46 protein-coding genes and 1 tRNA gene (1 of these 47 only partly in view) are annotated in these 57,671 nt (G+C 71.9%); 26 read left to right on the forward strand and 21 right to left on the reverse strand.

What is annotated here, in order from left to right:
* Nucleotides 1-1,853 precede the first annotated feature (1,853 nt).
* Entirely contained in the window at nucleotides 1,854-2,711 is an 858-nt protein-coding gene (locus AB0J66_RS38940; protein ID WP_364672067.1) for a hypothetical protein, read from the forward strand.
* Nucleotides 2,712-2,758: 47 nt separating this feature from the next.
* Here AB0J66_RS38940 and AB0J66_RS38945 read toward each other — a convergent pair whose 3' ends face one another.
* Nucleotides 2,759-4,360 carry a DHA2 family efflux MFS transporter permease subunit gene (locus tag AB0J66_RS38945; RefSeq protein ID WP_364672068.1) on the reverse strand — a complete coding sequence of 534 codons (1,602 nt, stop codon included), beginning with the start codon at nucleotides 4,358-4,360 and terminating at the stop codon, nucleotides 2,759-2,761.
* A gap of 109 nt (nucleotides 4,361-4,469) precedes the next feature.
* On the opposite strand from AB0J66_RS38945, the gene AB0J66_RS38950 reads away from it, so the two are divergent.
* The 4 genes from AB0J66_RS38950 to AB0J66_RS38965 all read left to right on the forward strand — a co-directional run bounded on the left by AB0J66_RS38950 (nucleotide 4,470) and on the right by AB0J66_RS38965 (nucleotide 6,877).
* Entirely contained in the window at nucleotides 4,470-4,982 is a 513-nt protein-coding gene (locus AB0J66_RS38950; protein WP_364672070.1) for a MarR family transcriptional regulator, read from the forward strand.
* A 217-nt stretch (nucleotides 4,983-5,199) separates the two neighbouring features.
* Nucleotides 5,200-5,790, forward strand: coding sequence for an oligoribonuclease (gene orn, locus AB0J66_RS38955; protein WP_364672072.1), 591 nt, complete (start codon nucleotides 5,200-5,202; stop codon nucleotides 5,788-5,790).
* A gap of 99 nt (nucleotides 5,791-5,889) precedes the next feature.
* Nucleotides 5,890-5,965 (forward strand) — tRNA-His (locus AB0J66_RS38960).
* Nucleotides 5,966-6,055: 90 nt separating this feature from the next.
* Complete coding sequence (locus tag AB0J66_RS38965) at nucleotides 6,056-6,877, forward strand: GNAT family N-acetyltransferase (protein WP_364672074.1); 822 nt, start codon at nucleotides 6,056-6,058, stop codon at nucleotides 6,875-6,877.
* A 72-nt stretch (nucleotides 6,878-6,949) separates the two neighbouring features.
* Here AB0J66_RS38965 and AB0J66_RS38970 read toward each other — a convergent pair whose 3' ends face one another.
* Nucleotides 6,950-9,214, reverse strand: a complete 2,265-nt coding sequence (locus tag AB0J66_RS38970; RefSeq protein ID WP_364672076.1) for a sigma-70 family RNA polymerase sigma factor — start codon at nucleotides 9,212-9,214, stop codon at nucleotides 6,950-6,952.
* A 211-nt stretch (nucleotides 9,215-9,425) separates the two neighbouring features.
* Here AB0J66_RS38970 and AB0J66_RS38975 point away from each other — a divergent pair, with 211 nt between their 5' ends.
* Nucleotides 9,426-10,826, forward strand: a complete 1,401-nt coding sequence (locus AB0J66_RS38975; RefSeq protein WP_364672077.1) for a pectinesterase family protein — start codon at nucleotides 9,426-9,428, stop codon at nucleotides 10,824-10,826.
* A 20-nt stretch (nucleotides 10,827-10,846) separates the two neighbouring features.
* A complete protein-coding gene (locus AB0J66_RS38980) occupies nucleotides 10,847-12,277 on the forward strand; it encodes an RICIN domain-containing protein (RefSeq protein ID WP_364672079.1) in 1,431 nt (476 codons plus the stop codon).
* A 39-nt stretch (nucleotides 12,278-12,316) separates the two neighbouring features.
* On the opposite strand, the gene AB0J66_RS38985 is transcribed toward AB0J66_RS38980, so the two are convergent.
* From AB0J66_RS38985 to AB0J66_RS39000, 4 genes are read right to left on the reverse strand one after another with little or no spacing between them, the layout of a single operon-like run.
* Complete coding sequence (locus tag AB0J66_RS38985) at nucleotides 12,317-12,919, reverse strand: CPBP family intramembrane glutamic endopeptidase (RefSeq protein WP_364672081.1); 603 nt, start codon at nucleotides 12,917-12,919, stop codon at nucleotides 12,317-12,319.
* Nucleotides 12,920-12,958: 39 nt separating this feature from the next.
* Nucleotides 12,959-14,854, reverse strand: coding sequence for a response regulator (locus tag AB0J66_RS38990; RefSeq protein ID WP_364672083.1), 1,896 nt, complete (start codon nucleotides 14,852-14,854; stop codon nucleotides 12,959-12,961).
* The gene (locus AB0J66_RS38995; RefSeq protein ID WP_364672085.1) at nucleotides 14,851-16,002 is read right to left on the reverse strand and encodes an ATP-binding protein; all 1,152 of its coding nucleotides are present in this window, start codon (nucleotides 16,000-16,002) and stop codon (nucleotides 14,851-14,853) included. The genes AB0J66_RS38990 and AB0J66_RS38995 overlap by 4 nt, the downstream gene beginning before the upstream one ends.
* Before the next feature lie 11 nt (nucleotides 16,003-16,013).
* Nucleotides 16,014-17,288: a hypothetical protein gene (locus AB0J66_RS39000; RefSeq protein WP_364672086.1), complete on the reverse strand. Its 1,275-nt coding sequence runs from the start codon at nucleotides 17,286-17,288 to the stop codon at nucleotides 16,014-16,016.
* Between the two features lie 114 nt (nucleotides 17,289-17,402).
* Between AB0J66_RS39000 and AB0J66_RS39005 the strand changes: the two genes are divergently transcribed.
* Nucleotides 17,403-19,091, forward strand: a complete 1,689-nt coding sequence (locus tag AB0J66_RS39005) for an L-lactate permease (protein WP_364672088.1) — start codon at nucleotides 17,403-17,405, stop codon at nucleotides 19,089-19,091.
* A gap of 74 nt (nucleotides 19,092-19,165) precedes the next feature.
* On the forward strand, nucleotides 19,166-19,993 hold the full coding sequence (locus AB0J66_RS39010; RefSeq protein ID WP_364672089.1) for a serine protease: 828 nt from the start codon (nucleotides 19,166-19,168) through the stop codon (nucleotides 19,991-19,993).
* Here the strand turns inward: AB0J66_RS39010 and AB0J66_RS39015 are convergent.
* Nucleotides 19,990-20,352, reverse strand: coding sequence for a VOC family protein (locus AB0J66_RS39015; RefSeq protein WP_364672091.1), 363 nt, complete (start codon nucleotides 20,350-20,352; stop codon nucleotides 19,990-19,992). The two genes, AB0J66_RS39010 and AB0J66_RS39015, sit on opposite strands and share 4 nt — an antisense overlap.
* A gap of 295 nt (nucleotides 20,353-20,647) precedes the next feature.
* Here AB0J66_RS39015 and AB0J66_RS39020 point away from each other — a divergent pair, with 295 nt between their 5' ends.
* The gene (locus AB0J66_RS39020) at nucleotides 20,648-21,529 is read left to right on the forward strand and encodes a carbon-nitrogen hydrolase family protein (RefSeq protein ID WP_364672093.1); all 882 of its coding nucleotides are present in this window, start codon (nucleotides 20,648-20,650) and stop codon (nucleotides 21,527-21,529) included.
* Between the two features lie 12 nt (nucleotides 21,530-21,541).
* Here AB0J66_RS39020 and AB0J66_RS39025 read toward each other — a convergent pair whose 3' ends face one another.
* From AB0J66_RS39025 to AB0J66_RS39040, 4 genes are all read right to left on the reverse strand, one after another.
* Entirely contained in the window at nucleotides 21,542-22,324 is a 783-nt protein-coding gene (locus AB0J66_RS39025; RefSeq protein WP_364672095.1) for a hypothetical protein, read from the reverse strand.
* A 163-nt stretch (nucleotides 22,325-22,487) separates the two neighbouring features.
* Nucleotides 22,488-22,796, reverse strand: coding sequence for a hypothetical protein (locus AB0J66_RS39030; RefSeq protein ID WP_364672097.1), 309 nt, complete (start codon nucleotides 22,794-22,796; stop codon nucleotides 22,488-22,490).
* A 114-nt stretch (nucleotides 22,797-22,910) separates the two neighbouring features.
* Complete coding sequence (locus AB0J66_RS39035; protein ID WP_364672098.1) at nucleotides 22,911-23,942, reverse strand: polysaccharide deacetylase family protein; 1,032 nt, start codon at nucleotides 23,940-23,942, stop codon at nucleotides 22,911-22,913.
* A 242-nt stretch (nucleotides 23,943-24,184) separates the two neighbouring features.
* The gene (locus AB0J66_RS39040; RefSeq protein WP_364672100.1) at nucleotides 24,185-25,387 is read right to left on the reverse strand and encodes a hypothetical protein; all 1,203 of its coding nucleotides are present in this window, start codon (nucleotides 25,385-25,387) and stop codon (nucleotides 24,185-24,187) included.
* 85 nt (nucleotides 25,388-25,472) lie between these two features.
* Here AB0J66_RS39040 and AB0J66_RS39045 point away from each other — a divergent pair, with 85 nt between their 5' ends.
* From AB0J66_RS39045 to AB0J66_RS39055, 3 genes are all read left to right on the forward strand, one after another.
* Entirely contained in the window at nucleotides 25,473-26,060 is a 588-nt protein-coding gene (locus AB0J66_RS39045) for a sigma-70 family RNA polymerase sigma factor (RefSeq protein WP_364672102.1), read from the forward strand.
* Nucleotides 26,053-26,805, forward strand: a complete 753-nt coding sequence (locus AB0J66_RS39050) for a hypothetical protein (RefSeq protein WP_364672103.1) — start codon at nucleotides 26,053-26,055, stop codon at nucleotides 26,803-26,805. The genes AB0J66_RS39045 and AB0J66_RS39050 overlap by 8 nt, the downstream gene beginning before the upstream one ends.
* A 114-nt stretch (nucleotides 26,806-26,919) precedes the next feature.
* Complete coding sequence (locus tag AB0J66_RS39055) at nucleotides 26,920-30,477, forward strand: S8 family serine peptidase (protein ID WP_364672105.1); 3,558 nt, start codon at nucleotides 26,920-26,922, stop codon at nucleotides 30,475-30,477.
* A 52-nt stretch (nucleotides 30,478-30,529) separates the two neighbouring features.
* Here the strand turns inward: AB0J66_RS39055 and AB0J66_RS39060 are convergent, their stop codons facing one another.
* Nucleotides 30,530-31,480, reverse strand: coding sequence for a helix-turn-helix domain-containing protein (locus AB0J66_RS39060; protein WP_364672107.1), 951 nt, complete (start codon nucleotides 31,478-31,480; stop codon nucleotides 30,530-30,532).
* A gap of 105 nt (nucleotides 31,481-31,585) precedes the next feature.
* On the opposite strand from AB0J66_RS39060, the gene AB0J66_RS39065 reads away from it, so the two are divergent.
* The 5 genes from AB0J66_RS39065 to AB0J66_RS39085 all read left to right on the forward strand — a co-directional run bounded on the left by AB0J66_RS39065 (nucleotide 31,586) and on the right by AB0J66_RS39085 (nucleotide 36,909).
* Complete coding sequence (locus AB0J66_RS39065; protein WP_364672109.1) at nucleotides 31,586-32,725, forward strand: type III PLP-dependent enzyme; 1,140 nt, start codon at nucleotides 31,586-31,588, stop codon at nucleotides 32,723-32,725.
* Nucleotides 32,726-32,756: 31 nt separating this feature from the next.
* Nucleotides 32,757-34,022 carry a DUF4832 domain-containing protein gene (locus AB0J66_RS39070; RefSeq protein ID WP_364672110.1) on the forward strand — a complete coding sequence of 422 codons (1,266 nt, stop codon included), beginning with the start codon at nucleotides 32,757-32,759 and terminating at the stop codon, nucleotides 34,020-34,022.
* Nucleotides 34,023-34,074: 52 nt separating this feature from the next.
* Nucleotides 34,075-35,457: a polyprenol phosphomannose-dependent alpha 1,6 mannosyltransferase MptB gene (gene mptB / locus AB0J66_RS39075; protein WP_364672112.1), complete on the forward strand. Its 1,383-nt coding sequence runs from the start codon at nucleotides 34,075-34,077 to the stop codon at nucleotides 35,455-35,457.
* On the forward strand, nucleotides 35,454-36,626 hold the full coding sequence (locus AB0J66_RS39080; protein ID WP_364672113.1) for a glycosyltransferase 87 family protein: 1,173 nt from the start codon (nucleotides 35,454-35,456) through the stop codon (nucleotides 36,624-36,626). Before mptB ends, AB0J66_RS39080 begins: the two co-directional genes overlap by 4 nt.
* Before the next feature lie 109 nt (nucleotides 36,627-36,735).
* Entirely contained in the window at nucleotides 36,736-36,909 is a 174-nt protein-coding gene (locus AB0J66_RS39085; protein WP_364672192.1) for a hypothetical protein, read from the forward strand.
* Nucleotides 36,910-37,070: 161 nt separating this feature from the next.
* Here AB0J66_RS39085 and AB0J66_RS39090 read toward each other — a convergent pair whose 3' ends face one another.
* Nucleotides 37,071-37,235, reverse strand: coding sequence for a hypothetical protein (locus tag AB0J66_RS39090; protein ID WP_364672115.1), 165 nt, complete (start codon nucleotides 37,233-37,235; stop codon nucleotides 37,071-37,073).
* 13 nt (nucleotides 37,236-37,248) lie between these two features.
* Nucleotides 37,249-38,355, reverse strand: coding sequence for a helix-turn-helix domain-containing protein (locus AB0J66_RS39095; RefSeq protein WP_364672117.1), 1,107 nt, complete (start codon nucleotides 38,353-38,355; stop codon nucleotides 37,249-37,251).
* Between the two features lie 133 nt (nucleotides 38,356-38,488).
* Here AB0J66_RS39095 and AB0J66_RS39100 point away from each other — a divergent pair, with 133 nt between their 5' ends.
* Genes AB0J66_RS39100 through AB0J66_RS39115 form a run of 4 tightly spaced genes read left to right on the forward strand, consistent with a single transcriptional unit; the run spans nucleotide 38,489 to nucleotide 45,763 of the window.
* Entirely contained in the window at nucleotides 38,489-41,092 is a 2,604-nt protein-coding gene (locus AB0J66_RS39100) for a LuxR C-terminal-related transcriptional regulator (protein ID WP_364672119.1), read from the forward strand.
* Nucleotides 41,093-41,102: 10 nt separating this feature from the next.
* On the forward strand, nucleotides 41,103-43,757 hold the full coding sequence (locus AB0J66_RS39105; RefSeq protein ID WP_364672120.1) for a LuxR C-terminal-related transcriptional regulator: 2,655 nt from the start codon (nucleotides 41,103-41,105) through the stop codon (nucleotides 43,755-43,757).
* Nucleotides 43,754-44,458 carry an ABC transporter ATP-binding protein gene (locus tag AB0J66_RS39110; protein WP_364672121.1) on the forward strand — a complete coding sequence of 235 codons (705 nt, stop codon included), beginning with the start codon at nucleotides 43,754-43,756 and terminating at the stop codon, nucleotides 44,456-44,458. Before AB0J66_RS39105 ends, AB0J66_RS39110 begins: the two co-directional genes overlap by 4 nt.
* Complete coding sequence (locus AB0J66_RS39115) at nucleotides 44,459-45,763, forward strand: FtsX-like permease family protein (RefSeq protein WP_364672123.1); 1,305 nt, start codon at nucleotides 44,459-44,461, stop codon at nucleotides 45,761-45,763. It abuts the gene before it with no gap.
* 37 nt (nucleotides 45,764-45,800) lie between these two features.
* Here the strand turns inward: AB0J66_RS39115 and AB0J66_RS39120 are convergent, their stop codons facing one another.
* Entirely contained in the window at nucleotides 45,801-46,661 is an 861-nt protein-coding gene (locus tag AB0J66_RS39120; RefSeq protein WP_364672125.1) for a LysR family transcriptional regulator, read from the reverse strand.
* Nucleotides 46,662-46,730: 69 nt separating this feature from the next.
* On the opposite strand from AB0J66_RS39120, the gene AB0J66_RS39125 reads away from it, so the two are divergent.
* Nucleotides 46,731-47,606, forward strand: a complete 876-nt coding sequence (locus AB0J66_RS39125) for an NAD(P)H-binding protein (protein ID WP_364672126.1) — start codon at nucleotides 46,731-46,733, stop codon at nucleotides 47,604-47,606.
* A gap of 35 nt (nucleotides 47,607-47,641) precedes the next feature.
* Here AB0J66_RS39125 and AB0J66_RS39130 read toward each other — a convergent pair whose 3' ends face one another.
* Nucleotides 47,642-49,750 (reverse strand): bifunctional polysaccharide deacetylase/glycosyltransferase family 2 protein, encoded by a 2,109-nt coding sequence (locus AB0J66_RS39130; RefSeq protein WP_364672127.1) that lies wholly within the window; start codon nucleotides 49,748-49,750, stop codon nucleotides 47,642-47,644.
* Between the two features lie 80 nt (nucleotides 49,751-49,830).
* Here AB0J66_RS39130 and AB0J66_RS39135 point away from each other — a divergent pair, with 80 nt between their 5' ends.
* Nucleotides 49,831-50,391, forward strand: coding sequence for a hypothetical protein (locus tag AB0J66_RS39135; protein WP_364672128.1), 561 nt, complete (start codon nucleotides 49,831-49,833; stop codon nucleotides 50,389-50,391).
* A 246-nt stretch (nucleotides 50,392-50,637) separates the two neighbouring features.
* Here AB0J66_RS39135 and AB0J66_RS39140 read toward each other — a convergent pair whose 3' ends face one another.
* The 5 genes from AB0J66_RS39140 to AB0J66_RS39160 are packed head-to-tail and all read right to left on the reverse strand — an operon-like array spanning nucleotide 50,638 to nucleotide 55,479.
* On the reverse strand, nucleotides 50,638-51,702 hold the full coding sequence (locus AB0J66_RS39140) for a VWA domain-containing protein (RefSeq protein WP_364672129.1): 1,065 nt from the start codon (nucleotides 51,700-51,702) through the stop codon (nucleotides 50,638-50,640).
* The gene (locus tag AB0J66_RS39145; protein WP_364672131.1) at nucleotides 51,702-52,679 is read right to left on the reverse strand and encodes a VWA domain-containing protein; all 978 of its coding nucleotides are present in this window, start codon (nucleotides 52,677-52,679) and stop codon (nucleotides 51,702-51,704) included. The genes AB0J66_RS39140 and AB0J66_RS39145 overlap by 1 nt, the downstream gene beginning before the upstream one ends.
* A gap of 58 nt (nucleotides 52,680-52,737) precedes the next feature.
* A complete protein-coding gene (locus tag AB0J66_RS39150; RefSeq protein ID WP_364672132.1) occupies nucleotides 52,738-53,619 on the reverse strand; it encodes a DUF58 domain-containing protein in 882 nt (293 codons plus the stop codon).
* A 2-nt stretch (nucleotides 53,620-53,621) separates the two neighbouring features.
* Nucleotides 53,622-54,638 (reverse strand): AAA family ATPase, encoded by a 1,017-nt coding sequence (locus AB0J66_RS39155; protein WP_364672134.1) that lies wholly within the window; start codon nucleotides 54,636-54,638, stop codon nucleotides 53,622-53,624.
* Nucleotides 54,639-54,654: 16 nt separating this feature from the next.
* Nucleotides 54,655-55,479 carry a trypsin-like peptidase domain-containing protein gene (locus AB0J66_RS39160; protein WP_364672135.1) on the reverse strand — a complete coding sequence of 275 codons (825 nt, stop codon included), beginning with the start codon at nucleotides 55,477-55,479 and terminating at the stop codon, nucleotides 54,655-54,657.
* Between the two features lie 122 nt (nucleotides 55,480-55,601).
* Here AB0J66_RS39160 and AB0J66_RS39165 point away from each other — a divergent pair, with 122 nt between their 5' ends.
* Together AB0J66_RS39165 and AB0J66_RS39170 are read left to right on the forward strand one after the other, a co-directional pair.
* Nucleotides 55,602-56,087 carry a TspO/MBR family protein gene (locus AB0J66_RS39165; RefSeq protein WP_364672137.1) on the forward strand — a complete coding sequence of 162 codons (486 nt, stop codon included), beginning with the start codon at nucleotides 55,602-55,604 and terminating at the stop codon, nucleotides 56,085-56,087.
* A gap of 86 nt (nucleotides 56,088-56,173) precedes the next feature.
* A protein-coding gene (locus AB0J66_RS39170) for a YncE family protein (protein ID WP_364672138.1) crosses the window boundary here: on the forward strand, nucleotides 56,174-57,671 show its 5' portion. 218 nt of this gene lie beyond the right edge of the window; only the first 1,498 of its 1,716 coding nucleotides appear in the window; it begins with the start codon at nucleotides 56,174-56,176; the stop codon falls past the right edge of the window.

Consider the following 57,671-nt stretch of genomic DNA (forward strand, 5'->3'; position numbering starts at 1 on the left):
TCACGCAGGCTGGGGCGCCGGGTGTCACGCAGGCTGGGGCGCCGGGTGTCACGCAGGCTGGGGCGCCGGGTGTCACGCAGGCTGGGGCGCCGGGTGTCACGCAGGCTGGGGCGCCGGGTGCTACGCCGTCGCGCCCGGCGGGAACCAGGCCATCGCCTCGGCCGGTAAGGCAACCGGAGCCGACCAAGGTCGGCCCCGGCCCGGTGGCTGATAAATCCGATAAATCCGGCGCGGGCGACGCGAACGTCGCTGACGCGGGTACGGCGGCCGAGGCAGTCAGCTCGCTCGCCGACTCGGTTGCGGCAGGAACGGTCGAGCAGAGCGTGGGAGTGCCGACGGTGGAGCCGTCCGGCGTCGACGCCGTGGCGGCCGCCTACGCGGCCGGAGCGGCCGACGCCCGCGCGATCCGTGGCGACAGCCCCGAGGCGGACGGCACCTCACCGGCCGGCGCCGATGCCCGGAACGCCGAGAGCCGGCGCGACCCCCGCACGGCAGATCAGCGGGTCTCCATGGTCACCGGCCCGAAGGCCACCGACTGGTCCGCAACAGGTCTTCGCCGCGCCAACCCGCCCCGCGTAGGCCGCCAGTCCCCATCGAACGACCGCCCCTCCGGACCTTCCGCGAGTGACCGACCCTCCGCGCCTTCCGCGGTCGGCCGTCCCTCGCCGGGCGGATCCGCTTCCGCAGCCGAGAGTCCGTCCGCGGTCCGATCGGACCGTCCCGAAGGCGCCGCCGCCGGCCCGGCTTCCCCCGCCGACGTCGTCGGCTCCGCACGCCGCGGCACCTCGCCGGCGGCCACGGCTCGACCCGGCGGCGCCCCCGGGACCGGCAAAGCGCCGATGGGCGGTCGTGCTGGTGACGGCGCGGTCACGGGTGGTTCCGGCGCTGATGGCGGGACCGGCCGAGGCGGTGTGACGCAGGCCGGTGGCGGGGCTCACCCCACCAGTGACGTTGATCGCGGACGACCCGTTGATTCTGGCCTTCGGGACGATCCGGCCGTACAAGTTGGTGGGGTCGTCAGCGACGACCCGGGCCAGGTGTCGAGCTCCGACACCCAGCCCGACCAGGCTGTGCCAGGCAAATCGGCCCACATCGACGAGCCGACGCCGGCGCTGCCCACCAAGCCTCACTCCGAGCCGGCCACCCCATCCGCCAGTGGGGGCCCGTCGGCCATGGGAGCCGGCACCGAGGCCACCGGCGAGAGCCAGGGCCCGGTGCCGGTTTTCCAGCCGCTTCCGGAGAACCGCCCGACCCGGCCCGCGACCTCCGCCGAACCCGCGCGCGAAGCATCCGCGCCAGGCCGCGAGTCCTCCGACCCGCCGGCTGCAACGACGGCTCCGGCGCCACCCCGGCCCACGGTCCCGAGGCCACCCGCCCCGTCGCGGCCCATCGTTCCTTCGCCCTCGCGGCCGTCTCCCTCAGGGACGCACCCGCAGGCCGAGGTCGGCACCGCGGCGCCGCTCACCGAAAACGCCCCGGCCCCTGCCCCGGCCCCGGCGGCCCCGGCCGCCGCAGCTCCGGCCGAACCAGCGACGGCGCGGCCCGGCGCAATCGACGTTCCTTCCGAGTCCGTCACCCAGTCACGCGCCGGCACCCCAGCCGGTGGGCCATTGGTCGCTGAGGCCGCCAATCCCGCCGGCGGGCGGAAGGTAGAGCCCACCGCCGAACCGGGGGCGAGGCCGAGCGGGGCCTCGGCTCCCGAGGCGGTCATCGAGCCGGACGGGGAGCGGATCGGTCAGGAAACCGGCGAGGGGTCGGCAGGGCCAATCGGTCGGCCGGCTTCTGGCGAGGAGGGAGCTCGCGCGGCTGAGGACGCGACGAGTGTTGCGGCGGCGGACGAAGAGGAGAGTTCCGTGGGACGGCGACCGGTGGAGAGCGGGCTTCTGGCGCAGGCGCAGGGCCGGATGGAAGGCGCAGCGTCCACACCCTTCACCGGGCGGCTGCCGGGCATCGGGCCCGGGCGACCCGCGCCGCTGGCCTGGCGACGGGCCGCGGAGTCGGTGGCGGCTCGAGCGGCGGCAGCCGCCAAGAGCAGTGATGCCCCGTCGGCTGAGGAGCCGGCCCAGCCAGCGACGGACAGCGGCACCCCGTCGGCTGAGCAGTCGAAGCAGCCGGTCACGGACAGCGGCGCCCATTCGACCGAGCTTCCGGGGCCGTCAGCCGCGGGCAGCGGCGCCCCGTCGGCCGGGCAGTCAGCCGCGGAGAGCGGCGCCCAGTCGGCCAAGGCCGGCCGGGCGGCGGCGAAGACGCCGCGGAGCCGGGCTCCCCGGCCCAAGGCGCCGGAACCGGAGCCGTCGGTGGCAGCCGACGTCGAGGAGGGCGACGGCGGGAAGGCGGCCTCAGGGCGAGTCGCCAAACCGGCCAAGACCGCCTCGACCCGGTCGAGCGGGACCGCCAAGCCGCCCGCCCCGGCGAAGGCGAAGTCGTCCGCCCAGACCAAGTCGCCCGCCCCGGCGAAGTCGGCCAAGCCAAAGCCGGCCCCGGCCAAGCCCATCCGGCGGCCGGAAGTTCCGCAACGGACCAGCACCGGCACCATTCCGGCCCGCAGCGGCACACCTACCGGCTGGCTCGCCGCCTACCAGAAGGAGGCCGCCGAGCTGCTCGCCGCTTCCGGCCAGCGCCGCCGGCGCCGCACCACCGCCAACCCGGCCGACCAGGAGCCCGAGGGCCCGGCGCGGAGCCGGCGTTCGACCCCATCCACCGACAACTGACGACCGACTGACGAAGGCCGCCCCACCCGGGGCGGCCTTCGTCGGTTTCACGCGAGCTGCTTCGCCGTCTCCGGAGACTCGTCGTCGCGGGCGGACCGGGCCCCCGGGATGAGCAGCGTCGCCAGCACTCCGAGGGCGAGCAGCCCGGCCGCGATGTAGGAACCGACAGCGATGCCGTTGGCCATGGCATCGCGGGCGGCGTCAGCGACCACGACGGTGGCGGGGTTGCCGGCGAGCGGGGCGATGGCAGCGCCGGCGCTGTCACTGACCGCGGCGGCAAACTTGTCGATCTGATCCGGCGGGATCCGGCCGCCGCCAAGGGTGTCCTTGATGTCGTTACCGAGAGTGGAGAAGAAGACGGTCGTCAGGACGGCGATGCCCAGCGCCGAGCCGAGTTGCCGGAAGGTGGACTGGATGCCGGAGCCCTGCCCGGCGTCGGCGACCGGCACGTCGGCCAGCACGACGTTGGTGACCTGGGCGGTGGCGAAGCCGACGCCGATTCCGTAGACGAACAGCGCGATCGCGATCGACCACCACGGCGCCGACGTGGCTGCGGCGACCACACCGAGTCCGAACAGGGCGACAGCTTCGAGGGCCAGGCCGAGCCGGACGAGGCTCAGCGCGGAGAGCTTCTCGGCCAGGCCGAAGCTGAGGCCGCTGGCGAAGAAGCTGCCGATCGCCAGGGGCAGCAGGGCGACGCCGGCCTGCAGGGCGCTGTAGTCGAGGGTGAACTGGAGCCACAGGGGAAGGACGGCGATGATGCCGAACTCGCCCAGGCCGATGATCACGGTCGCGATGTTGCCGTTGCGGAACGAGGAGATCGTGAACAGGCGGGTGTCCATCAGCGGCTGCCCGCCTTGGCGGCTCAGCCGCGTCTGCCGCCACACGAACAGCGCGAGCAGCACGACGCCCGCGACAAGCGCGAGGAACACCAGCGAGAGGCCGGCGACATCGGTGTGCCCGTTCTCGGCGGTCACCCAGCCGTACGTACGGCCCTCGATCAGGCCGAAGGCGAGCGCACCCAGGCCGGCCATCGACAGCAGCGAGCCGGGCAGGTCAATTCTTCCGGCCGTACGCGGTGACGGGGCGATGAAAATCAGCGTCAACCCGAAGATCAGCACGACGAGCGGCACGTTGATGCCGAACGCCCACCGCCAGCTCGCGTGTTCGGCGAACCAGCCGCCGATGACCGGGCCGACCGCGGTGGCCGCGCCGATCGTCGAGCCCCACACGGCGAAGGCCTGACCGCGTTCCTTGCCGCTGAACGTCTGGTTCAGCAGCGACAGCGACGTCGGCAGCAGCATCGCCCCGCCGGCGCCTTGCAGGAACCGCGCCAGGATGAGCACCTCGCCGTTCGGCGCGAGACCGGCGAGCAGGCTGGTCACGCCGAACACGATCACCCCGGCCGCGAAGACGCGGCGGGCCCCGATCAGGTCGGCGAGACGGCCGAAGACCAGCAGCATCGCCGCGAAGACGATCGCGTACGACTCCTGGATCCACTGCGCCTGTGAGGAGTTGACGCCCAGGTCCTCGATGACCGACGGGGTGATCACGTTAACGATCGTCGTGTCCACCACGATCATCGAAACCCCGAGCGCTATGGCGACGAGACCCCACCATTTGCGGGCCTCGGTTGACTGTGCCGGCATGTCCGTCCCTTCAACTAGTTACACGATCAAACTATCACCCCATCAAACGAAGTTACGATCAAAATGTTTTACGGTGCAACAGTTTGACGCTGGTATGATTGCTGGGATAATGCCGCCCACCCAGGAGGAGTGCGCCGTGGCCGATGCCGCTCAGGACGCTCGCGCGCAACGCGATCGGATACTCGAGGGCCTGCGCGAGCACGGCATGCTCTTCAGCGAGCTCGGGCGGCAGTTCGGCGTCGCGGCCGGTCTGCATCACACCGACGCCAACGCGCTGGTGGAGATCCTGGGCGCCTATGACAGCGGGGCGCCGCTGACTCAGGCCGAGCTCAGTCAACGCATCGGCCTGACCGCCGGCGCCACGTCTTCCCTGCTGAACAGGCTCGAGGCGGCCGGCCGCATCGAGCGGGTGCGCACCAGCGCCGACCGGCGCGTCGTCACCCTGCATCCCACGCCCGGGGCCGACGCGATGATCGACCGGTTCTTCGATCCCCTCGTCGACCGGATGGGCGCGATGATGGCGGGCTATCCGCCCGAGCTGCTGAAGGAGTTCGAGCGCTTCCTCGGCGACGTCAGCGCCACGATGACCAGCTACCTCGACGAGCAGCCGGCGCGGCAGTGAGCCGGGCCTCGAGGCGCCGAAAGGGCCCTCCGCGCTGCCGACGCGGAAGGCCCTTTACCGGGGGAACGGAGTAACCGAAGGGGGGCTTCGTCCGTTAAGACCAGTTTAGCCGCAGATGGGACGAGTGGGAAGTCATCGCCGGAAAGGGCAGGTGCCCGGACGGGTGGCTCGGAAACGCGGCGCAGCGGTTCGAGGGGTTGAGCAGTACGCTGTTCGGGTGGCGGATCTTCTGGTGTGGATCGACTGTGAGATGACGGGTCTCGATCTGGGCAAGGACAAGCTCATCGAGGTGGCGGCCCTGGTCACCGACCCCGACCTCAACGTGCTCGGCGAGGGCGTCGACCTGGTCATTCACGCCGACGACGCGGCGCTCGACGCCATGCCGCCGGTGGTGCGCGACATGCATGCCAAGTCGGGGCTCACCGAGGAGGTGCGGGCGTCGGCGATCACGATGGCCGAGGCCGAGGAGGCCGTCCTCGCGTACATCCGCGAGTTCGTGCCGAACCCGCGCACGGCCCCGCTGTGCGGCAACTCGATCGCGACCGACCGCGGCTTCTTGGCCCGCGACATGCCGGCCCTCGACGACTTCCTGCACTACCGCATGATCGACGTCTCCTCGATCAAGGAGCTGTGCCGCCGCTGGTACCCGCGGGTGTACTTCGGCCAGCCGGCCAAGGGCCTCGCCCACCGCGCGCTGGCCGACATCCGCGAGAGCATCCGCGAGCTCGAGTACTACCGCCGCACGATCTTCGTGCCGCTCCCCGGCCCCGACGTCGAGACCGCCAAGTCGATCGCCGCCGAGCTGTAAGAGGTGTCACCCGGGCGTGGCCGGTAACCCGCTCGACGACCCCCTCCGGGATTCGGCTATGATTGCTCGGCACCACGGGGAACGTTCCCGTGCGCGATGGTGGTCGTAGCTCAGCTGGTAGAGCACCGGGTTGTGGTCCCGGGGGTCGCGGGTTCAAGTCCCGTCGATCACCCCATCAGGCAAGAAGAAAGGCGCGGTCACGCTGACCGCGCCTTTCGCTTTCCAGGGGTACGCCCGTGAGCGGCGCCCGGTCTAGCCTGCGCTCATGGACGTCTCCGAGGTGGCGCTGCGAGCCCAAGTGGCGTGGCTGCGCGGCCTGGCCGCTGCCGGCTTCGCTCAGATCAGCGCGGGCAACGGGTTCGCGGTCTCGACGGGTCTGGACTCCAACACCGAGAACGGCGCCGTCATCGACCCGTCGGCTCGGCACCTGGACGTGCTGCTCGACTGGCTGCGGGAGCGCGCCCGACCCGCCTCGGTGCTGGTCACCGGGCCGCTCGAGCCGGAAGTGACCGCCCGGCTGATCGACCGGGGACTGCAGCCGGAGCGCACTGGGAACAACATGGGCCGCCCGCTGGCCGGCTTCGGCAAATCGGGCACCACCGAGAAGTGTGCGTGCGCACGCACATGTGGTCGGCGACAAGTCGGGCACTGCCCCGACCCGGGCTGGGCGGTCAGCGAGGTCACCGACGTTGCGGCGCTCCGGGAAAACCAGCGTGTCTACGCCGACGACGGCTGGTGGGACTCGGCCGGCGAACTCGACCACCGCGTCGAGGTCGCTGCCCGCCTCGGCTTCGGCCCGGGCCGGCCGATCCGGCACTGGACCGCCCACCACGAGGGTGCCCCGGCCGGGGCGGCCACCTCCTTCCAGTTCGAGGACGCGGCGCTGCTCGTCCACTGCTGCGTCGCCGAAGGCTGGCGCCGCCGGGGAATCGGAACCGCGCTCACCCGGATCAGCCTCGCGGCCGCCGCCCACCAGGGCGCCGTCCAGGCTGTGGTCTTCCCTTCGCCGGACGGCTACCACCTTCACCACTCGCTCGGATTCGAGCTGGCCCCGGTCCACCTCGACCGCTGCTTCTACCTGCCGTAACTATCAGGTCGGCGCCCTCGGTGCGGATCGTTACGTTGCCTGCCATGGCCTGGGCGAGGCGGACCCCTGAGGTCAGCCGCCCATCGAGGCGCCGACGCCATTGCCGGTGGTCAGGTAGTTGGTCTTGGGGAGAGCGCCCGTGGCGGGGCGTGGGCCCTCGGCGGAGGCGGGGTCCAGCGAGCGGAAGCGGGCGGGCGTCCATTCGGGATCGTCCTGCCAGCTGTTGCGGGATTCGGCGGAGCCGGTGGCGACTCCGGCGGGCTCGATCGCGTTGTCCACAGCGGCGTTCGACCGTAATGTCGCCGGGCCGCCGGGGAGGGCGAAGCCGGAGCCGCGGTTGCGGTAGGCGGTGTTGTTGGTGAGCGTCAGGCCGGTGATCTCGCCGGCGTCGTCGGTGAAGCCGTGATTGCCGTTGGTCCAGGCGGCGTTGTGACGCAACGTGTGCGGGCCGCCGGTCAGGACGAAGCCGTTACCGCCGTTGTCGTACGACCAGTTGTATTCGACGGTGACGCCGCTGCCGAAGTTGAGATCGAGGCCGGACTGGGCGTTACCGGAGAAACGGTTGCCGCGGACCAAGTTGCCGTCGCCCGAGCCGGCCATGAAGCCGAGGCCGATCCCGTCGCCGCCGGCGAAGTCGCTCTCGAGGACCTGGTTGCCGCTGGTGCCGGGGTCCCGCAGGAGCAGGCCGGAGCGGGCGTTGCCGCGCATCGTCAGGTGTTTGAACACGTTCGAGCGGCAGGCCGAACACACGTAGGCGTGGCTGGCCGAGTTGATCACCGAGAGGCCTTGCACGGTCCAGCCGACCGTCCGTTGGGTGACCGCCCACTCCGAAGCGGGCAGGGCGGAAGCGTCGATCACGGGCTGTTCGTCGCGGTAGTTGCTGACCGTGACCCGGGTCGCCGCCGACTTGATCTCGATGCCGGACGAAAGCGCATATGTACCCCCGCGCATCGCGATCGTCTGGCCGGAGCGCGCGGCCGAGGCGGCCCTCTGGATCGAGGCGTACGGGCGAGCGAGTGACCCGTCACCGGAGTCGGACCCGTTCGGCGCCACGAAGACATCCGCCCGCTGCACACCCAGCCCCGCGACCGGCACGGCAGTGGCGGTGGGTGAGGCGGCCGGCGTACGGCTGCGGACCACCGCCCCGGACGCGGAAGGCCGGACCGCGGCCGGCGGGGGAGCAGCCACCGGCGGCGCCGGCGCTGAGGGCGTCACATAAACCGCATAAACAAACCCACCTCCGGCCAGCGCGGTCGCCGCCGCCCCCGCCGCGAGCATCTTGTGCACCACCGAGGAGCCCGAGACTTTAGCGCCGAGCCCGCCCGCCGCGCTTGCCCCAGCGAGCCCCCCGGCCCCGCCCACTCCAGCGAGTCCGCCGGCCGCCCCGATCCCCGCGGCTCCGCCGACTCCGGCCGCTCCGGCGGCTCCTACGAGGCCGCCCGTGCCGCCCCCGCCGGCGAGTCCGGCAGCTCCCGCGAATCCGCCGGCCCCGGCCCCGGCGGCTCCGCCGGCTGCCGCGAGGCCGCCGAGGCTGCCGGCGCTGCCGAGGCCGAGGGCGCTGAGTCCGAGGCCGGCGGCCACCGCCACCGGCACGGGCAGAGGCGAGATGCCTAGCAGCAGTTCCTCCGGCCCGACCAGGCCATGCTGATACGGCGAGCACTGTGGACAATCGCGGACATGCCGCACCAAGCGCTTGCGCCACAGTGGATCCGCGATGCCGTTCCAGCGGCTCACCACCGTGACCAGCTCCGGGCAGCGGGGCCGGGCGCGCAACGCCCGGACCATCGACCGGGCCGCCTCGAGCTGGGCCTTCATCCGCTGCACCCGCACGGCCGCGTGCTTCGGGGGCACGGCCAGCGCCGCCGCCAGCTCTGAGCGGCTGAGCTCGCCGGCGGCCTCTTGCCACCACAGGCCGAGCAGGCGGCGGTCGCTGTCGTCGAGCCAGTGGGTCGCCTCGATCAGTTCGCGGCGTTGTTCGGCGACGACGAGTTCGGCCGTCGCGCGTTCGGCGAAGTCGCCGACCGGGTCGGGCACGTCGAGGGGCACCGTCAACCGCGGCCTGGTCTGGCGGGAGCGGAAGTGCATCTGGATCTGCCGGTACGCGATGGCGATCAGCCACGACCGGAAGCGGTCCGCTTCGCGCAGGGATGGCAGGCCGCGGATGGCGGCCAGCATCGTCTCCTGGACGAGGTCGTCGACGTCGGGGTGGCCGTCCAGCGCCCGCCCGACGATGTTGTAGATCAGCGGCAGGTGTTCGGCGATCAGCTCGTCCCGGGCCGCGGTCGAGCCGGCCTGGGCCTGCCGGACCAGCGAGGGCGCGATCTGACTCTGCGTCACCGCGCCTCCCGGCAATACATCGAAGATCATCAAGAACGTGAACAACGGGTTCCGATCGTGACACGCGGGTCAGCCGACGTCCACCAAAGATTCTGGGCGGTTTTTTGTTGTCGCGGGGCTGGGCCGGCATCTACCAGGGTGCCGCGACCCCGACGCGGTGACAGCGCAGCGTGACCGAATGGGAGCGCTCCCGATATGTGAGAGGACAGTGATGAGGCGTCTCGTCCTAGCCGCCCTCGCGGTCGTCGTCCCCACCGCCGCGATCGCTTACGGCGTGCTGCCGTCGAGTGCGGCCGCCCTCCCGGCCGCCGGCGGCACCTACCAGCTCAAGGTCACCAAGAGCGGCCAGTGCATCGACGTGCCCGGCGCGTCCACCGCGAACGGCGCCCTGCTCCAGCAGTGGGGCTGCACCGGCAACGCGACCTGGCAGCAGTTCAAGCTCGTCGCCGCCGGCAGCAACTACCTGCTGCAGAACGTCAGCAGCGGCAAGTGCATCGATGTGCCCGGCGCGACCAAAGAAAGTGTGCAACTTCAGCAGTGGGGCTGCGCGAGCAGCCAGACAAATCAACAATTCACGATCAAGGCCAGCGGCACCGACACGTTCCAGATCGTCAACGTCGGCAACGGCCTGTGCCTGAGCGACAAGGACGCCTCCACCGCGTCCGGCGCCGCGATCATCCAGGAGACGTGCACAGCCAACAGCAACAAGCAGTGGGCCTTCGTCACCCAGGGAAGCACCCAGGCCGCGACCGTGGCCAAGGACGGCACCGGCCAGTACACGACCGTCCAGGCCGCCATCGACGCCGTCCCGGCCAACAACACGACCCGCCGCGTGATCACCATCAAGGCCGGCACCTACCGCGAGATCGTCACGGTCCCGTCCACCAAGCCGTACGTCACCTTGCAGGGTCTCGGCGGCTCGGCCAGCCAGACCGTGATCGTCAACAACCGGAGCAATGCCGGCGGTTACGGCACTTCGGGCAGCGCCACCGCGTTCCTGGACGGGCACGACTTCGCCGCGACCAACCTGACCTTCTCCAACGACTACGGCGAGGGCAGTCAGGCGGTCGCGGTCAACCTCAATGCCGACCGGTCGGTCTTCGACAACGTGCGATTCCTCGGCAACCAGGACACCTTCCTGGTCAACAACAACCGGTCGTACGTCAAGAACTCGTACGTCGAGGGCACGGTCGACTTCATCTTCGGCGGCGCCACCACCGTGTTCCACAACAGCTCGATCTACGAGAAGCGCACGAGCGGCGGCCCGATCACCGCGGCCAGTACCGACGCCGCCAAGACGTACGGGCTGCTCTTCTACAAGTGCACGATCACCGGCGCCGCCAACAACGTGACTCAGCTGGGCCGGCCGTGGCGACCGAACGCCCAGGTCCTCTATCGCGAGTCGAGCCTGAGCGCCACGATCAAGACCGCCCAGCCCTGGACCGACATGTCCGGCAACACGTGGCAGAACGCCCGGTTCCTCGAGTACAAGAACACCGGCTCCGGCGCCACCGTCAACAGCAACCGGCCGCAGCTCAGTGACGCGCAGGCCGCCAACTACACCCCGCAGAAATACCTGGCCGGCACCGACGGCTGGAACCCGGTCGGCTGAGAGAGGCTGAGAGGCAAACCATGAAAAAACCGATTCTGTACGCTTCGGCGCTCGCCCTCGCTGTCCCGGCGACGATGATCGCGCTCTCGGCCCTCCCGTCCTCCGCTGCCACGACGCCGGTCGCCGGCGGCACCTATCAGCTCAAGGTCACCAAGAGCGCGAAGTGCATCGACGTGCCCGGCGCCTCGACCGCCAACGGCGCTCTGCTCCAGCAGTGGGGCTGCACCGACGGCGCCGCCTGGCAGCAGTTCAAGCTCGTCGCGGCCGGCAGCAACTTCCTGATCCAGAACGTCAGCAGCGGCAAGTGCATCGACGTCCCCGGCGCGACAAAAGAAAGTGTGCAACTTCAGCAGTGGGCCTGCGCGAGCGGCCAGACGAACCAGCAATTCCAGCTCAAGGCCAGCGGCACCACTACCTTCCAGATCGTCAACGTCGGCAGCGGTCTGTGCCTCAGCGACAAGGACGCCTCGACCGCGTCCGGCGCCGCGATCATCCAGGAGACGTGCACGGCCAACACCAACAAGCAGTGGGCCTTCGAGAGCACCTCGCAACGGAGTTGGCCGTCCACTCCGGACGGATTCGCGTCGACCGGCGGCGGCACCACGGGCGGCGCGGCCGGCCCGACCGTCACCGTGAGCACCATGGCCGACCTCCAGAAGTACGTCACCGCCACCACCCCGTACGTCATCCGGGTCAATGGGGCCGTGACCATCACGCCCAAGGGCACCGAGCTGAAGGTGCAGTCGAACAAGACGATCGTCGGCGTCGGCACGAGCGGTCACATCGTCGGCGGCGGCTTCTTCCTGGGCGCCGGCGTACGCAACGTCATCATCCGCAACCTCACGATTCGTGACACCGCGATGCCGGACGACGACCCCGACGACAAGGTGTACGACTACGACGGCATCCAGATGGACACGGCCGACCACATCTGGATCGACCACAACACCATCACGCGGATGAACGACGGTTCGATCGACAGCCGTAAGGACACCAGCTACCTGACCGTGTCGTGGAACGTGCTGTCGAGCAACAACAAGGCGTTCGGCATCGGCTGGACCGACAACGTGACCGCGCGGATGACCATCCACCACAACTGGATCCACGACACCAATCAGCGCAACCCCAGCGTCGACAACGTCGCCCTGGCCCATCTCTACAACAACTACCTGCAGAACATCACGTCGTACGGCAACCTCTCGCGCGGCTCGACCAAGCTCGTGCTGGAGAACAGCTACTTCGACAAGGTCAACAACCCGTACTACAACGACACCTCGGCCGCCCAGCTCAAGCAGAGCGGCAGCATCGTCGTCAACAGCACGGGCAAGCAGCAGACCAACGGCTCCGCCTTCACGCCCAGCAGCTACTACTCGTACACCCTGGACCCCGCGGCCGACGTCCCGACCCTGCTCAAGACCTACGCCGGCCCGCAAGCCACCATCGGTGACTGAGGGGAACCCGGCCGGGGCGGCGGGGCCCCGGCCGGCCACTCAGACAGCGTGATAGAAGTACTGGCCCAGGCCGATGGTGAAGATCGTGATGCCGTAGAGGGCGTGCTCGACCGACACCACGAGCAGCGAGCCGGTCTGCTGGTAACGGCGGGCGAAGAGCCAGCCCCCGGCGAGCGTGGCCACGACGGCGATCACGTTGCCGAAGAGCAGATGCGCGAAGCCGAACGCGGTCGCACTGGCCACGGCCGCCCCGAGGCCGCGGCCGTAGCGGTGCATCAGGAAACCGCGATACAGCAATTCCTGCGGATAGACCGAGAACAGCGGATAGCCGACGCAGATGGCTAGCCAGAGCCATGGCTGTTGGCGCGGCAGAATAAGTAGATTATCCGGATCAAGCCAAGCGACGGCGCCCAGGGCGAGCAGCGACACCACAGCCCAGAGCCCAAGGACGCGTGGTAGGGCGGGCCGTAGAGCCGCCGCGTTGAGCAGCGGCAGAGACGTCCGTCGCATGTAGACCATCACGAGCACGGCGGCCAGCAACAGCACCGGAATCGGCCCGCCCGGAACGTGCAGCACGATGTAAAGGCCGGCCACCCCGTAGAACAGCAACAGGTACTCGGCGAGCCGGCGACGACTGATCACCCGCGAACGCTAGGCGCGCGAGGTGACGTACAGGTGGCCTCAGCGCGGCAGGAGCTGGTGCATCGTGCCGAGCAGGTGCTCGGTCTGGAAGGGCTTGTGCAGCAGCGGGGCGTCCGGGGGCAGCTCCTGGCCGCCCGGGGAAGTGCCGTTGGTGTAACCGGACATGAACAGCACCGGCAGGCCGGGTCGGGTGCGGCGCAGCTCGGCCGCGAGCTGGGTGCCCGACATCCCGGGCATGATGACGTCGGTGAGCAGGGCGTCGAAGTGGAGCTGCTCCTCCCGGCACCGGCGCAGCGCCTCGATCGGGTCGGGCGCCGCGTGCACCTCGTAGCCGGCCTTGCGCAGGATGCGGCAGACGATGTCGCGGACGCCGTCCTCGTCCTCGACCACCAGGATGCTGCGGCCCCGGCCGTGCGCGGCCGCCGGGCGGGCGATCAGCGTGGCCGCGGGCGCTGTCACCTCGGCCGGCGGCAGGCAGACCCGAACGGTCGTGCCCTCGCCGGGCGCCGACTCCAGGCTGATCGTGCCGCCGGCGTCGGTCACCACCCCGTACGCGGTGGCCAGGCCCAGACCCGTGCCCTTGCCCCGGCCCTTGGTCGTGAAGAACGGCTCGAAGGCGCGGGCCGCCACCTCGGGTGGCATGCCGCTGCCGGTGTCGGTGATGGTGAGGCAGACCTGGCCGGTCTCCCGGTCGAGGCCGGTGGCGATGGTCAGCCGGCCGCCCGACGGCATGGCCGCCCGCGCGTTCATCACCGCGTTCATCATGACCTGTTCGAGCTTGCTGCGGTCCATGGTGATCGGCGGCAGGTCGAGCGAGACCGTGGTGCGCAGCTCGATGTCCTCGCCCAGGGTGCGGCCCAGCAGGCGCTGCATGTCGGTGGCGACCGCGTTGAGGTCGAGGGTCTCGGGGCGTGACGGCTCGAGGCGGCTGAAGATCAGCAGTTGCCGGGTGAGGCCGCTGCCGCGGGCCGCCGCCTGTTCGATCGCCTGCGAGTCGGCGTGCAGCGGATGCTCCGGCCCGAGCTCCTCGGAGAGGATGGCGGCGTAGCCGGAGATGATGGCCAGGATGTTGTTGAAGTCGTGGGCGATGCCACCGGCCAACTGGCCCAGCGAGTCGAGCCGTTCGGCCTGGCGCAGCTGCTGTTCGAGCTCGGCCCGGTCCTGCTCGGCCCGCACCCGTTTGCTGATGTCGCGCAGGATGCCCTCGATCGCGACCGGCCGGCCCTCGGCGTCGGTGACCGTGCCGGCCTGCCCCTCGATCCAGGCCACCCGGCCGTCGCGGCAGTGCCAGCGGATGGTCAGCGGGCCCGGCTGGGGCGACTGCCACGACCGTTCGAGGGCCGGGCGGTCCTCGGGGTCGACCAGCCGGAAGATCAGCGCGGGGTCGGCGTAGAAATCCTCGGGCGGGTAGCCGGTGATCGGCCCGACCGCCGGGCTCAGGTACTCCATGGCCGGCTCCGGGTGCAGCCGGAACCGGAAGATGATGTCGTGCGCGTGCTCGGCCAGCAGCCGGAACCGTTCCTCGCTCTGGCGCAGCGCGGTCTCGGCGTGCCGGTGCTGCCGGCGCTCGGCGGCCTCGGTCAGCTCCCGCTGGACGGCCGGGGCGAGCCGGGCCAGCTTGTCCTTGAGCACGAAGTCGCGGGCGCCGGCGCGCATCAGCGAGACCGCGGTCTCCTCGCCGATCTGCCCGGAGACCAGCAGGAACGGGATCTCCGGGTCGTGCCGCCGGACCTGTTCGAGCACGTCCTCGGCCCGCACCCCCGGCATGTTGTAGTCACAGATGACGACGTCTGGAGTCTTGTGGGCCAGCGCGGCCGCGACCCCGTCCGCGCTCTCGGCCCGGGTGGTGGTAACCGCCAGCCCGGCCTTCTGCAGGCCACGGGCGACCAGCACGGCGTCGTCCTCGCTGTCGTCGACCACCAGCACGTGGATCATCGGATCGTCCATCCGTCCGGGGCCGGGCTGAGGCTGAACGAGAAGGCCGCGCCCTCGCCCGGCGCACCGGACGCGCAGATCTGGCCGCCGTGCCGGGTGACGATGCGGTGCACGATGGCCAGCCCGATGCCGGTGCCCTCGAACTCGCTCTGCGCGTGCAGCCGCTGGAACGGGTCGAACATCTTGTGCGCGTGCCGCATCTCGAAGCCGGCGCCGTTGTCGCGGACGGTGAAGACCGCCACCCCGTCCTTGACCGAGGCCGACATCGAGACCCGCGGCTCCGGCTCGTACGAGGTGAACTTGTACGCGTTGCCGAGCAGGTTCTGCAGCACGAGCCGGATCAGATGCGGGTCGCCCATCGCCTCCAGCCCGTCCGGGATGTCGAAGACCGCCGTGCGCCCCGGATCCGAGGCGATCAGCTCCTCGGCCACCTCGTGGGCCAGCGCGCTCAGATCCGTACGTTCGCGGCGAAGCTCGCTGCGGGTGGCCCGGGACAGATGCAGCAGATCGTCGATCATCTGGGCCATCCGCTGGGCGTTGGCCTGGATCCGCGACAGGTAGCGCCGGCCCTCGGCGTCGAGCACCTCGGCGTAGTCCTCGAGCAGCACCTGGCTGAAGCCTTCCAGGGAGCGCAGCGGCGCCCGCAGGTCGTGCGAGACCGAGTAGGCGAACGCGTCCAGCTCCCGGGTCGACTCCTCCAGCTGGGCCGTACGCTGCTGGACCCGCTGCTCCAGCTCCTCGTTGAGCAGCCGGACCTCCTCCTCGGCCCGTTTGCGCTCGGTGATGTCGGTCGAGATGCCGCAGACCGCGTACGCCTGGCCGTCCGCGTCGGCCAGGGGGAACTTCACCGTGACGTACGTGTGCAGGCCGTCGTCGCCGGGCGCCTGCTCCTCCATCTGCACCGGCTCGCCGCGGGCGAACGCCTCGAGGTCGTTGTGCCGGAACGCGTCGGCCAGCGGCTGCGGGAACAGATCGTGATCGGTGAGCCCGACGATGTCCTCGCGGCGCAGCCGGAACAGCCGCTCGTACTCCCGGTTGACCAGCAGGTAACGCCCGTCGGCGTCCCGCATGTAGATGACCGCCGAGGTGTGGTCGATCAGGGCCATGAGCTGCTCGGGACCGACCTCGACCACGGGCCGAGTGTTCATCTCGACCTCTTTCAACGCACCTGTGCGACGGAAACCGACGCTACCCGCGACGCCGGGACCCTGGGGGCGTTTACGGCTTTTTGCAGGCCGGACAGCACGTGGTCGCGGCGGGCCCGGGTGAGCCGCTCCAGCAACGTCTCGTCCATCCCGGTCGTCCCGCTGCGGTTGGAGACCAGCGGGCGGTCGCCGAGGCCGTCCCGGTCGCGCTCGCGCTGCGGCTTGAACAGGAACTTCTTGCTCAGCATCAGGTGGGCCCCGGCGGCCCGGGCGTGCTCGGTCAGCAGCCGGTACCAGTCGGCCAGGGCCGGGTGCCGGCCGAGCAGCCGCTCGAGGTCGGCGTGCTCGGCCCCGGCCAGCTCGTCCGGCTCCACCTCGATCGCGGTCAGCAGCCGCCGCGGCAGGGCGGGCCGGCTCATCAGGTCGTCCAGGGCGGCCCGTTCGCCGTCCAGCAGCGCCGGAAAGATCCGCCGTACCTGCCGCTCGTAGTCCGGGATCGCGATGCCGAGCAGGAAGTCGCGCTTGAGGGCCTCCGGGTCCAGCGCCCCGCTGGGCGGGATGTCGTCCTCGGTCCAGTGCACCGCGAACTGCCGGAACACGTCCATGAAGAACTCCGGCGGCATGCTCGCCTCCGGCGGCAACGCCGCGAAATCCAGGAACAGCCGGCGCAGGGCGGTCAGGAGCTCGGTGGCCAGCCGTACGCGTTCCACGGCATCCTCGCCGGCCAGGCCCGCCCCGTCGCGGGTCAGCGGGCCGAGCACCTCGTTGACCGCCAGCTCGATCGCCTCGCCCTGCTTGACCAGCAGGAAGAACCGCTGCTCGCTAGCGGTGCCGGTGTAGCTGCGGATCCGCCCGTCGTCGAAGACTCCGGGCAGCTCGGCCAGGCACTCGCCGCCGCGGTGGACCCGCAGCGTGCCGACGTTCCAGCGGACCAGCGAGGCGTAGCTGTCCCGGCCGCAGTGCCCCTGGCCGGTGTGCGTGGCCAGGGCGGCGAAGTAGTCGCGGAACGGCATCTCGTCCGACCCGGCCGGCAGCCCGTCGAAGGCGCGTTCCGGATGGTTCCGCCCGCCGGGGGTCCACTCCTGGTAGTGCCGCGCCACCGAGGCGCCGAGGAAGCCGAGCCGGACCACGAGCCGCTGCGCCTCGACCGGGTCGAGCCGGCCGATCGCCGGCAGGTGCGGGAGCAGGACCTCGCGGGTCCGGTCCGCGAGCAGCCCCGGTGGGGCGTCGCCGGCGAGGATGGCGCGGTTGAGGCGGGGCACCTCATCGTCCAGCCAGGCGTCGATCACGTCCCCTCTTTCGACGTGATGCCGCATTTCCTTAATCCCGAGATGCGCTTCGGCGTCGATTCGGCGACCATGGCGGTTCAACCAGGGAATATCGATAGTTCTGGATGGTGGTCCATGGATGACCAGTTCAGGATCGTGACCGACCCCGTGGCCGATTCCGTCGCGATCTCCGCGATCTTCGCCGTGCTGCCCCTGCTGACCCTGTTCGTCCTGCTCGGCGTGCTGCGCATGCGGGCCTGGCTGGCCGGGGTGATCTCGCTGGTGGTCTCCCTCGTGGTGGCCGTCGCGGTCTACTCGATGCCGGTCGGCCAGGCGCTGCTCTCGGCGAGCGAGGGGGCGGCGTTCGGCTTCTTCCCGATCCTGTGGATCGTCCTCAACGCCATCTGGGTCTACAACCTGACCGTGGTCAGCGGCCACTTCGACGTGCTGCGCCGCTCGATGGAACGGGTCAGCCCCGACATGCGGATCCAGGCCGTGATCGTGGCCTTCTGCTTCGGCGCGCTGCTCGAGGCGCTGGCCGGCTTCGGCACGCCGGTCGCGGTGACCGTGGTGATGCTGATGGCGCTCGGCTTCCGGCCGATCAAGGCGGCGGCGGTGGCCCTGATCGCCAACACCGCCCCGGTCGCCTTCGGCGCTCTCGCCACTCCGATCACCACCCTGGGCACGGTCACCGCGGGCGCGGCCGACGACCCGCGCCTGAACACCGACACGCTCGGGGCGATGGTGGGCCGCCAGACCCCCGTACTGGCCGTGGTCGTGCCGTTGATCCTGGTCGCGGTGATCGACGGCAAGCGAGGCGTGAAGCAGACATGGCCGGCCGCGCTGATCGCCGGCGTGGTCTTCGCCCTGGCCCAGTTCGTCGCGTCGAACTACATCTCGGTGCCGCTGACCGACATCATCGCGTCGCTGCTGGCGGCCGCGGCCGTGATGCTGCTGCTGCGCGTATGGCAGCCCGCTGTCCCCTACGAGCAGGAAACCGAGCAGGGACCCGAGCAGGAACCCGAGCCGGGCGGGGGCGGCGGCTCGACCCGCGTGGCCGTCGAACGCGACACCAACACCGAGGTGCTCCGGGCGTACGCCCCTTATCTGATCATCATCGTCATCTTCGCGCTGGCCAACCTCGGGCCGATCAAGGACGCCCTGGCCGCCGAGCCCTGGACGGTGAAGTTCGCCTGGCCCGGCCTCGACGTGCTCGGCGAGAACGGCAAGCCGCTGTCCTCGACCACCTTCACCCTGGGCTGGCTGCCCGCCGCCGGCACCCTGATGATCCTGGCCGGCATCCTCACCGCGGTGGTCCTGCGCGTGCGGCCCGGTCGCGCTCTCAAGGCCTACGCCGACACGTACGCCGAGTTGCGGCACGCGATCGTCACGGTGATGGCGGTGCTGGCCCTGGCCTACGTGCTCAACCAGTCCGGCCAGACCAACACCCTGGGCGAGTTCCTGGCCGGCGCCGGCGCGTTCTTCGTCTTCCTGTCCTCGATCCTGGGCTGGATCGGCGTCGCCGTAACGGGATCCGACACCTCGGCCAACGCCCTGTTCGGCGCCCTGCAGGTGCAGACCGCGGCCGACGCCGGCCTCGACCCGGTCCTGCTGGCCGCGGCCAACTCCTCCGGCGGCGTCCTCGGCAAGATGATCAGCCCGCAGAACCTGGCCATCGCGGCCGCCGCCGTCGGCATGGCCGGCAAGGAGGGCGACCTGTTCCGCCGCGTCGTCGGCTGGAGCGTCCTGCTGCTGCTGATCATGTGCGTCCTGGTCACCCTGCAGGCCACGCCGGTGCTCGATTGGATGGTGCCCTCGGTATGACGCGGACGTTATAGATTGACATGTGTTAATTCGCGGTGCGAGGGTCGGACTGCCAAAAGCAGAAAGGAACACCCATGCGCGTACGCCGTGCCCTCGCTACCGCCGCGGCGGCTGTTGCCGCCTTCACCGGTGTCCTGGCCGGACCCACCTCGCCCGCCCAGGCCGTCGCGGCCACCACGCTGGCCAACACCATCGCCCTGAGCAACTGCTCCGCCTCGCTGGTCCGCTACCCGAGCTCGGTGAGCAGCGACCGGGCGATGATGCTGACCAACGGCCACTGCTACGAGGGCGGCTTCCTCTCGGCCGGTCAGGTGCTGGTCAACCGCACCTCCAGCCGCTCCGGCACGCTGCTCAACAGCTCCGGCGGGTCGCTCGGCACGGTCCGGGCCGACCGCGTGCTGTACGCGACGATGACCGGCACCGATGTCACGCTCTACCGCCTCACCAGCACGTACGCCACGTTGTCGTCCCGCTACGGCGCGACCGCGCTGACCATCGCGAGCAGCAAGGCGGCGGTCGGCACGAGCATCGCGATCCCGTCCAGCTACTGGAAGCAGATCTGGAACTGCAAGATCGACCGCTACGTGCCGCAGCTGCGCGAGGGCGAGTGGACCTGGAAGGACTCGATCCGCTACGACGCCAACTGCGACACCATCCACGGCACCTCGGGTTCGCCCATCGTCAGCGCCACCAGCGGCCAGATCGTCGGCATCAACAACACCGGCAACGACGACGGAGAGGCGTGCACCCTGAACAATCCGTGCGAGGTCAACGCCGACGGCACCACCTCGGTCTACCAGGGTCAGAGCTACGGCCAGGAGACGTACTGGTTCACCACCTGCCTGACCTCGACCCGCACCATCGACCTCAACAAGTCGGGCTGCCTGCTCACGAAGCCCTAACCGGCCGGCGCCACGCAGAACTCGTTGCCCTCGGGGTCGAGCATGACCACATGGCTCAGCTCGGCCCCGTAGCGGTGCTCGCGGACGACCGTCGCGCCCGCTGCTTCCAGCTCGGCCGCCTTGGTGCGAATGAGGGCGCTGTCAACGCGTACGTCCAGGTGCATTTTGTTCTTGGCGGTCTTCGGCTCCGGCACCCGGAGGAAGCTGATCGCCGGGCCCCGGCCCTCCGGGTCGACGATCGAGGCGCCGTCCGGCTCGTCGTAGCCGGGCTCCCGCACGTAGCCGAGCGCGCCCGCCCAGAAGGCGGCCTGCCGATGGGGATCCGCCGCGTCGCAGCCCAGGGTCCAGAGGGTAGCCATGGGCCCGAACCTACTGCTAACGTCCGGGTCGGCGTAACCCACGCCCAACCTCCAGCGACCGTCCCCGGCGCGCGGTCCCCGACGGAGGCAAAGGGACTTTCCGTCTCGGGTCGCTGTCCTGATTCGTTCGTCTCGGACGCTTCGATCGCGCGGGGGATCGGCGTGCGGGACAGCGGAGGTCCAGATGACAGCGAACGGAAACTTCAAGCGCCGGGTCCGAGCCCGCGCGGCCAAGACCGGTGAGTCCTACACCGCTGCCCTGAGGCACTTCCGCACGACTCCGCGAGGAGATTCGATGCGATCTGTACGACTGTCCGTCGCTCAGCTGACGGTCCACCCCGACCCGGCCGACACGGCGGCGCTGCGCGAGAGCGGCGACGGGATCCGCCGCCTGATGCGCGAGGCCCACGCGGCCGGCGCCCGGCTGCTGCACCTGCCCGAGGGCGCGCTGGTCTGTCCCGACAAGAGGATCATGTCGGCCACCGGCCCGGAGACGGTCGGCGGGGCCGACTGGTCGCGGGCCGACTGGGCGACGCTGGCCGGCCAGCTGCGGTCGATCGTGGCCCTGGCCGGGGAGCTGCGGCTGTGGACCGTGCTCGGGTCGGTCCACCCGCTGACCGGTCCCCGGCGGCCGCACCTGAGCCTCTACGTCATCTCCGACGCGGGCGCGATCGTCACCCGCTACGACGAGCGGATGCTGTCCAACACCAAGGTCAGCCACATGTACACGCCCGGATCGGCGCCGATCACCTTCACCGTCGACGGCGCCCGGTTCGGCTGCGCGCTGGGGATGGAGGCGGCCTTCCCCGAGGTGTTCCTGGAGTACGAGCGGCTCGACGTCGACTGCGTGCTGTTCTCCACCCACGGGCCGGGGTCGCCGGTCAACAACGGGCCGTTCGCCCTGCAGGCCCAGGCCCTGGCCGCTGCCAACAGCTACTGGGTCAGCTACGCCGGCACGGCCCAGGACGCGCCGAACGCGCCCTCCGGTCTGGTCGGCCCGGCCGGCGACTGGGCCGCCCGCTGCCCGGCCGCGCCCGAGGAATCCCTCGTGACGGCCGACCTGGATCTCGCGGCCGAGAACCACGCCCGCCCGTGGCGCCGGGTCGCCCGCAGCGGCCTGTACGCCCAGTACCAGGCCCCCAACGACCCCAGAAGCCTGGACCGAGCCCGTTCCTGACCCTCCGGCCCCTCAGGCACCGTCGGAGTAGGCCGGGCGGGCGGCCATCGCGTACGGGACGTGCGCGGTGGCCGCCGCCGGGAGCAGGTGGCGCACGCGGCTGGCGCTGTCGGTGGCGGCCCACGACTCCTGGCGCAGGCTGGCGCTGGTCGTGCGGGCCAGCCAGGCGTCGTGGCGGGCGGCCCGCTCGGCGGCCACGGCCCGCTCGTAGCGGTCGCGCAGGTGGCCCTCGGCGGCCCGGGCGACGACCAGCTCCTGCTCCAGCGGGTGCAGGCGCGGGTCCCAGCCGGCCCGACCGGCCAGCGCGTCGCCCACGGCCGCGGTGGGCAGCCAGCCCCGGGCGACGGCGTCGCGGACGGCCCGGTGCAGGAAACGCTCGCGGGCCACGTACTCGGTCGGGGTCTGCGCGCTCCACGGCGTGCCGAAGGCGCCGGCGGCCCGGCGGGCCCGCAGCCGGGCGTCCGCGTCCAGCCAGTCCTGCCAGGCCGCGTTCACGTCGTCGGTCGTCTGCTCCCAGCGCTCCTGCCAGCGGGCCGCGGCCAGCTCGGCCCGGTCGGCGGCCACCCGCACCTCGTCGGCGTACTGGGTGGTGGCCAGCGCCTCCAGCGAAAGCCGGCGGCGGCGCTCGCCGCGCTCCCGGATCAGGGCGACCACGTCGCGCAGGGCCTGCCTCGGGTGGCGCACGCCCTGCGGGCTGGCCAGCACCAGCACGGCCGGGAGGGTCAGCAGCATCAGCGTGGCCCAGATGGCGGCCGGGGCGGGGGTGGTCAGCAGCATTTCGGCGACGACGTTCATGGGAATGGGAGTCCTGTCCGCTCAAGGAAAAAGGAAGAAGGCCGGCAAGACAGCGCGCTTCTCCCGAGAAGGACTCAGGCGGATTGCTTTACCCGTCGGCGCACACTGGCCGGGGAAAGGACGCGCTGGCTGACGCGCCGCCCGAGGGGCGGCGTGGTGATGGTCAGGCGCGCGCGGAGGGCGGGCCGCGTGATCCGCGGGCCCCGGCGGTGTGCTGAGCGGAGAGGACGCGCGCACGGTCGGCGACTGGAGCGCCGGGCGTACGGGCGGAGGCCGCCTCCGGCGAGAAATCCTCACCCGGAGTGTCGGCAGTGGACCCTGCGGCCGGTGCAGCGGGGGAGCTGGTGCTGTGGGTGACCCCGGCGGCGACCGGCCCGGCGACTGCTGCGGGGGCGACCAGGCCCAGCGTCAGCAGCAGGAGCAGGGCAGACAACGATCGCAGCAGAGCGCCGCGCAGAGAGATCGTTGTCATGTCCCTAATGTACCGATTTAATCGCTGAACGGGTGACGCCACTCCGAGATCATGATGGCTTGCCCGAGTCCTGGAACGGGCCGCAGCCCCGCTGCGGCGGGGCTGCGGCCGCGGTCAGGCTGTTCGGCAGGACAGGGACGGCCAGGTCCAGTTGCCGCCGTGCTGGACGGTGAAGCCGAAGACGTTGCCGCTGCCGTTGGGCCGCGCGGTCATCACGAGACCGGTCGAGTCCCAGCTCACCGAGGTGTTCCAGGTGGCGATGACCTTCTGCGGGGAGCGGAAGGTCACGGTGACCACCCAGTTCGTGGCGCCGCCGACGGTGACCTGGCCGTTGAAGCGGTCGGACCACTTCTGACCCTCGGCGTACGAGGCGGTGCAGCTCCCGCCGCCGGTCGGGGGCGGCGTAGTGGTGGGCGGGGTGGTGGGTGGCGTGGTCGGGCTGTCCGACGGGGCCACGGCGCGGCCGGTCGACGAGGAGATCATGCCGGCGCACAGACCCCGCTGGGCCAGGCCGGACGCGATCTGCGGGATGGCGCTGATCGTGGTCTGGTAGTTGTCGTGCATCAGGATCAGCTGGCCGTTGGTCAGCCGGCTCGCCGCCTGCACGATCTGGGCGGTGCTGGCGCCGTTCCAGTCCTGCGAGTCGACATCCCAGGTCACCGTGCGCAGCCCGAGCGCGGAGGCGGCCGACTGCAGGGTGCTGTTCGTCTCCCCGTACGGCGGCCTGAAGATCGTCGGGGTGCCCCCGCCGCCGTTGCGGATGGCGGTCTGGGTGCGCGAGAGCTCCGAGGACATGGCGGACTGACTCAGCGTCAGCATGTGCGGGTGGGTGTAGCTGTGGTTGCCGACCCACATGCCGGCCGCGACCTGAGCACCCACGAGGCTCGGGTTGGCGGCGGCGTTCTGGCCGGTGTTGAACATGGTGGCCCGCAGACCGGCCGAGCGCAGGGCCGACAGCAGCTGGTTGGTGGTGCTGGGGTTCGGCCCGTCGTCGTACGTCAGGCCGACGTAGCCGTTGGGGCACGAGGCGGCCAGCGGCGCGGGCGCGGCCTGAACCGAGGGAGACAGGGCGACGGCACTGGCGGCGGCCAGCAATCCGGCCGCGGCGGCGAGGAAGAGGGATCGAGGACGGATCCGTCTGCTCATGGGGGGAATCACCTCTCGTCGGTAAGGGGGAGCGGCCGGGACCCACCGGTGGAAGCAGTCCCGTCCGCAAATCGACGATCGTCGTTGCGTCCCATCTTGGGAGCGTGACCACGGATGAGTCAACCATTAACTTCCGGCAATCCTCCGTAAGTTCCGGTCATCTCCGCCTGCGACTAGGTGACCCGAAGATCAGAGCATTGCCGAACGACTTCCCGAAACTTCCGATCGGTCGGCGAAAAGCGTCATCCCGCGTGGCGCAGGGTGGTCAATCCGTCGACGGAGGCGCGTCCCACCACTTGGCCGGTGGTGACGTCCAGCCAGGCGACGCGGTCGTGGCCGCCGGCGTAGAGGCGCCGGCCGTCGCGGCTGAGGCGCAGGCCGCACACCGGGTCGGCGAGCGACCAGTGCGCGACGACCCGGCCCGTGGCGCGGTCGACCACGTGAACGTCCGTACCGTAAGCGGCGTAAGCCTTTCCGGCCCCGAGCGCGAGGTGACCGGCGGCGGAACCGGCCGGGATCCGGGTAACTTTCTCGATCTCCAGCGAGCCGGCCGACGCGAACGCGAGCGACCCGCTCGCCGCGTCGAGCACGGCGATGTGCGTCGCGTCCGCGGCCAGCGCATGCCCCTCCGGCGCGCCGTGCCCGAACGGATCCGGCAGGTTTAGACAGAAAGCCCATCGCTCGTTCAGCTGCAGCACATGGACAAAGGCGTGCACGTTGCCGGGCGTGTGGTTGAGCAGATTGCGGGTGTGCTGATGGTCGGGCTGGTGGGTGTACAACGTGTAGAGCACCTGCCGGTCCCCGGAGAGCACCGCCTCCCGCCCGCTGCCGCGCATCTCCTCCTCGGCCCCGGCCGGCACCGGCACCTTGTTGCGGGTGAGCAGCGGCTGCAGCTGTCCACCGGCCAGATCCAGCAGCCGCACGCGATAGTGCTCGGGCGCCGTTGCCGGAAGCCACTCGAGCACGAAGAGCCCGGTGCCATCGCTGGTGAACGCATCCGGCTCGACCACGCCCGCCGGATTGAACTTCTGCCGCCGCTCATCGGTCACCACCAGCAGCGGACTGCTCGTTCGCGCAGCGGGCGGCTCCTCATGCGCGCTTTGCGTCAGCACGCAAGCGTTGCCGGCCTCGGCGACCACGCGGGGCACCCATCCACCCCCGATCTCGATCTTCTGGATGGGCGCCCCGGTGACCGCATAGGTGCGGGTCAGCGCCGTGCCCTCGGCCACGTAGGCGACGGCGCCGTCCCGGCTCAGCGCCGCTCCCGCCCCGACCAGTCGCGACTCGGCCCCGCTGAGGCGGACGAGCCCGCGCTTGGTGTCGGCCAACAGGAGATCCGGCACAGGCGTCGCCGTCGCTACAGCCGGCCGCGACCGGCAGGCACCAAGCGAGGCGGCGGCCAGCGCGCCACCGGACAGGGCAAGAAAGCTGCGGCGCGTAGTCATGCCCGAACGACACCGCCCACCGCGAAGAGGTTCCCGCCAGATCGGGCGGTGGTGGAACCCTTTCGCGGTTCGTGGTGTCGAGGCAGTGTCGGGGCGGAGGGGGAGGGGCGAGCTGAGCGAGACCACGGAGCTGGACGACGCGGCCGCTGTGGGGCGGGCGCGGGGTGGTGACCTGGGGGCCTACGAGGTTCTGGTCGCCCGCTACACCGTGGCCGCGCATCGGGCGGCCGTGCTGCTCGGTGCGGGCGATGACGCTGACGACGTGGTGCAGGAGGCGCTGGTGAAGGCGTACCGGCAGCTGTCGCGATATCGCGGGGACTCCGGCTTCCGGCCCTGGCTGCTGGCGATCGTGGCCAATGAGACGCGCAACCTGCATCGCTCCCGCCGGCGGCGGGACGGGCTCGCGCTGCGGGCCGCCGCCAAGGAGGGGCCGCGGGGGGACGCGCCCGACCCGGCCGATTCGGCGATGGCCCATGAGCGGCGCGAACGGCTGGTCGAGCACTTGAGGAAGCTGGGCGAACGGGACCGGGAGGTGCTCGTCTGCCGCTTCCTGCTCGACCTGTCCGAGCAGGAGACCGCGGCGGCGCTCGGTGTGCCCAAGGGGACGGTCAAGTCGCGGACCAACCGGGCGCTGGCCCGGCTGCGTGAAGGCATGGAGGTGCCCGATGCCTGACCGCGACGACGACCTGATCGCCGAACTCCGCGACCTGACGGCCTGGCTCGAGCTCCCCGAGCCGGCCGACCAGCGCGCCGCCGTCCGCACCCGCCTCGCGAAGCGAACAGGACTGGCTGAGCGAACGCGCATGGGGGAGCGGATGCGCCGGGCCAGGTGGACGGGCGCGGCGCGCTGGCGGGTATGGGTGGCGGGCGCGGTCACGGCTCTCGTGGCGAGCGTGCTTCTGGTGGCGCCGGCGCGGGCGGCGGTGGTCGAGGTGGTGGCCGGGGTGCTTCGGGTGGCGGGGATCGAGGTGCGCCGGGAGGCAGCACCGCCGGCGCCGGCGGTGAGTCCGCGCCCGCTGCCGTCGACGGGGGAGATCTCGCTTGATGAGGCCCGCAAAATCGCCAGGTTCCCGGCCGCGCTGGGGGATCCGGAGCGGGTCGAGGTGGCCGATCAGCGGCGTGTGGTCTCGTTGATCTACCGGGGCGGCACGATCCGGCTCGATCAGTTCGACGGGTCGGCCGGGGCGTTCCTCAAGCAGGCCGGGCAAGCGGAGTGGACCGATGTCGGGGGTGCGCTGGCGGTCTGGCTGCCGGGGCCGCACACCCTGACCTACATCGACCGGGCCGGCGTCGAGCACAGCGCCACGGCTCGGCTCGCCACACCCACGCTGATCTGGGACGACGGGGTGCGGACGTACCGGCTGGAGGGCTTCACCAGCAGAGAACAAGCCCGTCAGGTGGCGCTCTCCATGCCGTGAGGCAACGGTTGTCCACATCGCGCCATGTCGCCACTACGGCAGTCGGCAGACCTCCCGGCGGACCGCGGGTGAACTCCAGAATGCGTGACAACCCGCACGCTAAGGAGCCCGACCTTGCCCGCATCGAAGCGCCTCACCGGTGGCCTCGTCGGCCTCCTGATCGGAGCCGGCGGCGTGGCCTGGTTGCCGCCAGGTCCCGCCGCCGCCGGTCCCCCGGCCGCACCCGCCCGCGTCGCCGCTCCCCCCGCGGCCGCGCAAACGATCACGCTCGTCACCGGTGATGTCGTCGAGCTGGCCCCGGCCGCCGGCGGCGAAGCCGGCGGCGACGGCCGGATCGCGGCGACGGTGCGGCCGGGGCCGGGCCGGGAACACATCCGGTTCGCCACGGTCGAGGCCGGGAACGGCGTGCGGGTGCTGCCCAGCGACGCCCTGCCGCTGCTGCGCGAGGGCCGGCTCGACGCCGAGCTGTTCGACGTGCAGCACCTGGTCGAGCAGGGCTACGGCGACGCCACCCGCGGCACGCTCCCGCTGATCATCCAGGGAGCGGCGGCAGCAGCAAAGCTGAGCAGCACCGGAAAACCGGGCGGGGGCCAGGAAACGCCGGCCGCGAAGTCGACGGCAAAGACCCTGCCGAGTCTGGGCGCCGTCGCCGTGCAGGCCGACAAGCATGGGCTCGCCGACTTCTGGCGTACGCAGGCAGCCGGCACCGGCGCCCGCACCGCCACCACCGCCCAGCACATCTGGCTCGACGGCAAGGTCAAGCCGGCCCTCGACCGCAGCACCGCGCAGATCGGCGCGCCGGCCGCCTGGGCGGCCGGGCTCGACGGCCGGGGCGTCAAGGTCGCCGTGCTCGACACCGGCGCCGACGCGAGCCACCCCGACCTGGCGGGCAAGATCGACGAGGCCCGGGACTTCAGCGGCAGCGCCGACACCGGCGACCGCTTCGGGCACGGTACGCACGTGGCGGCCACCGTCGCGGGGACTGGCGCCGGCTCCGGCGGCCTCCGGAAGGGCGTCGCTCCGGGCGCCCGCCTGCTGATCGGCAAGGTGCTCGACGACAGCGGCTCCGGTTACGAGTCCGGGATCATCGAGGGCATGGAGTGGGCCACCGGCCAGGGCGCCCGCGTGGTCAACATGAGTCTCGGCGGTGAGGCGACCGACGGCACCGACCCGATGAGCGCCGCCGTCGACGAGCTCAGCGAGTCGACCGGCGCCCTGTTCGTGGTGGCCGCCGGCAACGAGGGCGCGAGCTACAAGGTCGGTACGCCCGGCGCCGCCGCCGGCGCCCTGACCGTCGGCGCGGTCGACCGCGAGGACCGGATCGCCGACTTCTCCAGCCGCGGCCCGCGCCTCGGCGACGAGGGTCTCAAGCCCGAGATCACCGCGCCCGGCGTGGACATCGTGGCCGCCCGCGCCGCCGGCACCACGATGGGCGAGCCGGTGGACGAGCTCTACACCGCCGCCTCGGGCACCTCCATGGCGACGCCGCACGTGGCCGGCGCGGCCGCGATCGTCGCCCAGCAGCATCCCGACTGGACCGGCTCGCAGATCAAGGACGAGCTGGTCAGCACCGCCAAGACCACACCGGACACCCCGGTGTTCTCACAGGGCGCCGGCCGGGTCGACCTCGCCCGGGCCACGATCCAGAAAGTCGCCGGCACGGGTGTGGCCGACTTCGGCCTCCACCAGCTCGGCGGGTCGCCGGTCACGAAGACCGTCACCTACACCAACGCCGGCACCGCGCCCGTCACGCTGACGTTGCAGGACACCGTGGCCGCGGTGACGACGTCGGCGAACACGGTCACCGTTCCGGCCGGCGGCACGGCCGGCGTGACCTTGACGTACGACCTCAAGACGCCCGGCCAGAGCAGCGGGTGGCTCACCGCCACGGCCCCCGGCGGCATCGGCGTCACGACCGCGCTGGCCGGCACGGTCGACCCGCCGCACCACACCGTGACCGTCTCGGCGGTGGACCGCCAGGGCAAGCCGGCCTCGGTGCCCGCGATGTTGATGTTCGGCGACGACTCGCGCTTCGACGTGCTCGACGGCATCTTCGCGGGCCAGGTCCGGACGTACGAGGTGGCCGAGGGCGACTACCTGCTGAACGCGACGATCGCCGACGGCGCCCCGCTCGACGAGCAGGACAACCTGATCACCATCCCCGAGCTCCGGGTGGACCGGGACCTCCGGGTCACGCTGGACGCACGTACGGCCAAGCCTGTCAAGATCGAGACGCCGAGGCCGGCCGAGCAGCGCACCGTGTGGAGCTACTACGTGCACCGGGTGACCGGGTCGGGGCGCGGCGTCATCAACGGGTTCATGAACTTCAGCTCGGTCAACGGGATCAACGTCACGCCGACCGCCAAGCTGCGCCAGGGCAGCTACGAGTTCTCGTCGCGCTGGCAGCTGGTCGCCCCGCTCGTGCAGTCTTCGCTGCCCGGTGTGGACATCAACCTGACCGCGGCCTCGCCGGTCTACACCGGGACGAGGAAGTTCGACCTGGTGGCCGGGCTCGGCGGCAACGTCAAGGGCAAGGCCGTCGTGCTCGAGACGGACAACTACTACGACGCGGCGCTGCAGGCGGCCGAGGCCGGCGCGGCGGTGGCGCTGGTGGTCTACCCGCCGACGATGTCGGCCTGGGGCTCGTGGCAGCCGGACGGCGAGCGGATGCCGATCATCAACGCGGTCGTGCCCAACGACGACGGTCAGAAGCTGCTGGCCCAGGCCCGCAAGCGCGGCGCGTCGATCTCGCTGACGCTGACCCCGGACAGCCCCTACCTGTACGACGTCTTCCAGATCTCCAAGGATCGGGTGCCGAGCCAAATCACCTACCGGGTGACCGCGGCCAACTCGCAGCGGATCACGTCGCGCTACCAGGACAACGGCGGCTTCGACTACGTCCGTGAGCAGCGGTTCGGCTGGCGGCCGGCGCAGGAGTACTCGTGGAACGACGCCCAGCGCGCGGTCCGTACGCCCTCGGTCCGCGAGGAGTGGGTGAGCACCGGGGACACGCTGTGGCAGCATCAGGTGCACAACGAGTACCCGTTCAACTCGATCGGGGCCAAGCTCGACGGTGGCTTCCACGACGACCCGGCCTCGTACAAGCGGGCGGGTCACGCGGCTGAGACCTGGGCCGCGCCGGTGCTGCGGCCGGCCGGGTCAGCCACCCGCGAGGGCAACCTGCTGCACCTCAGGGTGGCCGACTTCGTCGACGCCGACGGTCACCGCCAGGTCGACCAGGCCGGGCAGGCGGCGGCGCTCTACCGCAACGGAACGCTGGTCGGTGAGTATGCGAACGCCTGGCGGGACGTGGCGGTACCGGCCGGCGACGCTGCGTACAAGCTGGTGGTGACGACCAAGCGCGGCGGCGAGGAGTGGCTGTACGGCACGTCGACGTCGACGGAGTGGATCTTCGAAGCGAATAAAGACGGCAAGCTGCCGCTGCTGCAGCCCGCGTACGACGTCCCGGTCGATCTGAACGGCATCGCCCGCAAGCCGGTCCGGGTGAGCGTCCCGGGCGCGAAGTGGGTCAAGGTTGAGTACTCGGTGGACGACGGTAAGACGTGGCGAACGACGGCCGGGAGGACCGGGCCGGTCTCGCTGCGGGTGACCGCGAGCGACCGCGTCGGCAACACCGTGACCCAGACCGTGATCCGGGCCTACGGCCGATGAAGCCGATCGAGGAGAACGCCGGGCCGGTCGGCGTGCCGGTGCTGCATCTGCGTCACAACCAGCCGCGCCGGGCGGCCTGGTACGCCAGCCCGGGCCGGGTGTCCACGCCGGCGATGTCCATCAGGCGGTCCAGCCGGCGCTGGACGGTCCTGCGGCTCACCCCGAGCTGGGTCGCGATCGACTTGTCGGGCAGGCCGGAGACGAAGAGCGAGAGCAACAGCCGATCGGGTTCCTCCGTCGCGCCGCCGTCCGGCACGAGCGGGGTGGCCCGGTCCCAGTAGCTCTCGAAGAGCGCGACCAGGGCGTCGAGCAGCTCGCTGGGGCGGATCAGCGCCGCCGTGGGCGGCCCGACGCCCCGCGCGGCGTCCGGCACCAGGGGGCAGATGGCCAGCCGGCGGTCGGCGATGGCCAGGCGTACGGGCAGGGTGGGCAGCGTGCGCGACTGCTCGCCCAGGCTCATCGCCTCGACGATGCTGTCCAGCTCGCCCGGTTTCTCGAGCAGCTCCCGCTCGTAGATCGCCCGGTACCGGACGCCACGCTCCAGCGCCGTGGTCTCCTCGGTGTTCTCCGGGCCCTGCATCGCGATCGGGTTGGCCCGGCAGAACCAGAGGATCTCCTTCTCGGCCGTGTCCTGCATCTCGCGCAGCCGTTCCCGCAGCGCCGGGGCGCCGACGACGATCTCCACGAGATGCTCGGCGCTGCGCCGGCGGGTGTTGTTGCGGTATTCCTCACTGAGCGAGGCCACCATCCGGCGGGCCGACTCCAGGGCCTGCTGTTCCCGCAGCAGCGCGTCGCCCAGCGCGACGTCGGCCGGCAGGGCGTGGAACTCCGGTCCGCCGCTGGCCAAGCCCTTGCGGTGCAGCGATTCGAGCACGTGGGCGGCCTCGCCGGGGGTGAGGCCGTCCCGTTCGGCGAGGCCGGCCGCGGTGGCCCCGGACATGCGGACGAGCAGGCGGTACGCGTTCTGCTCGGCATCGGTGAGCAGGTCCAGCCGTTCTGACACGGCGACAACTGTAAACCTGTCTATTCGTCTTTCGGATCGACAACTCTGCGCATTCATGGCAATACTCTGTGTATTGATGCCGCTACGCGAGGCGAGGATTCAGCCATGACCGTGACCGCGGATGAGGAACTGACGACATCCGGTGCCGTGGGCCGGACCCCCTGCTTGGTGATCGACGTCGAGGTGGCCCGGGAGCAGTACCACCGGATCGCCGCCGCGTTCGCCGATGCTCAGATCCACTACGCCGTGAAGGCCAATCCGGAACCGGCCCTGCTGCGGGCGCTCGTCGAGGCCGGCTGCCGGTTCGACGTCGCCAGTCGCGCGGAGATCGACCTCTGCCTGGCGGCGGGGGCGTCGCCCGCGGCGCTGAGCTACGGGCATCCCATCAAGAAGTCGGTGGACATCGCGTATGCGTACGCCCGGGGGGTCAGGCTTTTCGCCTTCGACAGCGCGGGCGAGCTCGACAAGATCGTCGCGCACGCGCCGGGGTCCGGGGTGATCTGCCGGCTGCTGGCGTCGTCGAAGGGCGCCCGGTGGCCCCTGAGCCGCAAATTCGGATGCACGCCGGAGATGGCCGTCGACCTGATGACGGCGGCGGCCGTGCGCGGGCTGGATCCGGCGGGGCTGGCCTTCCACGTCGGCTCGCAGCAGCTTGATCCGGAGCGGTGGGAGCCCAGCATCGCCACCGCCGCGTCGATCTTCGCCGCGCTGGAGCAAAGTGGACTTTCGCCGCGAATCCTCAATGCGGGGGGCGGGTTTCCGGTGGACTATCGCGTTTCCGCGCTCCCGATCACGGCTTACGCGGGCGCGATCGAGGCCGCCATGTCGCGAAATTTCGGACACCGGCGTCCGGCTCTCATGATCGAACCGGGCCGTTACATCGCCGCCCCGGCCGGAGTGCTGCACGCCGAGGTCGTGCTGGTGGCGCGGAAGTCCTATTCGGACCGTGAAAGGTGGGTCTACCTGGATGTCGGGCGCTTCGGCGGGCTGGCCGAGACCGAGGACGAGGCCATCCAGTACGCGCTGACCACCGGCCGCGACGACGGCCCGATGGGCCCGGTGATCCTGGCCGGCCCGACCTGCGACAGCGTCGACATCATGTACCAGCACTCCCACTACGAGCTGCCGCTCGCCCTGCGGTCCGGCGACGTGGTGCGGATCCTCGGGACGGGCGCCTACACCGCCACGTACTCCTCGGTGGGCTTCAATGGGTTCCCGCCCTTGCCAACCCACGTGAAGTCTTAAGTTCGCGGCGGCGGGGCCGATAGTCGTCTTCGTGCGCTTTCTCCCCGCCGCAGCCGTGGCCGTAGCCGTTCTCCTGCCCGGCACCGCCGTGGCCGCGACCCCGTCGACCGCCACCGTCACCTACGCGGCGTCGGCCGCCTCGATCGCCAACCCGGGACGTGGCTTCTTCACCTACACCGAGACGCACTTCGGCTCGTACACCCCGCTGGTCGACGCCGACCTGGCCGCGGCCCGCGTGAATCAGGCCCGCAGCCTGGTCTACCGCATCTTCTACCTGGAGAAGTACCAGGCGGTCGATCAGATCTCGGCCGCCGACCTGGCGCTGGTCAGGGCCGACTTCGCCGCGGCCCGTACCGCCGGGGTGAAGTTGATCGTGCGGTTCGCCTACGCCTCGGAGAGCGACGCCGACGCCCCCGAGGCCCGCGTCCTGAAGCACATCGCCCAGCTCGGCCCGATCCTCAAGGCCGGCGCCGACGTGATCACCGCGGTCCAGGCGGGCTTCGTGGGCCGGTGGGGCGAGTGGTACTACAGCCGGAACTTCGGCACCGAGGGCACGCCCGACTGGACCTCGCGCGGGCACGTGCTGGCCGCGCTGCTCGCCGCCACCGCGCCGTCGACGGTCGTGCAGGTGCGCACCCCGGCCATCAAGCGCCGCCTCGCCCCGGATGTGGCCCGGGTCGGCGTGCACGACGACTGCTTCCTGGCCGGCACCGACGACTACGGCACCTTCACCGGCGACGACGCGGCCTGGCTGGCGTCGTCCGCCGTGCTGGTCGGCGGCGAGACCTGCGACGTCTCGGCCCGCTCGGCCTGGCCCAACGCCCGCGCCGAGATGGCCCGCTACCACTGGACGTATCTCAACCCGTCGTTCAACACCGACGTGCTCGACTCGTGGGGCGCGGCCGGGCGGGCCGAGGCCGACCGGCGTCTCGGCTACCGCATCCGCCTGGTCAAGGCCGTCCTGCCGACCGCGGCCAGGGCCGGCTCGCGGGTCACCGCCACCATCACCCTGGTCAACGACGGCTACGCGGCTCCCGTGGCGAACCGCCCGGTCCGCTTGATCGTCGGCTCGCGCTCCGTCGTGGTGAACACCGACGTCCGCACGTGGACGCCCGGAAAGCTGATCACCCTGAAAGTCTCCTTCATCGCCGCATCGGGCGCTTACGCCCTGAGCCTGCCCGACCCGGCGGCGACGCTCGCCGCTAAGCCGGCCTACGCCATCCAGCTCGCCAACCCCCAGGTGTGGAACCCGGCCACCGGGCGCAACAGTCTCGGCCGCTCGCTCACGGTTAAGTAGGCCGTTCATCGGCCGTACCCACTTCGACACCCTTCACTGAGAGGGTGCTGCGGTGTTCGGGGATCACGGCGGGTCGCGCGCCGTTGGCTTTTTCGGGGCCGTGCTCGTCGCCGTGGGTGGGCTGGGGGCCGGGGCGCTGCCCGTCGGCGTCAGCTTCTTTGCCGGGCTGACCCACGTACGCCTCGGGCTCGTGGCCGTCTACAGCGGGCTCGCCCTGCTGCTTCTCGCCTGGTGGTGGTACGGGCAGGCGACCAAGCAGGACGACGACGTGGGCCCCATGGGGCGGACCCTGGCCCTCTGGTCGGCGCCGCTGCTGCTGGCGCCGCCGCTGTTCAGCCGGGACGTCTACAGCTACCTGGCCCAGGGCCTGATGGCCGGCCGCGGTCTCGACGTCTACCGGCAGGGCCCGGCCGGCCTCGGCGGCCTCGTCGCGGCCCAGGTACCGGACGTCTGGCAGCACACCCCGAGCCCGTACGGCCCGGTCTTCGTGGGACTCGCCCGGGTGGTCAGCGGGGAACACCTGCTCGGCGGGGTCGTCGCCATGCGGCTGGTCGCGGTGGCGGGCCTCGCGCTTCTGGCGTACGTCGTCCCGATCCTGGCCAGGAGCACGGGGATCCGGCCCTCGGCCGCGCTGTGGCTGGCCGTGCTCAACCCGCTCGTGCTCATCCACTTCGTCGGCGGCGCCCACAACGACGCGCTCATGGTGGGTCTGCTCGCGGCCGGCCTGGCCGCCGCCGTCAGACACCGGCCCGTGCTCGGATCCGTTCTGGTCGTCGCGGCCGCCCTGGTCAAGGTGCCGGCCATCCTCGGGCTGGCCGCGGTCGCCCTGATCTGGGCCGGCCGGCTGCGCGGTCGCTGGGGTCTGCTGCGCGCGGCCGGCGGGGTCGCGGCCGCCGCGGCCGCCGCCACCGCCACCCTGACCGCCCTCGCGGGCACCGGTTACGGCTGGCTCGGCACGCTCGACACCCCGATCTCCCCGCACAACCTGTCGCTGGTCAACGTGCTCGGCCGCTGGACCGCCGGCCTCCTCGAGGACGACGGCGTCGGCGAGGTCTTCGTCCAGAACCTGTGGCGCTGGGCCGGCGTGCTGGCCACCCTGATCGTGGCCGGCCTGGTCTGGTCGCAGATCAAGGAGCTCGGCGTCCTCTACGGCCTCGGCATCGTGCTGGTCGCCGTCGTCGTCTTCGGCCCCGCCCTGCGACCCTGGTACCTCATCTGGGGACTGGTCCCGCTGGCCGCCGCGGCCGGTCACCGCTGGGTGCGCCACAGCCTGGCCGCCGCCTGCGCCGTACTGGTCCTGGCCGTCCTGCCCGACGGCTTCGCCGTCTCCTTCGAGGAGTTCCTCCTCGCCACCTCGGGCGTGCTGCTGGGCATCTCCGGCTTCCTGCTCGTACGCCTGGCCGCGGCGCCCGCCCGAGAGTTGGCCCCCCGATGACGTCCCTGAAGCCACGCACCCAGGTCGCGATCGTCGCCGCCGCCACGATCGCCGTCGGCGTCTTCCTCGTCACCGTGCCCACGTTCCGCGGCTTCTTCGACCTCGGCGTCTACCGCGGCGCGGTGCACTACTGGCTGGTCGACGGCGGCGAGCTGTACGACTACCTCTACCAGGGCACCGAGTACGGCTTCACCTACCCGCCGTTCGCCGCCCTGGTCCTCAGCCCGCTCGCCCTGACGAGCTGGCCGGTCGCCGTCGCGTGCAGCCTCGCCCTGAACGTCACCTGCGTCGTCCTGCTGCTGCGCTGGTATCTCGTGCCGATCCTGCGCCGCCACCGCCTGCCACTGTGGACGCCGGCCGCGCTGGTCTTCCTGGCCGTGCTGGTCTTCGAGCCGGCCCGCGACACGTTCAGCTTCGGCCAGGTCAACCTGGCCCTGCTCGTGCTCGTCGGCTCCGACCGGCGCCGCTCCCCGTGGCGCGGCCTCGGCATCGGCCTCGCCTCGGCCATCAAGCTGACCCCGGCCGTCTTCATCGGCTACCTGATCCTCACCCGGCAGTACCGGGCCGCCGCCGTCGCCTCCGGCACCGCGGCCGGCGCCTCCCTGCTGGCCTTCCTGGTCGCCCCCGGCACGTCCCGCCGCTTCTGGACCGAGACCCTCTGGGACACCGGCCGCGTCGGCAAACTCGAATACGTCTCCAACCAGTCACTGCGCGGCGTCGTCGCCCGCCTCGACGCCTCGGCCGTGTGGTGGCTGCTGGCCGTCGCCGTGATCCTCGCCATCTGGTGGCTCGGCGTCCGCCGCGTCCGCGACGACACCACCGGCTTCGCCCTGACCGGCATCGTCGCCTGCCTGATCAGCCCCGTCACCTGGGTCCACCACCTGGTCTGGCTGCTGCCGGCCCTGTTCCTGCTGGCCGGCCGCGCCTCCCGGCATCAGTGGCCCGTCCTCGGGGCCGTCTATGTGGTGCTCAGCAGCAGCGTGGTCTGGCTCTGGTGGGCCGGCGCGCACGGCTTGCTGGCCGCGATCGGCAGCAACACGTACGTCTGGATCTCCATAGGTCTGCTCCTGGCCCTGGAACCGCCCGGCCGAGCGACTTATCCGCCGTGGCGGCGCCCTCCCTACGGTCGAGAGGCCCGCAGCGACCTCGACCTACGGGAGCGACCATGACCACCCCGTACGACCTGATCGCGAAGGTTCCCGCCTTCACCCTCACCAGCACCGACGTCACCGACGGCGCGCCTGGCAGCTGCCCAACGACGCGCGGCTGCGCCGCTACATCGGCGCCGCCCCACCCGCCGGTAGCGGCCGCCGCAACTATTACATCGCCATCCACGCCCTGGACGTCACCACCATCGGCATCGTCAAGGACTCCACCCCCGCCTTCCTAAGCGTCAACCTCACCACCCACACCCAGGCCCGAGTCGTGATCACCCGCCACTTCTCCGCCTGACCCGCGCCGGCCCCGTCCCATCCACCCCGCGATCACCGCCGGCCCCAGCGCCAGCCGATTCCACCGTCGCACGCTCGACCCCAGCCCGCCCTCGCCGCTCCCGGACAAGCGCGAGCCGCTCCGGTCAGCCGAGGGCACGCCCGAGGCCGCACGCCCGCAGGTCAAATCGCTGTCAGCGGGCCGGCGAAGTCCAACGTGGACGGATTGTGGCCGACGATGTGCTCGTTGACGACTTGGAGTTCGGCGTTGCTGCCTTGGCGGCGGATGCTGCCGGCGCTCTGCACGGCGACCGGGTTGACGGAGGCGGCGTGGACCCGGACGAGCAACCGCGCTCGTGCGTCAGCCCGTCAGGTAGAGCTTGAGCAGCTCATGCAGGTGTCCGCCGATGACCAGCCCGGCCTCGGCCAGTTCGTCGAGGGCGTCCACGGCGTCGACGGTTTCGCCGCGGGCGAGGGTGGCCAGCGCGGCGTGGCCGGCCGGGGAGATGCGGGCGCAGGTGGCGTCGAAGGCGTCGCGTACCCGCAGGTCGCCCGCGGTCAGCCGGTCCAACCGCCGGGCCGGGTCGGTCAGCCGGTCGGCCAGGGTGGCCGCGGTCCAGCCGGGGCGGCTGAGCAGGCGGCTGCCGGCGATGCGCAGGGCCAGCGGGTAGTTGCCGCAGAGCCGGGCCACCTCGCGCAGGGCCGGGTGGTCGTCGCCGTGGACGACGGCGCGCAGCATGGCCACCGCGTCGTCGTCGTTGAGCGGGCGCAGCCGTACCCGTTCGGCCGCGGCCAGCCCGGCCAGCGGCCACCACGAGGTGATCACCACCGTGGTGTCGCCGTCGCCGGGGAGCAGGGGGCGGATCTGCGCCTCGTCCTCGGCGTTGTCGAGCATCAGCAGCCGCGGGCGTTCGGCGAGGGTCTGCCGTAGCCGGTCGGTGCGGTCGGCGGTGGCGGGCGGGATGTCGGCCGGCTCGACGCCGCAGGCGCGCAGCAGCCGCCACAGCACCAGGTCGGTGTCGAGGCCGCGCAGGTCGACGAAGAGCCGGCCGCATGGGTAACGGTCGCAGTGGGTGTGGGCGGCGTGCACGGCCAGGGCGGTCTTTCCCATGCCGCTCGGGCCGCAGACCACGACTGTGCTGCCCGGGCGCATCAGCTTGTCGAGCCGGGTCAGCTCGGCTGAGCGCCCGGTGAAGTCGGGTAGGTCGGCCGGGAGCAGGCACAGCGGGGGAGCTTCGGTGGCCGGCGGGCGGGCCGCCTCGATCAGCGCCGCGCGCTCGGTCGGCGGCAGATTCAGGGCGTCGGCCAGGGCCCGTACGGTCCGGGTCTGTGGCTCGAGGCTCTTGCCCCGCTCGATGTCGCTGATCGCCCGGACGCTGACGCCGGACAGCTCGGCCAGCGCCTCGAGGGTGAGCCCCGCTTTCTGCCGCAGCCCGCGCACCAGCCCACCCAGCGGAGCCGCCGACATGACCCTCCCCACACCTCGTCCGGTTTCCGCCTCTTCGCCCGGTCGGGGACGCGCGGGCAGATCGGTTCTGCCTGCGTTCTGCATGGTCGCCGGCCCAGCTCACAGCTTAGATCCGAAGCGGAGGGGAGGCATGATGAGCTTGATCGCTGAGTTGCCCGGGCGCGCCTGGGAGCGTGCCCAATGGGGCACCGCGCTGCGCGCCGCCGGGAGTGGACGGCAGGTGCTCGTGCTGCACGGCGAGGCCGGCATCGGCAAGACGGCGCTGCTGCGGTCGTGCGCGGCCGACGCCGCCGCCCGAGGCTTCCGGGTGATCGAGGCGGCCGTGCTGCTGGCCGATCTGCCGGACGACGACCCGCTCGGGCGGCGGCTGACCGTGCTCTCGTCGGTCCTGCAGCTGTGCCGGCTCGGTCCGGTGATGATCACCGTCGACGGGGTCGCCGAGGACGACGCCGACCTGGTCGGGCTGCTCATGTTCGTGGCCCGCCGGCTGCGCCGCGAGCGTCTGCTGCTGGTCTTCGCCACGCGCAGCCTGCTCGCCTTCGGCCGGGCCGGCGCCGAGGTGACGCTGCTGCCGGTGGGCCCGCTCGGCCCCAACGCGGCCGCCGGCATCCTGGACGGCCGGCCGGTCCCACCGAGCGGGGCCGTGCGGGCCGAGATCCTGCACTTCGCCGCGGGCAACCCGTTCGCGCTGTCCGAGTTGGCCGATGCGGCCGGCGCGGGATCCATGACCGCGCTTCGCTGCGACTACCGGATCGACCAGGACGGCCCGCTCGCCCGGACCTTCGCGCCCGGGCTGGCCGATCTGCCGCCGGCCACGCGGCGGGTCCTGCTGTACGCGGCGGCGTCCGAACACGACGATCTCCGCGACGTGCTGACCGCGGCCGGCGCGACGCTGGCCGACTGCGCCCCGGCCGAGCAGGCGCGGCTGATCGCCGTGCTGGGCGGCCGGCTGGGCTTCGCCCGTCCGATGGTCCGGGCCGTCTGCTACTTCACCGCGTCCTTCAGCGAGCGGCAGGAGGCCCATTCCCGGCTCGCGGCGGTCACGACCGAGTCGGCCGCGCGGGACTGGCACGTGGCCAACGTCGGCGGGACGGCCGGCGACTTCATGGCGGTGGCGCTGGAGCGCGCGGCCGACGTGGCCGCCGCCCAGGGCCGCGGCCTGGAGGTCGCCGCGCTGCTGGAACGGGCCGCCCAGAACAGCACCGACCCGCGGGAGGCGGCCCGGCGCTACGGCCGGGCCGCGGCCGAGGCGGACCGCTGCGGTGACATCGACTGGAGCCGGCGCCTGTGCGACCGGGTCGTCGCGCTGACCGACGATCCCCGGCTGCTGGCCGGCGCGCTCGCGGTCACCGGCAACGTCCGGATGTACCGCTCGGCTGCCGACACCCTCGACTCGGCCGAGAGCCTGCTGGCCGGTGGCCTCGATCCGGCCCTGACCACCGCCGTGCTGGCCATCGCGGCCCGGTCGGTGCTCACCGACGGCGAGCCGGTGGGTGTCGCCCGGCTGCGCCGGCTGGTGGCGGAGCATCCGGCCGGCCCCGGCCCCGGCTCGTCGTCGCTGCGGGCGCTGGCCGACTGCGTGGCCGACCCGGCCGGCTGGGCCGCCCGCTCCGGCCCGCTGAGCGACTCGGCGCTGATCGAGCCGCTCGACGGCCCGGCCGAGCGGGTGCGGCTGCTGGCCATCGGCGGTGTGGCCTGGATGACCGACGACGTCGAGGTGGCGGCCGACCTCTACGGCCGCGCGGTCGATCGGGTGCAGGCCGACGGCTCCATCGGCGTGCTGGCCGTCGCTACCGTGGCGCTGGCCGAGTCGCTGCTCGATCTGGGCCGGCTCGACGAGGCCGGCCGGGTGCTGGCCGACGTGGCCGACCTGGTCGGCGCGAACTCGGCCAGCCCGATGCGCCGGGCCGTCGTCGCGCAGCTGGCCGTGCTGGCCGTGCGCCGCGGAAAGCCGGGCCAGGCCCGGCAGCTGCTCGACCAGGCCGGCGAGCCGTCGGCCGCGGAGAGCCCGTTCGTGGCCTGCCTGCTGCACCGGGCGGCGGGCGAGCTGGCCGCCGCGACCGGCGATCACGAGGCCGCGGTCCGGCACTACTCCGCGGTCTTCGCCGCCGACGGCGCCCCGGTCCACTTCCTCATGTCGCATCGCGTGGTCCTGTCGCTGGCCGGGGCCGCCCTGGAGGCGGGCCGTCGCGACGAGGTGCTGACCCGGCTGCGTACGGCGCGGTCGGTGTCGGAACCGCCGAGCGCACGGCGCCGCTGGTCGTGGGAGCTCGCCCTGGCCCTGCTGGACTTCGACGCCGAGCCGGCCCGGCCGGTGGAGCTGCTGGCCGAGTCCGACGCCGGCCTGCGCTGGCCGTACGAGCACGCCGTGGCCCAGTCGCTGGTCGCGGCGGCGCTGCGGGCCCGGCGGCAGCCGGTCGAGGCCCGGCCGCTGCTGGTTGCGGCGCTCGACACGTTTCGGCGGCAGGGCGTGGTCCACGGCGCCGAGGTGGTGCGGGCCGAACTCCGGGCCACCGGGGTGGCCCGGACCCGCGCCGGCGAGGAGTCCGCCTTCGGCCGGCTGACCGCGCAACAGCAGCAGATTGCCCGTCTGGCCGGTCGCGGACTGTCCAACCGGGCGATCGCCGAGCAGTTCGGGTTGTCCCCGCGCACCATCGGCTTCCACCTTTATCAGATGTACCCGAAGCTCGGGATCGCGCGCCGCGACCAGCTTCGCGACGTGATCCCGGCGCGGTGAGGGGGTCGATGTGACCGAGCTGGTCGGGCGAGAGCACGAGCTGCGAACACTGGAGACGCTGCTGGACCCGGAGCGCCGCGACGCGGCGGCGCTCGCGGTCACGGCGAGCCGTGGCCGGGGCACCACGAGCCTGCTGGCCGAGGCCGCGGGGCGGGCCGCCCGCCGCGGCTTCCGGGTGCTGCGGGCCACCGGGCACCGCGACGAGCAGGACCTCGACGGGCTCGGTCTGCACCAGCTCATGCAACCGTTGCGGACGCTGGTCACCACACTGTCCGATCAGGACCAGGCGGCGGCCCGCTCCGCCGTCACGTTGCGCTCCACCGAGAAGGATGTGCTGCTGGCCGGGGCCCGTGCGCTGCTGACCGCGGCCGCCCGGCAGCAGCCGGTGCTCGTGATCGTGGACGACCTGCATCTGCTCGACCGGGTCTCGGCGGCGGTGCTGCGCGACCTGATCGACACCGTCGCCCGGCGGCCGGTCGTCTTCCTGCTGGGCGTTCGATCCCGGCACGCTGCCGGCATCCGGTCGGCCAAGGTGAGCTTGCTGCCGCTGGACGCGCTGCCCGCAGCGGCCGCGGCCGAGCTGCTCAACCGCCGACCCGGCGTGCCCCGCGGCCGGGGCCGGCTGCGGATTCTGCGCTGGGCCCGCGGCAATCCGCGTGCCCTCCTCGATCTGGCCGCGGCGTTCGAGGGTGCGAGCAGCGACGAGGTGATGCATCCGGCGCTGGCCCGGATCCTGCCCCTCCGCGAGCGGTACGCGGCCGACCTGGGCCGGCTCCCGGAAGGCGCGCTGCGGCTGGTCCGGCAGGTCAGCGCCCGGGCCGGCGACGAGAGCCGGGAGCAGGTGCTCGCGGCGGCCCGGGTGTCCGAGGCCGACCTGCGGCTCACGCTCGACGCCGGGCTGCTGGAGCGGCACGGCCCGGCCCTGCGCCTGGCCGACCCGCTGGCCGGGATCGCCGCGTACTGTTCGTGCCCGTCGGTCGAACGGGCCGAGCTGCACCGCCGGTTCGCCGCGGTGTTGCCGGCCGGCTCGCTCACCCACGCCCTGCACCTGGCGGCCGAGGCGACCGGGCCGGACGAGACGGTCGCGGCCCGGCTCGAAGCCGCCGCCGGCCGGGACGCCGCCGCTTGGCAGCGCGCGGCCGAGCTGTCACCGGCGCGGACGGACGCGGCCCGCCGCTACGCCGCGGCGATCGAGGCGGCGGGCGCCATCGGCCAGACCAGCTGGGTGCTCGACCTGCACGCCGCCCTGACCACGCTCGACGAGCGGGCCGCGCTCGCCCCGGTCACCGCGCGGTCGGTGGCGCTGGCCCACTCCCGGCGCGGCCGCCAGCGCCCGGCCATGGACGTCCTCGCCGACAGCTGCCGCCGGCATCCGCCCCGGCGACGACGGGACGCCGTGCTGATGGCCCTGGCCGCCGCGCACATCAGCCGGGTGTCCGGGCTGCCCGAACACCGCGCGGTCGTGACCAGCCTGGCCGGCCTGGCCGACGCGCTGCCCAGCGATGGGGCCGACGAGGAGCTGCGGCTGCTGCGCCGCGCGGTGGACGCGGCGGCCGATCCGTACCTCTGCTCGGAACCCCTCGACCTGCCGGCGCCGGAAGATCCCACAAGGGCCACCATCCTGGCCTATCTGGCCGACGCGGCCGGTGATCTCGCGACGGCCGCGCGTCTGCGCGAGGGGGCGCTGGAGACCGCGCGGCGTCAGGGCAACCCGGCCGGCGCGGCCGAGGCCCGGCTGCCGCTCGGGGTCAACCTGGGTGATCAGGGCCGATGGCAGCGGGGCGCCGAGGTGATCGCGGAGAGCCGGGAGCTGTGCGCGCTGGCCGACCTGCCGCTGCTCGAGATGGAGACGAACGCCCTCGACGCCATCGTGACGGCGCTGCATGGGGACGCGCCGAAGTCCCGCCTGCTGGCCGAGCCGGCCTGGAACGGCATCGACCTGCAGCAGAACCGCCGCCTGCGGTACTACTTCGAGGTGGCGGCGGGCAACGCGGCCATGGTGGAGGGCGACTTCGCGCTGGCCTACCGGCATTTCCGGATGCTGTTCGACGCCGGGCGCTTCCATCCCGACGGCGGCGCGTACGCGCTGCTCGGCCTGGCCGTGCTGGCCCCGCACGCCGGCCGTCAGGAGGAGAGCGCCGCCCTGCTGGCCCGCCACCCCCGGTCCGGTCGGGCGCGGATGCGGCTGCTGGCCGACCACACCCGGGCCGCGCTCATCGACGACGACCGGACCGAGGAGCTCTTCCGGCGCGCGGTCGACGACCCGGCGGGGGAGAGCTGGGCGTTCGAACGGGCGCTGGCCCGGCTGCACTACGGGGCCTGGCTGCGCCGCAAGCGCCGGCCGCTCGACGCCCGGGCCCAGCTCACCACGGCGCTGCGGGCGCTGGAGGAGATGGGTTCGGGACCGCACGCCGAGATCGCCCGGACCGAGCTCGCCGCCGCGGGCGAGGGCGCCGAGTCCGAGCCGGCGGCCGACGACCCGCTGGGCCGGCTCAGCCCGCAGCAGCGGCAGATCGTCCAGCTCGCCGCGCGTGGCCTACGCAACAGGGAGATCGCCGCCCAGCTGCGGGTCTCCCCACGTACGGTGGGCACCCACCTCTACAACGCGTACCCCAAGCTCGGCGTCAGCGGACGCCGGGAGCTCGGCTCACTCCTGGCGGGATGATGTCACTAGTCGAGGTCGACAACCTCACGAAAACGTTCGACGGCAACCCGGTGCTGCGCGGCGTCACCCTCAGCGTGGCGCCGGGCGAGTTCCTGGCGGTGGTCGGCCCCAGCGGCTCGGGCAAGTCGACGCTGCTCTACTGCATGTCCGGTCTCGAGCCGGCCACCTCGGGCGGCGTCCGGATCCTCGGGCACGAGCTCGGCGGGATGCGGCGCGGGGCGCTCGCCACCCTGCGCCGCGACCACATCGGGTTCGTCTTCCAGGCGTACAACCTGATCCCCTCGCTCACCGCGCGGGAGAACGTGGCCCTGCCGGCCCGCCTCGCCCATCGGAAGATCTCCGCCGCCGACGTCGATCAGGCCCTGGCCGACGTGGGTCTGGCCGATCGGGCGGCCTACCGGCCGTCCGCCCTCTCCGGCGGTCAGCAGCAGCGGGTGGCGATCGCCCGGGTCCTGGCCGTACGCCCCGACGTGGTCTTCGCCGACGAGCCGACCGGCGCCCTCGACACCTCGTCCGGCCGCCAGGTGCTCGACCTGCTGGCCAAGGTGCCGGCCGACGGCCGTTCCGTGGTGATGGTGACGCACGACCTCTCGGCCGCGGCCCGGGCCGACCGGGTCGTCGTGCTGCGCGACGGCCTCGTCCACCGCGAGCTGGCGCATTCGTCGGCGGCCGAGGTCTTCGCCGCCCTCGGGGAGTCCTGAGTGGTCCGGCTCATCTTCGGCGACCTGCTCGCCAACGCCCGCGTCTGGCTGGGCACGCTGCTCATCGCGGCGGCCACGGCCGCGGTCGGCTCCGTCGTGGCCGGCGACATCGCCACGGCCCTGGAGGTGGGTGGCGACAATGCCCTGGCGCTGTACGGAATCAGCGGCGTGATCACCGCCTTCACCCTGGTCACGGCCCTGATCGTGGTCGGTTCGGTCGCCGGCCTGACGGTCACGCTGCAACAGCGGGAGTACGCGTTGTGGCAGCTGGTCGGCCTCCGCCCGGCCCTCGTGCGTACCGTCGTGACCTGCCAGCTCCTGGTCGTGGCCCTGCTCGGCGCCGTGCTCGGCGGCCTGGCCGCGGCGCCCGTGCTGGGCCCGCTCTTCCGGTACGCCTTCGCCGGCTCGCCTTCCCTGGCCTCGCTGGAGCCGCGTTTCGGCGTGGGTATTGCGCTTCCGGTCGTGCTGTTCGTCGTCGTGGTGCTGACGATCGGCGGCTCCCGCAGCGCCGGCCGAGCCGCGCGCACCCCACCGATCCGCTCCCTGCGCGAGACCGAGCCGCCGGACCGCCGGATGACCCCGGCCCGCTGGATCGGCGGCCTGGCCACGGCCGGCATCATCGTGGCCGTCCTGGCCTCGCTGCCCGGCACCGGCCGGGACACCCTGGCCGTGCCCCTGATGCTGATCGCCCCGCTGGTGGCCGGCGTGCTGGCCGCGTTCGGCCCGCTCTTCCTGGCCCGGCTGGTCCGGGCCTGGACGTCGCTGCTGCCGTTCGAGGGCCCCTGGTACCTGGCCCGCAACAGCACGGCGTTCAACGTGGGCCGCAGCACCGCCACGATCAGCCCTCTGACGGTGGCGATCGCCCTGGCCGGCGGGCTCTACTCGGCCAATGGCACGGCCGGCGACGGCGACTCCGGCCTGAGCACCGGCTCGGTCGTCCTGCTGCTGGGTGGCCCGCTGCTGCTGGCCGTCCTCGGCGCGGTGGCCACGGTCTTCATGTCGAGCCGGCGCCGCGAACGGGAGTTCGCCCTGATCGTCGCGGCCGGCGGCACCCCCGGCACGGTCCTGACCGCGGCCGCCTGGGAAGCCGTCATCTATGTCGGCACCGCCCTGCTGCTGGGCGGGGCCTCGGTGCTGGCCACCGCCCTGGCCGGCGCCTGGGCGGCCGGGGTCTTCCCGTCCTTCGGCGTGCTCCCGGCGTTGACCGTGGCCCTCGGCAGCCTCGTGCTCGTGCTGGCCGCGACCGTGCTGCCGACCGCGGTCGCCCTCCGCCACGAGGTGCCCAGCGTGCTGGCCCCCGAGTAGGGCCGCCCGTCCGCGCCGCCGCGGTGTGCTCGGCCGATCAGCCTCCGAGGAGCGCCGCCTCGGGGGTCTGGGCGATCTCCCGGGCGACCCGGACGAACGCCGCCACCTCGAGCGAGCGGGACTCGGCCGGCCAGGCCACCTTGAGGCTCACCGGCGGCAGGTCCTCCACCGGGCGGAAGGCGGTGTTCGGCCGGGGGAAGCGCCGGGCCACCCACTCCGGCAGGAACCAGACGACACCGCTCACCTCGACCAGGTTGAAGATCTGGGACAGGTCGAAGGGCCTCGCGAGCGGGGTGACCATGCGGCCGTTCTGCGCGTCGGATCCGTCCGGAAGCTTCTTGCCCCGCAGATCGGCCAGCGTGAGGGTGGTGCGCGCGGCCAGCGGATCGGCCGCGGCCAGCGCGACCATGCTCGGACCGGTCACCAGATCCTCGGTGTCCAGGCCGCGCTCGTCGAACGGGCCCGGCAGCATCACCACGTCGGCCCGCCCGTCGTGCAGGGCCGGCACCTGCTCGCCGCGCCCGCCCAGCAGCAGCTCGACCGGCATCACGTCGTAGGCGTCGAGGATCCGGGGCAGCAGCCCCGCGTCGTAGTCGGCCTTCAAGGCCAACCGCAGCGTCCGCGTGGGCTGCCCGGCCCGGCGGGCCCGGCGCTGGGCCGCGGCGACCGCGTCCAGGGCGACCCGGGCGTCGGCCAGCAGGGTCTCGCCGGCCGGGGTGAGCGCGACCTGGCGGGTGGTGCGGACCAGCAGCTGCACGCCGAGCTGGCGCTCCAGCTCCCGGATGGCCCGCGACAGCGGCGGCTGGGCCATGCCGAGCCGCTCGGCCGCCCGCCCGAAGTGCTGCTCCTCGGCCACCGCCACGAAGTAGCGGAGCTGCCGCGTCTCCAGATCACTCATACCGCCACGGTATCAATCCGGACGGAGCCGGTCTTTCCGGTTTCCGGCCGGCCCGCGTTGACTCAACGCATGATCGTTGTTACTGCTCCCACCGGCCAGATCGGTGGCCAGGTGCTTCAGAACCTGCTCGACGCCGGCGCGCCGGTCCGCGTGATCGCCCGCGACCCGGCCCGGCTCGCCCCCGGCGTCGCCGAGCGGGCCGACATCGTCCAGGGCTCGCACGGCGACCCGGCCGTCGCGGCGGCCGCCCTCGCCGGTGCCGACGCGGTCTTCTGGCTGGTCATGGCCGACCCGAAGGCGCCCGGCGTCGACGCCGCCTACTCCGGCTTCACCCAGCCGGTGCTGGGATCCCTGCGCACCGCCGGCCGCGTGGTCGGCATCTCCGCCCTCGGCCGCGGCACCCCCGTGGCCGGCCGGGCCGGGCACGTCACCGGCTCGCTCGCCCTGGACGACCTGATCGCCGGCGCCGGTGTGCCGTACCGGGCCCTGACCATGCCGTCCTTCATGGACAACATCCTGCGCCAGGCCGGCCCGCTGGCCGAGACGGGGATCCTCCGCGGCCCGTACGTCCCCGACCGCCCCATGCCCTCCGTCGCCACCCGCGACATCGCCGCCGTCGCGGCCCGGCTGCTGCTCGACGACGGCTGGACCGGCTTCGAGGAGGTCCCGGTCCTCGGCCCCGACGACCTGACCTGGACCGAGATGGCGGCCGTCATCGCCGGCGTGCTCGGCCGCCCGGTCCGCTACGAGCAGACCCCACCCGACGTCTTCAAGGCCAACATGCAGCGCTTCGGCAGCTCCGAGCCGATGGCCCAGGCCTTCCTCGACATGGCCCTGGCCAAGAACGAGGGCCTGGACACCGTGCCCCCGGGCACGCCCCGCACCCGCACCCCGACCGCGTTCCGCCAGTGGTGCCTGGACGTCCTGAAGCCCGCCGTCTCCTGAGCGCCACCAGCGGGTCCATCGTCTCGCCGCACGGCTCAGCTGTGCGGCGGGGCGTCCCCGGTCGGCAGCTGCTGGCCGATCAGGGCGTTCAGCCCGCCGGTGCGCCGCAGCTTCTGCCAGCCGAGCCGGATGCCGCGCACGGCCGACAACATCGACTGGATCAGCACGAGATACATGAGCTGGCGATAGACGAACTGCTGCAACGGCATCCGCCACAGCGGCCGCCATGATTCCTTGTCCAGCTTGAACGCGTACATGGTGCTGACCAGCTGGAGCAGGAGCACGCCGAGCCAGGCGGCCAGGGTCAGCAGCGGGTCCAGGAAGATCAGGCCGTAGATCAGGAACACGTCGATCAGCGGCGACAGCAGCGGCATCAGCGTCTGGAAGAGAGCCAGGTTGAGCAGGCCCCGCCGGCCGAACTTGCCGCCCGGGCCGCGTTCGAACAGCGCCCGGCGGTGCTTCCACATCGCCTGCATGGTGCCGTAACTCCAGCGGTAGCGCTGCTTCCACAGCTGGGCCATGGTGGCCGGGGCCTCGGTCCAGGCGCGCGACCGGTCCTCGTACACCACCCGCCAGCCGGCCCGGATGATGGCGATGGTCAGATCCGTGTCCTCGGCCAGTGTGTCCTCGCTCAGACCGTTGACCTGCTCCAGTGCCTCGCGCCGGAACGCGCCGATGGCCCCGGGCACGGTCGCCATGCACTGCATGATGTCGTACGCGCGGCGGTCGATGCTGAAGCCGACCACGTACTCGATGTGCTGCCAGAGCGGGATCATGCCCCTGCGGTTGGCCACCTTGGCGTTGCCGGCGACGGCGCCGATGCCGGCGTCGGCGAATGGCTGCACCAGCAGGGCCACCGTCTCCGGCTCGAAGACCGTGTCGCCGTCCATCATCACGACGACCTCGGTGCCGGCGTGCGCGATGCCGTTGTTCAGCGCGGCCGGCTTGCCGCCGTTGGGTTGCCGGACCACGGTCACGTTGGCGTGCCCGAGCGATTCGGCGATCGCCGCCGTGCCGTCGGTCGAGCCGTCGTCGATCACGATGATCCGGATCGGGTGGGTGCTGCCGGCCAGCGAGCGGAGGGTGTCGGCGATCATCTCCTTCTCGTTGTACGCGGGCACGAGCACGGTCACCGGCTTCTCGTACGGCTCGCCGCTGCGGGCCCGCCTCGCGTGCTTCCGCGCGAGCCACAACATCAACAACATCCGGGCGATCATCAGGACGCCCAGCACCAGCAGCAGCGCGGCGAACCAGTCGGTGATCTTCTGCGCGAACTGCACCGCGCCGACGATCCCGAGCCCGTAGACCCGTTCGCCCGTGGTGGCCTTCGGGTTGACCGTCGACATCCCGGTCAGCGCCTTGATCGTGGTGAACGAGTAGCCCTCGTTCTTCAGGTACGGGATCACCGACTCGAGCGCGGTCGCCGTCTTCGACCGGTCCCCGCCGCCGTCGTGGAACAGCAGGATGGCCCCCGCGCCATCGTCGGGCAGCACGGCGTCGATGATGTCCTGCGTCGTGGTGCCCGGCTCCCAGTCCTTGCTGTCGAGATCGTTGACCACCGTCAGGTAGCCCTTCTCGCCCATCTCGGCCATCACCGACCAGGTCGGGTTGTCCAGCGCGGCGACGGTCGACGAATAGGGCGGCCGGAAGATCACGCTGGAGATGTCGGCGGCGCCGGAGAGGGCGAACTGGGTCTCCGACATCTCGACGTCCCGCCGCCACCGCGACTTGGTCGACATCTCCGGGTGGGTGAACGTGTGGATGCCGATCTCGTGCCCGGCCTCCTTGACCTGCCGGGTGATCGACGGATACCGGCTGATCTCGGAGCCGATCTGGAAGAAGACACCCGGTACGTCGTACTTGTCGAGGACCTTCAGGATCTCCGGGGTGTACTCCGGGCTCGGCCCGTCGTCGAAGGTCAGCACGATCTTGTTGTCGGGCACGGTCACCGTGGTCGTGGTGGTGCCGTCGGTCTGGATGACCGGCCCGCCGCCCCGCGCCGCGTCCGGCACCTCGTCGGTCTGCGAGGTCGACTCCGCCGCGCCGTCCTGGGTGAACTCGCCGGTCACGAGTCCGTTCACGAGCAGGATGCTGGCGAACAGGCCGAGCACGATCGCGAGCAGGACCCACCGCGGCTGAGGCACGCGAATACGCCGCCGAACGGGCGTCTCCTTCAACGTTTCGACAGACACGATTCAGCGTACGAGCCGGGTGTGCCCGCCTTTTGCGGAACGCTTCTTTTGCCGTTCAGCCTGTCGTCGCGCCCTACATCGACATCGTCAGCGGGACGGCCGACATCAGCGCCATCGCGTCGGCGACTGGCCAGAAACCGTTCGCGCCGGCCTTCGTCGTGGCCGGCAGTTCCGGCTCGTGCACCGCCACCTGGGGCGGGTCGACCGCCCTGAACGACAGCACGGTCGCCGCCGGCATCGCCGAGATCACCGCACTCGGCGGCACCCCGATCGTCTCCACCGGTGGCGCCGACGGCACCTACCTCGAGACCGCCTGCTCGTCGACGGATGCGCTGGCCGCGCAGTACGAAGCGGCCCTCGACCAGGCCGGCAGCCACGTCCGTCAGCGCCACGTGCTCCGGCACCGCCCAGACCGGGTACGCCTTCACGTCGCTCTTCACCAAGTTCACCGGCTGATCGCGCCTGTGGACAACTCCGTGGACAGTCAGCTGGTCGATGACGCCGAGGCGGTCGCGGACGTGGACACCGTGGCCTTGGTGGAAAGGCCGGAGTCGGATGCCTGGACGACACTCGCGCCCACGACCGCCATGTAAAGGATGGCGAAAAGGGCCACGAAAAAGCCGAGCACGCCGACCAGGCGCTTTCGGCGGCCGGTCGAGTCGACGAATACCTGAGTTGTTTTCTGCACACGGAAAAGCTATGGACCGAAGCCGAAAGATTCGCTGTCCGACAGCTAAGCCGTTTCTGTGGATGTGCACGTCGACAACACGCAGAGTGATATTTCGGAAGCGATCAGCGACGAGCCGGGCGGAGTCCCGGCCGGTCGGCATGACAGCGGGTCACCTCTTCGGCAACGGCACCCTGTTCCACCAGAGAGAAAGGCCCACCCCGGCGAACACCAACAATGCCCCGGCCAGCACGAACCAGGCGGTGACCTCGACCTCCTGCTTGCGCAGGTTGAATTCGCGGGGCAGGTCGGTCAGCACGTCCACCAGTTGATCCGCGTCCTCGGCCCGGAAATACTTCGCGCCGGTCACGTCGGCCACCTTGGTCAGGGCGTCCTCGTCGATCTCCTGATTGCGGAAGCCGCCCCGGCCACCGCCACCACCGAAGCGGCCGCCGCCGAACGGGGAGTCGCCGCCGATCTGGTCGGCCGTGCAGACCATCGGGGCCGGCGTGGTCGTGCCGAAGCCGATGGTGAAGACGCGGACCTTGCGGGCCGCCGCCTGCTCGGCCGCGGTCACCGGGTCGACGCCGGTGGTGTTGGAGCCGTCGGTGAGCACGACGATGGTGTCCGGCTCGTAGTCGCCGGGCTGGGCCGGCGCCGCCGGGGCCAGGTCGGCGCCGGTCTTGGCGACGTTCGGGTTGGTCTCGGCGATGGCGTCGATCGACGTGAGGATGGCCTGGCCGATGGCCGTGCCGCGGGCGGTCTTCAGGGTGCCGATCGCGTCGATCAGCGAGTCCTTGTCGGTGGTGGGGGCGACCAGCAGCCCGGCGATGCCGGAGAAGGCGACCAGCCCGATCCGGGTGCCGTCCTGCTGGGCCTTGATGAACTCGCGGGCGGCGTCGGTGGCGACGGTGAAGCGGTTGGGCTCCACGTCGGTCGAGCACATCGAGCCCGACACGTCGATCGCCAGCAGGATCGACGTGCTGTTGGAGGGCACGGACAGGGTCGCCTGGGGCCGGGCCAGCCCGACCGCGAGCGGCAGGAAGCCGGCCAGGAAGAGCCAGGCCGGGAGCTTGCGCTTCCAGGAGGTACGGCCCGGGAGCGCGGCCCGGATCACGGCGACGCTGGAGACGGTGACGGCGGTTCGTTTGCGGCGCCGGTTCAGCCACCAGCGGGCCGCCAGCAGCAGCGGCACGGCCAGCAGCGCCAGCAGCGCCCACGGCCAGCTGAACGACATCAGACGATCCTTCCGTGCCAGCGGGTGCCCAGCAGCGCGCCGAGCATGAGCAGCAGCAGCGCGGCGCCGGCGAACGGCGCGGTCAGCTCGACCGGCTCCTTCTTGGCGGTCAGGCGCAGGTCGATCGACTTGGTCGTGTCGGCCACCGCCGCCGCGTCACCGGCCGGGTGGTACGCGCCCCCGGTGACCTGCGAGATCGTGGTGAGGGTCTGCTCGTCGAGCCGGGTGCCGAGCTGGAAGCCGTCGACCTCGACGGTCGCGCCCTTGGCCGTGCCCACGCCGACGGTCTGGATGCGGACGCCCGCGGCCGCCGCCAGCTCGGCCGCGGCCTCGACGTCGGGGCCACCGGTCTCCTGCCCGTCGGAGAAGACCACGATCGTGGCTGACGGCCAGTAGCCCAGCTCGGGTGCGGCCGCGCCCTCCTCGGGCAGGCTGACCGGCTTGCCGGTGATGGTGCCCAGGCCGACCAGGATGGCCTGGCCGAGCGAGGTGCCGCCGCTGGCCGAGAGCCGGCCGATGGCGGCCACGGCGGCGTTGTGGTCGTCGGTCGGGGCCTGGGTGAGCAGCGCCTGGTCGCCGAAGACGAGCACGCCGACGTCGACCGTGCCCGGCTGGTCCTCGACGAAGTCCTTGGCCGCCTGCTGGGCCGCGCCGAGCCGGGACGGGCTGACGTCGGTGGCCCGCATGCTGTTCGAGACGTCGAAGGCCAGCAGCACCGTCCCCGACACGTGCGGCACGCTGAGCTCGGCCTGCGGCCGGGCCAGACCCGCGATCAAAAGCGGCAGGGCCAGGAGCAACAGCCCGTACGGCAAGTGGCGCCGAACCGCCGCGCGGCGTGAGGCGCCGCCGGCCAGGGCGCCGAAGCCGGCCGCCTGCAGGGCGGCGGTCCGCCGGCGCTGCAGCGTCACGTAGCCCCAGACCGCTGCCGCCGTGACCACCACCGCGGCGATCAGCACCAGCGGATAGAGAAAGCTCATGAGCGCCTCCGCCCCGGGCGGCGAGCCGCGTCGATCGCATCGGGCACGCGGTGGAGGCTCATCGGCGTCCCCGTCCGGACTTGCGGACCATCTCGATCAGCGCGGAGAGCATGTCCTGATCGGTGGTGACCCGGTGGGCGGCCACGCCGGCCTTGCGCATGCCCTCGGCCACCTCGTCCTCGCGGGCGCCGACCTGGGTGGCGAGGCGGCCGCGAAGCAGCGGGTCGCTCGTGTCGACCAGCAGTTGTTCGCCGGTCTCGGCGTCCTCGACGAGGATCAGGCCGACGTCGGGCAGGTCGAGCTCGGACGGGTCGACCACGCGGATCACCACCACCTCGTGCCGGTGGGTGAGCATGGCCAGCGACCGGTCCCAGCCCGGCTCGCCGATGAAGTCCGACATCACGAAGACCAGGCTGCGCCGCCGCGACGTCGTGGTCGCCGCCAGCCGAAACATTTCGGACAAGTCAGTTATGTGAGCGGACTTCGGGGGGACCGTCGTCAGCGAACGCGTGATCCGCAAAATCTGGTCTCGGCCCGGGCGGGGTGGAATGACCTCGCGAGACTCATTGTCGAACAGGATCGCGCCGACCCGGTTGCCGCCCTGCGACACGAGCCGGGCCAGCGCGATGGCCAGCTCGGCGGCCACCGACTCCTTGCCCGCCCCGCGCCCGAACTTCATCGAGGCCGACCGGTCGACCACCAGCCAGGCGGTCAGCTCCCGGTCCTCGGTGTACTGCCGGACGAACGGCTCGTCGAGCCGGGCCGTGACGTTCCAGTCGATGTGCCGGACGTCGTCCTCGGCGGTGTAGGCCCGCAGATCGGTGAAGTCGATGCCGGCGCCGTGCCACACCGTGCGGTACGCGCCCTGCAGCCGCCCGTCGAGGCGGCGCCCGAGCCGCCACTCGAGGCGCCGCAGCAGCCTGTCCGGTGGGGTGGTCATGCCTACCGGCCCCGCCCGGCGGGCTCCGGGATCGCCACGTTGGCCAGGATCTTGGAGAGGATCAGGTCGGGCGTGACCTCGTCGGACAGCGCCTCGTAGGACAGCACCATGCGGTGCCGCATGACATCGAGGGCCAGGTCGGTCAGATCTTCCGGTACGACGTACTCGCGGCCCCGGATGAAGGCCAGCGCCCGGGCCGCCAGCACCAGGCTGATCGACGACCGGGGGCTGGCCCCGAAGGTCACGTAGCGGGCGAGGTCGGTCAGACCGGCCCGGCCCGGGTCGCGGCTGGCGTGGGCGAGCGAGACGGCGAACTCGATCAGCGACGGGTCGACGTACACCTGGTCGGCCTGTTCCTGGAGCCCGATCAGCGTCTCGGGGTCGATGATCTTCTGAATGACCGCGGCCCGGGTCAGCGACCGCTCGACGACCACGAACTCCTCGGTCGGGCTGGGATAGCCGACCAGGACCTTCATCATGAAGCGGTCGACCTGGGCCTCGGGCAGCGGATAGGTGCCCTCGGTCTCGATCGGGTTCTGGGTGGCCATGACCAGGAACGGGTTGGGCACCTTGTGGGTCTCGCGGCCGATGGTGACCTGCCGCTCCTGCATCACTTCGAGCAGCGCCGACTGCACCTTGGCCGGGGCGCGGTTGATCTCGTCGGCCAGCAGCAGGTTGGTGAAGACCGGGCCCAGCTGCACCTGGAACTCGCCGGTGGGCTGGTGGTAGACGCGGGTGCCGACGATGTCGGCCGGCACCAGGTCGGGGGTGAACTGCACCCGGTGGAAGTCGCCGCCGATCGCCTCCGCGAGGGACTTGACGGCCAGCGTCTTGGCCAGCCCGGGCACGCCCTCGACCAGGATGTGGCCGCGGGCCAGCAGGGCCACGATGAGCCGCTCGAGCAGGAGGTCCTGCCCCACGATGGTCTTCTTGACCTCGTAGAGCACCTTCTCGATCGGCCCGGCCGAGGCGGCCGGGGCGTCGGTCCAGTTGTAGGGGCCGCGGGCCGGCTGGTTCATGCGTCCGTCCTAGGTGTCATAGGGGTGGTGCCTGTCCGTCGCCCTCGCCGGCGCCGAGCGCGGCCCCGATGGGCACGGCGAAGCCGATGCCGATGAAGGTGCCGGCGTCGGTCGGGTTGGCGAGCGCCACCACGACCCCGACGACCTGGCCCTGCGTGTTGATCAGCGGGCCGCCCGAGCTGCCCGGGTTGACCGCCGCGTCGAACTGGATGAGCCCGGCGATGTCGCCACCCCGGTCACGGGCGAGGGTGCGCTCCAGACCGGAGACGACGCCGCTGGTGGTGGTCGCGGTCAGACCGAGCGGGTTGCCGATGGCGACCACGTCGTCGCCGACCGCGGAGCCGCCGCCGAGCACCGCCGGCACCACCGTCTCGGGCAGCTCGGCCGGGGTCAGGGTGGCGATGTCCTGGGCCGGGGAGGAGGTCGCGAGCTGGGCGGCCGTCTCGCTGCCGTCGGCGTACGAGATCTGGATGCTCTTGGCTCCCTCGACCACGTGGTACGCGGTGAGGATGGTCCCGTCGGCGTTGATGATGAACCCGGTGCCGCTGTCGGCGCCCTCGCCCCCGCCAGTCGCCTTGATCAGCACGACCGAGGGCCGCAGGGCCTGATAGACCTCGGTCACGGTGAGCGGGCCCTGGGAGGCGGATGCTGAGGGGGCCGGTCTTGAGGGTGCCGCCTCCGGGGCCTTTTCACCGCGGAAGATCACGACTGCGGTGATCGCCACCGCCCACACGACCGCCACGCCGATCAGCAGCCGGCGGCCGCTGATCTTCGGCCGGGGCCGCCGCGGGGGCGGCTCGGCGGGCGTCTGATCAGCGTCGTCGGGCCGCAGGACTTCCATCACCGCGCACCCGCATCAGTTCGCATCTCTCGACTCTAGGAGCGGTTTCTCAAAATCCGCTAAGAGCCGCCGCGCCTTTTCATAAGGCGTTTCACCTGCCGGGACGCGGGCATTCCGGGCTTATGTCGTACGCCGCCCGAAGCCCGCACACCACTCACCGCTGGTGGGCCCTGCTCGGTTTCGGGCTGGCCGTCTTCGTCGCCGCCGCGATCGGCGGCCTCGGCGTCTCCGGCACGTCGGCCGAGTACCAGGGTCTGGAGCAGCCCGCCTGGGCGCCCCCGTCCTGGTTGTTCGGGCCGGTCTGGACGGTCCTCTACGTGATGATCGCGCTGGCCGGCTGGCTGGCCTGGCAACGGGCCGGTTTCACCATGCCGATCTGGCTCTACTCGGCCCAGCTGGTGCTCAATGCGATCTGGACGCCGCTGTTCTTCGGCGCCGGCCAATACGGGCTGGCCTTCGCCGACATCGTCGTGCTGTGGCTGCTGATCGGCGCCACCGTCGTCGCGTTCTGGCGGGTCCGCCGCGGGGCCGCGTTGCTCCTGCTCCCGTACTGGGTCTGGGTCACCTACGCGAGCGCGCTGAACCTCGCCATCTGGCAGCTCAACTAGAACAACGCATCTCGAAACAGGTGCCAACTTCGCTCCGTCTCTTCCAAAACTACCCGTCGTCACAGCATGATGATCGCGGGGACACTATGAGTGAAGATCACCTGCCGCCGAGTGTGCTGTCCGAGATCGGGAGCCCGATCCGGGAGAGCAGGCTGTCCGCGGTGGACGAGCTGGTCAAGCTCGCCTGGGGCGCCGACCTGGCGAGCGCTTCCGCCGCGCGCCAGGCCATCCAGGCGATGATGGACGACGACAGCCGCGCCGTCTCCGCCGCGGCGGCCGCGGCCCTGGAGCGTACGGCCATGCGCCTCGAGCCCGAGCGCGTCGACTTCGGCGTGGTCGCGGCCGAGACGCCCCGGCTGGTGGCCGACGTGCGGGTCGAGGGCCCGCCGCTGGCCGTCGCCGGCGCCACGGTCACCGTCTCCGGCCCCGGCCTGCGGGCCATGCTGACCGACCGCCAGCTGCGCATCATGTGGCTGCCCCGGTCGGACTGGCTGGACGGCTCGGTCACCGTGCGCGGCCCGGCCGGCTGGGCCGAGGTCCGGGTCACCGGCCAGGTCGCGGCCGCGGTGCCGATGACGAGCGGGCCGTCCGAGCCGACCGTCGTCCGGACCTACGACGGCGTGCCCGGCTTCGGCGGCTACGGCCCGGCCCGGGTCACCGTGCTGCCCCCGCCGCCCCCGCCGCCGCGCCGCCAGATCGGCACGACCGTGCTGGTCGCGATCCTCACCACGCTGGTCGTGCTGGGCGGGGCCGGCGTCGCGATGGCTCTGCTCAACAGTGGCACCCCGAGCCGCACCGTGGCCGCCGAGCCCACCACCGAGCCCGAGGCGGTCGAGTCGTTCGGGTCCGCCGTCACGCCGCAGGTCACCCGGGTGCCGCTCGGCGCGCGGGTGAAAAGCCTGGCCACGCCCAAGGTCGTGGCCACCGTCCCGGTCGGCACCGAGCCCGAGGGCATGGCCGTCTCGCCCGACAGCCGCACGGTGTATGTGGCGAACCAGAATTCGCACGTCCTCTCGGTCATGGATGCGGCCACCCGCAAGGTCACCTCGGTGCAGCTGCGCAACACGCCCCGCTTCGCCACGACCTCGCGCGACGGCCGCCTCGTCTTCGTCTCCATGTACGAGGACGACAAGCGCACCGGCAGCGGCGTGGCGGTGGTCGACGCGCGGACCCGCAAGGTCGTGCGCTACCTGGCCACCGGCATTCAGCCGTACACGTTGTCGGTCGGCCCGGACGGCGCGCTCTGGGTGCCCATCCACAGCGAGGGCCGGGTGCAGATCTTCAAGAGCGGCAGCCTGGAGCTGACCGGCGACATCGTGCTGCCGCCCAACCCGCACGCGGTTGGCTTCTCGCCCGACCTCAACCGCGCCTTCACGGCCAACCACGAGTCCAATCTGGTCTCCGTGATCGACATGCGGACCATGACGCTGATCAAGACGATCGCGGTCAGCAAGGCGCCGCACAGCATCGCCGCCTCGCCGGACGGGCGGGTCGTGCTCGTCGCCGGGTTCGACGCCGACTCGGCCGACCTGATCGACGCGAACACGCTCAAGCGCACCGGGCCGTTCAAGGTCGGGCGCCAGC

It is taken from the genome of Actinoplanes sp. NPDC049598 (assembly GCF_040675435.1).
Classification (GTDB): domain Bacteria; phylum Actinomycetota; class Actinomycetes; order Mycobacteriales; family Micromonosporaceae; genus Actinoplanes.

Coding starts and splice junctions, on each gene's coding strand:
- AB0J66_RS39125 (WP_364672126.1), top strand. CDS start 46,731: ATGATCGTTGTTACTGCTCCCACCGGCCAGATCGGTGGCCAGGTGCTT.
- AB0J66_RS38980 (WP_364672079.1), top strand. CDS start 10,847: ATGAAAAAACCGATTCTGTACGCTTCGGCGCTCGCCCTCGCTGTCCCG.
- AB0J66_RS39080 (WP_364672113.1), top strand. CDS start 35,454: ATGACGTCCCTGAAGCCACGCACCCAGGTCGCGATCGTCGCCGCCGCC.
- AB0J66_RS39110 (WP_364672121.1), top strand. CDS start 43,754: ATGATGTCACTAGTCGAGGTCGACAACCTCACGAAAACGTTCGACGGC.
- AB0J66_RS39020 (WP_364672093.1), top strand. CDS start 20,648: ATGCGATCTGTACGACTGTCCGTCGCTCAGCTGACGGTCCACCCCGAC.
- AB0J66_RS39100 (WP_364672119.1), top strand. CDS start 38,489: ATGAGCTTGATCGCTGAGTTGCCCGGGCGCGCCTGGGAGCGTGCCCAA.
- AB0J66_RS38995 (WP_364672085.1), bottom strand. CDS start 16,002: ATGAACACTCGGCCCGTGGTCGAGGTCGGTCCCGAGCAGCTCATGGCC.
- AB0J66_RS38975 (WP_364672077.1), top strand. CDS start 9,426: ATGAGGCGTCTCGTCCTAGCCGCCCTCGCGGTCGTCGTCCCCACCGCC.
- AB0J66_RS39040 (WP_364672100.1), bottom strand. CDS start 25,387: ATGACTACGCGCCGCAGCTTTCTTGCCCTGTCCGGTGGCGCGCTGGCC.
- AB0J66_RS39030 (WP_364672097.1), bottom strand. CDS start 22,796: ATGACAACGATCTCTCTGCGCGGCGCTCTGCTGCGATCGTTGTCTGCC.
- AB0J66_RS39095 (WP_364672117.1), bottom strand. CDS start 38,355: ATGTCGGCGGCTCCGCTGGGTGGGCTGGTGCGCGGGCTGCGGCAGAAA.
- AB0J66_RS39015 (WP_364672091.1), bottom strand. CDS start 20,352: ATGGCTACCCTCTGGACCCTGGGCTGCGACGCGGCGGATCCCCATCGG.
- AB0J66_RS39155 (WP_364672134.1), bottom strand. CDS start 54,638: ATGAACCAGCCGGCCCGCGGCCCCTACAACTGGACCGACGCCCCGGCC.
- AB0J66_RS39140 (WP_364672129.1), bottom strand. CDS start 51,702: ATGTCGTTCAGCTGGCCGTGGGCGCTGCTGGCGCTGCTGGCCGTGCCG.
- AB0J66_RS39035 (WP_364672098.1), bottom strand. CDS start 23,942: ATGAGCAGACGGATCCGTCCTCGATCCCTCTTCCTCGCCGCCGCGGCC.
- AB0J66_RS39025 (WP_364672095.1), bottom strand. CDS start 22,324: ATGAACGTCGTCGCCGAAATGCTGCTGACCACCCCCGCCCCGGCCGCC.
- AB0J66_RS39150 (WP_364672132.1), bottom strand. CDS start 53,619: ATGACCACCCCACCGGACAGGCTGCTGCGGCGCCTCGAGTGGCGGCTC.
- AB0J66_RS38950 (WP_364672070.1), top strand. CDS start 4,470: ATGCCGCCCACCCAGGAGGAGTGCGCCGTGGCCGATGCCGCTCAGGAC.
- AB0J66_RS39120 (WP_364672125.1), bottom strand. CDS start 46,661: ATGAGTGATCTGGAGACGCGGCAGCTCCGCTACTTCGTGGCGGTGGCC.
- AB0J66_RS39005 (WP_364672088.1), top strand. CDS start 17,403: ATGGATGACCAGTTCAGGATCGTGACCGACCCCGTGGCCGATTCCGTC.
- AB0J66_RS39065 (WP_364672109.1), top strand. CDS start 31,586: ATGACCGTGACCGCGGATGAGGAACTGACGACATCCGGTGCCGTGGGC.
- AB0J66_RS38945 (WP_364672068.1), bottom strand. CDS start 4,360: ATGCCGGCACAGTCAACCGAGGCCCGCAAATGGTGGGGTCTCGTCGCC.
- AB0J66_RS39165 (WP_364672137.1), top strand. CDS start 55,602: ATGTCGTACGCCGCCCGAAGCCCGCACACCACTCACCGCTGGTGGGCC.
- AB0J66_RS39050 (WP_364672103.1), top strand. CDS start 26,053: ATGCCTGACCGCGACGACGACCTGATCGCCGAACTCCGCGACCTGACG.
- AB0J66_RS39010 (WP_364672089.1), top strand. CDS start 19,166: ATGCGCGTACGCCGTGCCCTCGCTACCGCCGCGGCGGCTGTTGCCGCC.
- AB0J66_RS38965 (WP_364672074.1), top strand. CDS start 6,056: ATGGACGTCTCCGAGGTGGCGCTGCGAGCCCAAGTGGCGTGGCTGCGC.
- AB0J66_RS39160 (WP_364672135.1), bottom strand. CDS start 55,479: ATGGAAGTCCTGCGGCCCGACGACGCTGATCAGACGCCCGCCGAGCCG.
- AB0J66_RS39145 (WP_364672131.1), bottom strand. CDS start 52,679: ATGAGCTTTCTCTATCCGCTGGTGCTGATCGCCGCGGTGGTGGTCACG.
- AB0J66_RS38990 (WP_364672083.1), bottom strand. CDS start 14,854: ATGATCCACGTGCTGGTGGTCGACGACAGCGAGGACGACGCCGTGCTG.